Here is a 56,774-nt window from a genome sequence, read left to right on the forward strand (position 1 = left end):
TGCTGAGCGCTCAAGACCGTGCCATCGTCAAATCCACCGTGCCGCTGCTCGAAAGCGGTGGTGAGGCGCTGATCACGCACTTCTACCGCATGATGCTCTCCGAATACCCGGAAGTCCGCCCGCTGTTCAACCAGGCCCACCAGGCTAGTGGTGATCAGCCGCGTGCGTTGGCCAACGGCGTATTGATGTATGCGCGCCATATCGACCAGCTCGACCAGTTGGGCGACCTGGTGGCCAAAATCATCAACAAGCATGTGGCCCTGCAGATTCTGCCGGAGCACTACCCGATTGTCGGCACCTGCCTGCTGCGGGCCATCGCCGAAGTATTGGGCGAAGAGATCGCCACCCCGGAAGTGATCGCAGCCTGGGGCGCGGCCTACGGCCAGCTGGCGGACATCCTGATCGGTGCCGAAACCAGCATCTACGACCAGAAGGAACAGGCACCGGGCGGCTGGCGCGGGGCGCGGGAATTCATCGTGACCGGCAAGGTCGAGGAGAGCGCCGAGATCACTTCGTTCTACTTCGAGCCCGCGGACAAAGGCCCGATCCTGGTGGCAGAACCCGGCCAGTACATCGGCATGAAACTGATCCTCGACGGTGAAGAGATCCGTCGTAACTACTCGCTGTCGGCGCTGGCAAACAAAGGCCAGTACCGTATCAGCGTCAAACGTGAGGACGGTGGCCGCGCCTCCAACTTCCTGCACGACCAGTTGCAGGTCGGCGCCAGCATCCAGTTGTTCCCGCCATCGGGCGAGTTCGTCCTGACCGCCAGCGACAAGCCACTGGTGCTGATCAGCGGTGGCGTCGGCATCACCCCGACCCTGGCGATGCTCGAAGCGGCGCTGGAGACCCAGCGGCCGGTGCATTTCATCCACTGCGCGCGCAACGGCAGCGTCCATGCCTTCCGCGACTGGATTGATGGCCTGGCCGAGCGTCACCCGCAACTCAAGCGTTTCTATTGCTACTCCGAGGACGACGGCGTGAGCCCGGCGGCGCACAAGGTCGGTTTGTTGAGCCAGCAGCAGTTGCATGCATGGCTGCCGGAGCAGCGTGACCTGGATGTTTACTTCCTGGGGCCGAAAGGTTTCATGGCGTCCATCAAGCGGCACCTCAAGGCACTGGGTGTGCCGGAGAAGCAAAGCCGCTATGAGTTCTTCGGGCCGGCTGCGGCGCTGGAGTAAGGGGGGGCGCGGTGAGCCAGCCTCACCGCGTCGCCTTCATCGCGAGCAGGCTCGCTCCCACATTGGTCCGTGTCGTACGCAGATCAAATTGTGGGAGCGAGCCTGCTCGCGAATGCCACACCTCAGTCCTGAACTGAAAAAAGCCAGAAAGTTAATCCCTCCTTAACCGCCTTATCGTCTATTCCCCCCGAATCCCCCTCACATGCTCCAGACTCTCAAAGGTCCGGGCCAGCGTGTAGACTGGCGGGCAATCGAAATCTTGAAGGGAAACGCGATGAGCGATGAATCCATGCGGTTGGGGCGTGAACGGCGCTACCTGGTGTTGTTGGGCATCATTTGCCTGGCGCTGATCGGCGGTGCGCTGTACATGCAAATTGTTCTGGGCGAGGCCCCTTGCCCGCTGTGCATCCTGCAACGTTACGCGTTGCTGCTGATCGCGATCTTCGCCTTCATCGGCGCCGCCATGCGCACCCGCCGCAGCATCACAGTGTTTGAAACCCTGGTGGTGATCTGTGCAGTGGCAGGTGCAGGCGTTGCCGGGCATCACGTCTTTACGCAGTTCTATCCGGCGGTCAGCTGCGGCATCGATGTGCTGCAACCGATTGTCGATGACTTGCCGCTGGCGAAGATCTTCCCGCTGGGTTTCCAGGTCGATGGTTTCTGCTCCACGCCCTACCCGCCGATCCTCGGTCTGTCGCTGGCGCAGTGGGCGCTGGTCGCCTTCGTGCTGATCGTGGTGCTGGTGCCGTTGCTGACCTCGCGTAACCGCAAAGCGCTGCGCTGAGGTCATCTGCCGCTACGCATTGTCGGACAAAAAAGCCCCGTTCCTCGAAGAGAGGACCGGGGCTTTTTTTGGCTTGCAGAGCACATTTCAGAGGCTGGGTAAAAAGACTGTGACGGGCGGCAATCAAGGGTGCGACACATGTGCGACATGTTGTCACAGAGCGAGTGTCGCAGGGCGTTCGAGGAAGCCGGATTGGTGCATGGAAACGTAACGAAATTGGGCTGTTTTGCAGGCTTGCGGTTTTTTCCGTTGCGAGCACGAACAGGCAGTTTTAACAGGCTCTGGCGAATGGCCAGAGCCCCCGTCATATCGGGCCTTGGGCAAGGTCAAGGGCCGAGAGGAGGGACAGGATACTGTCTGAACCGTGGGTGGAAGACCTACTTATTTTGGTGTTTTTGTTGAGAATGAATTTCGATAAGATGCGCCACTTTTGCGAAAACGGTTAATGATTGTTGCCGGTTCGGATAAAAATTATTTCGGGATGAGACATGGTTTATAAAACATTACATATCTACAATCGCCCGCACTGAATTCCCGGCACTGCTCAAATCTTAACCAGGGGTGAGCAGAAACAGGGTGTCGAGAGGTCTGGTGGCTTCATGCGATTCCCAGGTGTCGGAGCCTCCAACTACCCGCACCAAATGGAATTGGTCTGTAACAAGGCCTTTGACCACGTATTCGAATAAGAACTCACCGCAGGCCCGGGATTTGTCGTACAGCGTCTGACGCGCGACGGGCATGCCCTTATTCAATCCAAGAAAAATGCCAACCCTTGGCAGGGTGAAGTGTTGGCGATCAAAACCCAACTGCATTGCGCAAGCTGCTTTAGAGGTCGTGAGATGAGTAAAAACAGGTACCCCAGACTACTAGGCTTATTGCCGCTGATCGGCACGTTGTTGCTGTCAGGCTGCAACATGACCTTGCTCAATCCCAAGGGCCAGGTTGGTCTGGACGAGCGAAACCTGATCATCACCGCAACGCTGCTGATGCTGTTGGTCGTGGTTCCGGTCATCGTGATGACCTTCCTGTTCGCCTGGAAATACCGCGCGTCCAACACCAACGCCACCTACACCCCGAAATGGAACCACTCCACCAAGATCGAGATCGCGGTGTGGGCTGTTCCGGTGCTGATCATCATTGCCCTGGGTTACGTCACCTACAAGTCGACCCACGCCCTTGACCCGTACAAGCCGCTGGAATCCGACGTCAAGCCTGTGACCATCGAAGTGGTCGCGCTGGACTGGAAGTGGCTGTTCATCTACCCGGAACAAGGCATCGCCACGGTCAACAAGATCGTGTTCCCGGCGCACACCCCGATCAACTTCAAGATCACTTCCGACGCCGTGATGAACTCGTTCTTCATCCCTGCGCTGGGTGGCCAGATCTACGCGATGGCGGGCATGCAGACCAAGCTGCACCTGATCGCCAACGAGAACGCTGAAATGGACGGTATCTCCGCCAACTACAGCGGCGCGGGTTTCACCGGTATGAAATTCAAAGCGATCGCAACTTCCCAGGAAGATTTCGACGCCTGGGTAAGTGAAGTCAAAAAGGCACCTAAACAGCTTGAACAAGCTGAATACGCAGCCCTTTCCAAGCAGAGCCAGAACAACCCAGTCGAGCTCTACTCCTCGGTGACGCCGAACCTGTTCCAGACCATCGTCGACAAGTACGAAGGCATGAAACCTGGTCCGAAAGTGAAGCACGAGAAAGAAGAGAAAGAAGTGGCCCAGATGGAAGGGATGGACTCGAGTTCGCATTCAGCTGCCGGGGCAGAGGAGTAAACGATGTTTGGTAAATTAAGTTGGGAAGCGATCCCGTTCCACGAACCGATCGTGATGATAACCATCTCCATGATCGCGCTCGGTGGTCTGTCGCTGTTCGCTGCAATCACCTACTTCAAGAAGTGGACCTACCTGTGGACCGAGTGGCTGACGTCGGTCGACCACAAGAAAATCGGCGTGATGTACATCATCGTCGCCATGGTCATGCTGCTGCGCGGTTTTGCCGACGCCATCATGATGCGTACCCAGCTGGCCATGGCCACCGAGGGTTCGCCTGGCTACCTGCCACCTGAACACTATGACCAGATCTTCACCGCCCACGGTGTGATCATGATCATCTTCATGGCGATGCCATTCTTCACCGGCCTGATGAACCTTGCAGTGCCGCTGCAGATCGGCGCGCGTGACGTTGCCTACCCGTTCCTGAACTCCCTGAGCTTCTGGCTGCTGGTTTCCGGCGTGGTGCTGATCAACCTGTCCCTGGGCGTCGGCGAATTCGCCAAGACCGGCTGGGTTGCCTATCCGCCGCTGTCGGGCCTGCAATACAGTCCTGGCGTGGGGATGGACTACTACATCTGGGCGCTACAGCTATCGGGTCTGGGGACAACGCTGACGGGGGTCAACTTCCTGGCCACCGTGCTGAAAATGCGTACCCCTGGCATGAAACTGATGGACATGCCGATCTTCACCTGGACTTGCACCTGGGCCAACGTCCTGATCGTGGCTTCGTTCCCGATCCTGACCGCTACCCTGGCACTGCTGACGCTTGACCGTTACATGGATTTCCACATTTTCACCAATGAACTTGGTGGTAATCCGATGATGTACGTGAACCTGTTCTGGGCATGGGGCCACCCTGAGGTGTACATCCTGATCCTGCCAGCGTTCGGTATCTTCTCCGAAGTCATCTCGACCTTCACCGGCAAGAAACTGTTCGGCCACCACTCGATGGTCTACGCATCGGGCGCGATCTCGATCCTGGGCTTCATGGTTTGGCTGCACCACTTCTTCACCATGGGTTCGGGTGCCAGCGTCAACGCCTTCTTCGGTCTGGCGACGATGCTGATTTCCATCCCGACGGGTGTGAAGCTGTTCAACTGGCTGTTCACCATCTACCAGGGCCGTCTGCGCTTCACCAGCCAGGTGATGTGGACCCTGGGCTTCATGGTGACCTTCGCCATCGGCGGCATGACCGGCGTACTGTTGGCCATTCCGGGTGCCGACTTCGTTCTGCACAACAGCCTGTTCGTGATCGCGCACTTCCATAACGTGATCATCGGCGGTGCGGTATTCGGTTACATCGCCGGTTTCGGTTTCTACTTCCCTAAAGCGTTCGGCTTCAAGCTGCACGAAGGCTGGGGCAAGGCAGCATTCTGGTTCTGGATCAGCGGCTTCTTCGTCGCGTTCATGCCGCTCTACGCTCTGGGCTTCATGGGCATGACCCGTCGCCTGAACGCCACCACCAACCCTGAGTGGGTGCCGTACCTGTACGTCGCCATGTTCGGTGCGGTGATGATCGCCGTGGGTATCGCTTGCCAGTTGATCCAGCTGTACGTCAGCGTGCGTGACCGCAACAAGCCGGAAAACATCTGCGAACACGGCGACCCGTGGAATGCACACACCCTGGAATGGTCGACCTCGTCGCCACCACCGTTCTACAACTTCGCCGTGCTGCCGAAAGCCGATGGCGTCGACCCGTTCAGCGAAGCCAAGGAAAACGGTACCGCATACAAGGCTCCGGCCAGGTACGAACCGATCCACATGCCAAACAACACCGCGACCGGTGTGGTCATGGGTGCTCTGTTGACCGTGTTCGGCTTCGCGATGATCTGGCACATCTGGTGGCTGGCAATCGCTGGTCTGGCCGGCACCGTGATCTACTTCGTGATCCACGCGGCCCGTGATGATCAAGGCTATATGGTGCCGGTCGACGTGATCGAGCGCATCGAAGCCGAGCAGCACAAGCGTCTGGTAGCGGCAGGGAAGATCCCGGCCACCGCCACCCGTGTTGAAACCTCGTTGGAACAGGCTTAAACCATGTCGAACTTAGTGACCAATGCTGGACACACCCATGTCGATGGACATGGGCATGATGACCATCACCACGACTCGGGCGAGATGACCGTATTCGGTTTCTGGCTCTACCTGATGACCGACTGCATTCTGTTTGCGTCGATCTTCGCGGCGTACGCGGTACTGGTTAACAACGTAGCGGGTGGCCCGTCGGGCCACGACATCTTCGAACTGCCATACGTACTGGGCGAAACCGCTCTGCTGCTGTTCAGTTCGATCACCTACGGCTTCGCCATGCTGGCGTTCTTCCGTGGCAACAAGAAGCAGGTCCTGGGCTGGTTGGCCATGACCTTCGTGTTCGGTGCCGGCTTCATCGGCATGGAGATCAACGAGTTCCACATGTTGATCTCCGAGGGCTACGGCCCTAGCCGTTCCGGCTTCCTGTCCGGGTTCTTCACCTTGGTCGGCACCCACGGTCTGCACGTGACCAGCGGTCTGATCTGGATGGCGATCATGATGTATCAGGTGCAGAAAAACGGCCTGACGGCGACCAACAAGACCCGTCTGAGCTGCCTGAGCCTGTTCTGGCACTTCCTGGACGTCGTGTGGATCTGCGTATTCACCGTTGTTTACCTGATGGGGACTATGTAAATGGCTAACACGCACTCCCATGACAGCCACGACGCCGGTCACGGCAGCGTCAAGTCCTACGGCATCGGTTTCATCCTGTCGGTGATCCTGACCCTGATCCCGTTCGGTCTGGTGATGTACCCGACGCTGCCGAAGTCGATCACCCTGATGATCGTCGTCGCGTTCGCCGTCATCCAGGTGCTGGTGCACCTGGTGTACTTCCTGCACCTGGACCGTTCGGCCGCGCAGCGTAACAACGTGATTGCGTTTGTCTTCGCCGCGATCGTGATCGTCCTGCTGGTTGGCCTGTCGCTGTGGATCATGTTCAGCATCCACACGTTCATGATGGCGAAGTGAGGTAAGTCCGCATGTCCCTCAAGCACTTTATCCAAATCACCAAACCGGGGATCATTTTCGGTAACGTGCTTTCTGTGGCAGGCGGATTTTTCCTGGCCTCCAAAGGGCATGTCGATCTGGCCATCTTCCTGGCCGCCATGATCGGCACGTCCCTGGTGGTTGCCTCCGGTTGCGTGTTCAACAACTGCATCGACCGCGACATCGACCTGAAGATGGAACGCACCAAGAACCGGGTGCTGGTCCAGGGCTTGATCTCCCTGAAACTGGCCCTGATCTATGCGACCGTCCTGGGTGTCGCCGGCGTTGCGCTGTTGTACAAGGTGGCCAACCCGTTGGCCGCGTTGTTCGCGGTGATCGGCTTCGTGATCTACGTCGGCTTCTACAGCCTGTACCTCAAGCGCAAGTCGGTTCACGGCACGCTGGTGGGCAGTCTGTCGGGCGCCATGCCGCCGGTGATTGGCTACGTCGCAGTCAGCAACACCTTCGACATGGCCGCGCTGACCCTGCTGGTGATGTTCAGCCTGTGGCAGATGCCGCATTCCTATGCCATCGCGATCTTCCGCTTCAACGATTACCTGGCCGCATCGATTCCGGTGCTGCCAGTGAAGCGCGGCATCCAGGTGGCCAAGAAGCACATCCTGATCTACATTCTGGCCTTCCTCGTGGCGACCTTGATGCTGACCTTCAGCGGCTACGCTGGCATGAGCTACCTCGCCGTCGCCTCGGCCATGGGCATGTACTGGCTGTACATGGCCTGGACCGGCTACAAGGCAGTGGATGACACGGTCTGGGCACGCAAGCTGTTCGTGTTCTCGATCTTCACCATTACCGCGTTGAGCGTGATGATGTCCCTGGACTTCAAAGTGCCGAGCGAGTTGCTGCTGACGTACGCGCCTTAAACGTCGGATGCTGAATCGAAAAGCCCCGCCTTCGAGAGAAGAGCGGGGCTTTTTGTTGGTGGAATTCTGACGAACCGTGGTGCCGCCATCGCGAGCAGGCTCACTCCTACATTGGATTGAGTGCACACCGATCCCTGTAGGAGTGAGCCTGCTCGCGATGGCCGCGACGCGGACTAACAGGCGAATTCGATATCTGTCCGCTTAAGAAAAAATTGAGAAAATCCCAAATTATTAAGATTTTCTTGGCCCACTTAAGAAAAAATGCGCAGTCAGACCCAATAAATGGGGTAAGGCGGATGGTTCCGAGGTCTTGGGGGGATTTGTCATTGGGTTTCCATCTCCTGTGTTTCGTCCGTTGCCGCCATCGCGACCAAGCTCGCTTACGATAGGGAGACCTGACCGGCAAAACTGCCTACGGATTTGCCTGAACTTTCCCACGAGTTTTTCAGGTTGAGGGTCGGAAGTTGCCTATCTAGCCTCGGGATGCCGTTATTACAAGCATCCCAGAGGATCTACGATGGAACTGCCAGAGGTAATCACCCCGCGTGTTAATACGAATACAGCGTTGGGGCAGGCTTTGATTTCGATGTTCAAATCTGTCGAAGCGGAACTGGAGCTTGAGAACGCAGTACCAGGGGCGGTCAAAATTATCCTGTTCGGTGGCTGCGCGGTTCACCTTTATACCCATCATCGCGTTTCCACCGACGTCGATGCAGAAATTTATGAGGCTAATGTTCCCAAAGGTCTTCACTTACAAACAATGCTCGCAGAGATACCCGAACAGTTTGTTGATGAGCGATCCGGTCGCTTGATGGAGCTGAACTACGACCTGCAATACAACACCAGTTTTGGCCCAATTCATGAGGACTATTGGGAACGGAGCCTTCCCTTTACAGAGTTCCCGGTTGAGTCCCCGCTGCACGTTCATATCGCGGCACCTGTCGACATTGCCATTTCCAAGCTGGGCAGAGCGACCGATCAGGACATTGGTGATATCAAGGCACTTCTCAGGGCTGGTTTCATCCTGACTACCGAGTTTCGTCGACTGGCATTGCAGGCGATTGATGTATATGTTGGCAACAAGGAGTCACCAATCTCCGTCCTCACGAATATTTTGCATGATTATCTGGAGAGCACAGATGACGAAGCCCCATAGCGGCCACGTCCTCTCATCCGCCTTGGACACGCTGGTAAAAAGACCTTTGAATCAAGCGGATGACGCTGCCTTGGTGAGCGCCGCCAAGGCTGTCTGGTACTCGGACTCAAATCTTGAAAGCGAGATAAGCGTTTTTTTGAATCGTCATTCTGACGAAGTGGAGGTTCGGCGTGCTGGCTATCTGCTCGAGCGATTCACTCGATTTACTTGCTTATCCGATCTCCGGGTGTCGGAAACTCTCAATGTCCTCGAGCTTTTTGCTCATTCGACTTGCGTGCAAGCCGTGACGCTACAAACCGTCACGCCATTGCGTCGACGCCGTGATGAACTCGCTGTCTCTTGGGGGTTAAGTGAGGGCCTCGGCCTGAAAGCCCAAGCCCTCATGCCTTTCCAGACCCGGCATTACGAAGCTGAGCAACGCGCCATGTTTTCCTGAACGCTGGTTGCCGCGAAGAGGTCGCATCGTATGGTCCAAACGCTGTAACGGCCTGCATCGTAAAAGCCCCGCATTCAAAAGAATCGCGGGGCTTTTTCATTTACGCGCGGTTGTTACACGGTGCGTCGAGCACTTTCACCACGTCATCGATGATTGCCTTGCTCATGTCCTGCAAAAAATGCGAGGCCCAGGCGTGTCGGTCGGAGTCGCGAACCATGGCGGCGTCTGAGGCGAGCAGTTTGGCTACGTGGAGCAGGTCGGAGGCGTGGTAGAGGGCTTCGGTTACCGGGACGCCGGCATTGATGCGAAACAGGGGTTCGTTGGCGTGGTAGGAGAAGGGGGTGAGGCCGATGGTTTTGAGGTCTTGGGGATTGGTCATTAGGCTTCACCTCTTACTGGGCTGGAGGTGGAGGGGCATGACTGGTGTAGCAGACGGATCGATAGCGTTCATGAGTAAAACTCCCGTATAAAATTGAGAGCTACCACGTTCGTTCTCAGGCGAATGGGTGGCAGCTATGCGCGGGCTGAGAAACCGGAGATACAGGAATCCGGCAGACCCGAAGGTCTCCCACGCACAGCCGCCATTGCACGAATGTACTGGCATAAAAAAAGCGCCGGCAATCGTGATTGGTGGCGCTTGTGCGCCCGTATCTTACCCGGGTTCTCAGGCCCGGTCGCTGAATTGGCAGCGACCGGGCGAAGTTAGCCGGCAAGGATGAGGTCGGCAATCGTAGCGATCTGGTGGCCGGGGATGGCCGGGACACCGCAGACCCTGTGGGAGCGGGCTTGCCCGCGATGGCAGTGTGTTAGGCGACATTGATGCTGGATGTGACGGTCCCATCGCGGGCAAGCCCGCTCCCACAGGATTTGAGGCGTGTCGGTTATTTTTGGGCAGTGTCGAGCAACCGGAAAAACCGCTCCCGCACCTGCAAGCTGTCGCTGTGAGCCACGTTGAATCGCAGGAACTGGCTGGCATCCGGCCCTTTGCTCAGCAAGGTGCCCGGCGCCAATACCATATTGTTCTCCAGCCCCTGGCGAGCCAGGTTCTCGGCATGCAAGCCGTCCGGCAGCCGTGCCCAGATAAACACGCCTTCGCCGGGCAACGAGGAAAGCGAACACCCAGCCTCCGCAAGCCAACTCGCCACACGACTATTGGACTCATACAACCGATCCACCGTGCGCCGCGCATGCTTGGCATAGCTGCCGTCGCTGAGCATGGTGCAGGTGATCTGCTCTGCCAGCTCCGACGTCACCCCGCCGCAGGCCATTTTCAGGGCGACCATGCGTGCCGCCAGTTGCGGTGACAGCACGGTGTAGCTGACGCGGCTGTTGGCGGTCAGGGTCTTGGAGAAGCCCGACACATAACTCACGTTGTCCAACCCGCTGGCCGCCAAACGAGGGGTGCGACGTTGCTGGATGTCGCAGTACAGATCGTCTTCGACGATGTGGAAGCCATAACGGTGGCTCAGTTCCAGCAAACGGTAGACTTGGGCCGGGGTGAACGAGTGTCCGGTAGGGTTATGCAGCGTGCTGTTGGTCATGTACAGCACGGGTTTGTGGGCGATCAACAGTTGCTCGAACGCGTCGAGGTCCATGCCGTCGCAATCCCGGGCGATGGTGATGACCTTGGCCCCGTGCAGCGCCAGGTTGGCGTGCATGTTGAAGTAGCAGGGGTCGTCGAGCAGCACGGTGTCGCCGGGTTTGACCAGCAGGCGCATCAGCAGGTCGATGGCCTGCATGGTGTTGGCGGTGGTGATGATCTGGTCCACCGGCGCTTCGATGCCGAAGGTCGCCAGTTTCACCCGCAGGGCCTGGCGCAACGGCAAGTAACCGCCGGCCACGCCGTACTCGCCCATGCGCAACGACGTAGCTCGCAAGGTGCTGCGCACGGCTTTCTGCAATTCTTCGGCGGGTAGCCACGAGGTTGGCAGAAAACCGCAGCCGGGGCGCAGCGTGCCGTTGTCCAGTAGCAAGGCGCGACGAATTACGCTCAGGGTGTCCTGGGGTTGCAGGTCCGGGCCGGTGCCGCTTTTCAGCGCCGCTTCTGAGCGATGCACGTAATGCCCGGAGCCCTGGCGAGACACCACCAGCCCCTTGGCCCGCATGCGGTCCAGGGCATCGACCACCGTGGACTTGCCCACGTTCATCAAGTCGGAGAGTTCGCGAATCGGCGGCAGCTTGACGCCGTGGGGCAGGCCACCGGTGCTGATCGCCTGGGTCAGCTGATCGACGATCTGTTGCACCAGCGGCACGCCGGGCTGGAATTCAATGGCGGCGATGACTGCGCGTTGAACCTGCATTTTACTGGTCTCTCCGGCAGTAAAGTTCGTTGGATTCTATACGAACTTGCCCTGATCAGGACAAGCCTCTCTCTCTACCATGCCCTTACAGACTTTTCTGGATGTCGGCCTTTGTCGGCGGGCATTCACCCGGTTCCTGAGGTGCTGCATGAGTGTCGAAACAACGGTCGCGGTAGCCAAACCGGTCATTAACCTGCGGTTATTCACGATCCGGATCATCACTGCTGTCTCGCTGTTCGCGGTGCTGGGCAAGGCCAACGTCTGGCTCGACACGGCCACCAACAGCATCCTGGCCCTTGGATATCGCGCCTTGTTGCTGTTGTTGCCCCTGACTTTACTGGTGCTTGGCCGCCGTTCCCTGAGCGTCACGCTGCTGTGTGCCGGCCTTGGCCTGGTGCTGCTGGCGCTGACCAGCCATCAAGGCATGGTGATGTTTGCAGCCGCGTTGTTTGCCTACGGCATTGCCATTGCCGGTTACCTGATCAAGAGCGAAGCGGCCCAGACCAAGGAAGGCGCGGCCTACAACCGCGTGGCCATGAACATGGGCAGCCTGGTGGCCGGTTTGATCCTGCTGTCGCCGCTGCTCACGCCGACGATGTTTTTCCTCGGCGCGGCAGCGTTCGTGTTGCTGTGCCTGCCGATCGCCCTCGGCGCGACCTTCACCACCGAGCCGGGTGTAGCCCGCCCGGCCACCCAGGCCGGCAGCAACTGGGGCAGCAAACTGCCGTGGGTGATCGCCGGCATCATTATGGGCATCAAGCTGTTCGGGGTGTTCTCGATCCTGCCACAGGCAATCCTGCTCAAGACCGGCGAGTTGCCGGCCTGGTACGGCCTGATGCTGATCCTCAACAGCGCCGTGGTGGTCTTCGCCCAGGTGCCGGTGATGAAGCTGATCGAGCGCACCGGGCGCTTCAAGGTCGTGGCGGTGATCGGGATCATCGTCGGCGGTTTTGCGGTGCTGTCTTCGCCTGCCGCGTTCCACGTCGAAACCCTCGCCGGGGCGCTGGTCTGGGTGGCGCTGCTGTCCATTGCCGAATGCGCCTTCAGTTACCTCGATTACTTCTCGGTCAAGCAAAACAACATGTTCGTCAAGGAAGTGTCCCTGGGAGTGGGGGCCGGGCTGACCGTGTTGATCATGCGGGTGGTGCCGGCGCCGTACAACGCGCTGGTGCTGGCCGCCATCGGTGCCGCAGGGATCCTGGCCTGGTATTGGCTCAACCGTAAATCCAATGCGTCGTTGCATGACTGAGTCATCGCCGTTGCGGTTTTCACTTTGCAGGTCGGGGGCAATATGAATACGACTTCATGCGTAATAGTGGTCGGTTACAACGGCAATCGGGTTCACGACATCCAGAAGCTGCGCGAGCTGTGCAAGTCGCTCTACAACGCCAGGCTTATCCTGCTGGTCGAGAAAGTTCAGCCCCATGACGACCAGGTGGCCGATCACGTCTGCAGCACTTCACTGGCCGAAGACGATGTGGCGACGTCCCTTGAACTGGTGGTGGGGTGCTTGAATGCCGACAGCTGGAAGCTGATCGGCGTACTGCCGTTCTCCGATCGCGGCGTACTGCTCGGTGCAGCGCTGGCCAGTCATTTCGGCCTGCCGGGCATTACCCCGGGCGAAGCGCGGGCGGGCCTGGACAAGCAGATCTTCCGCCAGCTCGAAGCTGCGGCCAGCACCGCTCCCGGAGAATACCGACCGGTGTTTTCCGCGCGGGTCGAAAGCCTGTCGGAACTGCGCCAGCGCGTCGTCGAACTGGGCGGAAAAGCCTTCATCAAGCCGGCCTGCGAAGGCGCGAGCCGGGGCTGTCGCGTCATCCATCACCCTTCGGAATGCGATGACGCCTGGCTCGCCCTGAAGCCTTACCGCGAAGGCGGTATCGTCCTTGAAGCGCTGGTGCAGAACGCCCGCGAATACAGCTGGGACTACGTGGCCGGAAGCACCTGGGTGACTGAAAAAACCACCACCGAAGGCGCCTACCGCGCAGAGATCCAACAAGTCGTCCCCGCGCCGCTTGCGGCTGAGGTACAGGCACGTTTGATGGCAGCCGGTCGGCATATGTCGAGCCTGGTGTCCCGGGACAACGGCGCCTGGCACAACGAAGTGTTTCTGCGCAGCGACAACCTGACCTCGGCCGTGGAAACCAACATGCGCCCCGGCGGTATGCACATCTGGGACCTGGCGAAACGCGCCTTCGTCAATTTCGATCCGTGGGAACGCTGGGTGCGCTGGGCGGTGGAGGGCAAGACCGAACAGCATGAGCCAGTGGCCCGCGGCTACTGCGGCATTCGCCTGCTCCGGGCGCCGGCCGGCGGCATCCTGCGCGCGACGCCTGACATCGAGGCCCTGGCCAGCGCCCTGCGTATCGACCTGGTGGAGGGCCAGTACGCCAAGCGTATCGGCGACTCGGTCAGCGCACTGGTCAAAGACAATTTTTCATTCATCGGCCACATCGTGTTGTTCAACGAACACTACGGACAACTGCGCAACGACCTGTTGCGTCTGGCCGAGGTGATTGAGTCACGCATCGAGGTGACTTGCCTGGCACCGGCCACCCGCGCCGTGTGCTGAGCCCGCAAGCACCCGTTTTTTGCATTACCGATCAAGAGGGTTCGATCAATGATCCAGCACATGACCTGCGATGAACGCTTCATCGCCCTGGCCAAAGAGTTTGGTTATGACATCTACGGCGAAAACACCGCAGGCGGGCATTACGCGCCGCTGATCCGTCATCACGATGAGCTGTACATCAGCGGCCTGGTGCCGCGCATGAACGGCAAGATCCATTACCCCGGCCGCGTCGGGCTGGACCTCAGCATGGCCGATGCGCAAGCGGCCGCCAGCATCAGCGCGATGCGCGGGCTGGCGTTGATCGTCGATGCCATTGGTTCGCTGGACAAGATCAAGTCATTGATCCGGGTAACGGTCTATGTGAAGTCCACGGCGGACTTTGTCGATTTGAGTGAAGTAGCCAACGGTGCCTCGGATGTGTTCAGCCATGTGCTGGGCGATGCCGGTAAGCATACGCGCACTACAGTGGGTGTTTATCAGCTACCCAAGAACGCCGCGATAGAAGTGGACATGATCGCCGCCTTGCGTCCATCGGTTTTGTAAGTTGTTTCCCGACTTTACAGCGCTGAACCCTTAACTTAAGGTTTAGCGCTAAAGTATGGGGAATAACAAGAGAGGACGTGCGAATGGATAACTTTCAAGGTGCGTTTTTTTCATATAAGGACTTTCGTCAGAGCCTGCATCATCGAACGCCAGGTCCCAAGGTATGGAAAGGCACTGAACTGGCGGGTATGCGTCAGACCCTTGAAGCCAGCGACGTTGATATTGTCGCGTTGGCTCACGACAAGAGCATTGAAGGTTGTGAGGTGACGCCTGGTATGGCGATCGCCATGCAATGGCTGAACCCCGGCGTGACGCTCAACGGTCATGCCCATTCCTGGTGGCATCTGTTTGTCATCCAGTGCGGCAGCGGCGTGTTGACCCTCGGCGATGCCGATGGGGTCAACGTCAGCAGCGGCGACGTGCTGCTGGTGCCGGCGTGGACCAGACACGGCTTCGTCAACGCCAGCAGACACGAGCCTTTAGCGATGCTGAATATGAGCAACATGCCGCAAATGGCACTGCTTTCGAACTTCGCCGACAGCCATGGCCTGATCACCACCCAGCCGTAATTTCCCACTGCAACAGCCCAGGGAGCCAACTTTCGTCGGCTCCCTTTTTTTTTCAGACCTGCTCCGTAGCTCTTTTTGCAGCAGTTTTGCCGAGATTCTGGCTGCGTGTCTGCCGGTGAAAAACAACTTTCTGTATCGATAGAAACGGACAAATTCTGTATCTATTCAGCCTTCATTCAACTAACTACGATCACTTCCAATGCATGTCAATTCCTGCAGTTGGTCAATGGAGTGTTCTATGGAAAACAGGAAGCTAAAACTGTATGTCGGCGCCGACCATGTCAGCGCTTTTGCGATGTCGGCTTTTGTGGCGCTCAAGGAAAAGCAACTTTCATTTGAACTTGTTACGGTTGATCTAAAAGCACGCGAAAATTATCTGGTGAGTTATCGCGAGCTTTCGCTGAGCTGCAAGATTCCAACGTTAGTTCACGACGATTTTGCCTTGTCGGAATCATCGGCGATTGCCGAATACCTCGATGAACTCGCCCCGGGGGATAAAAAACTCTACCCGCAGGACCTCCAGCTGCGCGCCCGTGCCCGTCAATTGCAGGCCTGGTTGCGCAGTGACTTGCTGGTGGTGCGCAAGGAGCGCCCGTTTGACCTGGTGTACTTCGGCAAGAAAAACACCGCGCTGTCCGACGATGCCCAAACCGCCGTCGAGCGCTTGTTCTTCGTCGCCGACCATTTGCTGGAGGAGGGCGCCGAGCATCTGTTCGGTGACTGGAGCATTGCCGACACTGACCTTGCAATCATGCTCAACCGATTGGTTGCCAACGACGATCCGGTGCCGGCGCGGCTCGCGGCGTATGTGCACCGCCAGTGGGGTCGCGACAGCGTCCGGGCGTGGATGGACATAGAGCGCAAAGCGCCGGCCATCGCGTAACAACACTCAGGGCAATCACCAGGAGCGCGGCCATGCAAGGACTGTCGGAGCACGAACGCTACAAACCCTATAACTCACGCACCATCCGCGACTCACCCTACTGGCACAAGCTGACGCCGGCGTTGCAGGAGGCCATGACCGTGGTGGCCCGGGTCATGCCGTTTCGCACCAACGAATACGTGCTGGGCACGCTGATCGACTGGAACAACATTCCGGACGACCCGATTTTCCGCATGACCTTCCCCCACAAGGACATGTTGTTTCCGGAGGAGTATGCCTCGCTCAAACAATTGGTCGAACTGGATGACAGCGCGGCGATCAAGCGTCGGATCGAGGCGATCTGGCGGCGCATGAACCCGCATCCGGCCGGGCAGTTGACCCACAACGGAGTCACCCTCAACGGCAAAGTCCTGCCAGGCATCCAGCACAAGTACCGCGAGACCGTGCTGTTTTTCCCCGGTGCCGGTCAGACCTGTCACGCGTACTGCACCTTCTGTTTCCGCTGGGCGCAGTTCATCGGCGAGGAAGAACTCAAGTTCAACGCCCGCGAGTCCCAGGAGCTGGTCAGTTACCTGAGGCTGCACAGCGAAGTGACTGACGTGCTGATTACCGGCGGCGACCCGATGATCATGAACACCCGCTCACTGGCCGGTTACATCGAGCCGCTGCTGGCGTTGCCACACCTGAAGAACATCCGCATCGGCACCAAATCCGTGGCGTACTGGCCCCAGCGTTTTGTCAGCGACAAGGATGCGCCTGAGCTGCTGGAACTGTTCCGACGCATCGTCGCGGCGGGGAAAAACCTGTCGATCATGGGCCACTACAACCACCCAGTGGAGATCCGCCAGGCCATCGCCCGCCAGGCCATCGAGCGCATTCGCTCGACGGGCGCGACGGTGCGCATGCAGGCGCCGCTGATCCGCCATATCAACGAAAACCCCGCCGATTGGGCCGCGCTGTGGACCGAAGGTGTACGGCTCGGGGCCGTGCCTTATTACATGTTCGTCGAGCGCGATACGGGCCCCAGTCACTACTTCGCGATGCCGCTGGCCCGGGCCTTCGAGATCTTCCAGGCGGCGTACCGCACGGTGTCGGGGCTGGCGCGCACGGTGCGCGGGCCGTCCATGAGCACCTTCTACGGCAAGGTGTTGATCAACGGCATCGAGACCGTCGCCGGGGAAAAGGTCTTCGTCTTGCAGTTCCTCCAGGCACGCAATCCGCAATGGGTGTTGCGCACGTTCTACGCGCGCTTCGACCCGCAAGTGACCTGGTTCGATGACCTGCAACCGGCCTTCGGCGAGCGAGCGTTCTTCTTTCAGACCGAGCTCACCGCCGTGCCGGAATTGATACCCGTGTTGCTGGAAACGGCGTAGGAAAATTCATGAACAATGGGGAGATATGGATATGAGCAGTATCCCGTTTGATCGGCGCGAGGGCGTTATCTGGCTCGACGGCGAGTTCGTCGAGTGGTCCCGGGCGCAGTTGCATGTGTTGACCCATGGCCTGCATTACGCGAGCACCGTGTATGAAGGCGAGCGGGTCTACAACGGCAGGATCTTCAAGCTGCGCGAACACAGCGAGCGCTTGTATCGCTCGGCGCAACTGATGGACTTTGCCATCCCCTTTGAGCTGGCTGACCTGGAGGCGGCCAGCCACGAACTGCTGCAACGCAACAAGGTCGTCGATGGCTACCTGCGCCCAGTGGCTTGGCGCGGCAGCGAGATGATTTCCACCTCGGCGCGTTTCAACCGTGTGCACGTGGCCATCGCGTGCTGGCAGTGGCCGAGCTATTTCGACCCGGCGGCGCGCATGGCCGGCATCCGCTTGAAAACCGCGACCTGGCGTCGCCCGCCACCGAGCAGTAGCCCGTTCGAAGCCAAGGCCTCCGGGCATTACCAGATCGCCACGCTGAGCAAGCATGATGCCGAGAACACGGGCTACCACGATGCGCTGATGCTCGACTGGCGCGGCCACGTGGCCGAAGCCACCAGTGCCAATGTGTTCTTCGTCAAAGGCCGAATGCTGCACACCCCGGCACCGGATTGCTTCCTCAACGGCATCACCCGCCAGACGGTGATCGAACTGGCCAAGGCACTGGACTACCAGGTGGTCGAACGCACGATTTTGCCTGCAGAGCTTGGCGACTTCGACGAGTGTTTTCTCACCGGTACCGCCGCCGAAATCACCCCGGTGCAGAGCATCGACGAGCAGCGTTACCGACCGGGCGACGCCTGCCGCGACTTCATTGCCGCGTACACCTCAACCGTCAACGCCGGATAACCCGCCAGGAATGTCGCCATGTCAGATCAAGGGATAGTTGCGTCTCAACCTTACATTTCTCTCGGCCATCGTCATGAAGAACTGTCGACGTTGGGCTGGACAGTGCTGACCCCGGACGAATTTTCCGATGATGTCGTAGGCACCTTGTGCGAATTCGGCCCGATCATTCCGCAGTTCAACGGCCAGTTGGCCTTTCCCATTACCCGCAAGCCGGGTTACGAAGACTTGCCGTATTCCCAGAGCATGAACGGCATCGGCCCGCACACTGAAGCGCCGGTGTACGGACCGCCGCCGCGCTACCTGGCGTTGCATTGCCATAAACAAGCCACGTGCGGTGGCGGGCATACCGGGCTGGTGGATGGGTACGAGTTTCTCAAGTCTCTGGAGCGTAGCGAACCGCAACTGCGTGAGTGGCTGGATGACACGCCGGTAGAGTTTGTCGCCACCGCCAAACCCGGCGAACCGGCGCAACGGCGGGTCAAGGAATACATCCTTACGCCTACAGAGGACGGGGATATTTTCCGCTTCAGCTACAACCAGTTTCACTACGGCGACGTGAACCCGTCCAAGGAAGCGTTGCAGCAATCGCTGGTGACCAACAGCACCTCACCGCTGGCCAGGTTTGCCGTGCTTGGCGAAGCGTACTTCGTCGAGCACAACGTTCCGGTGCTGATTCCCGACGGATGCCTGCTGATTTGGGACAACTGGCGAATGATCCACGCCCGCAGTCGTTACACTGACCCGGCGCGCAACCTGACCCGCTATTGGCTGGCCTGAATTTTCCGGCGCCCTTCATTCTTTTGGCGTACCCCTTGGCGGGTACGCGTCTTACAGGTATCGCGTCATGCAAACAGCAATCGAGATCGCCCAGGTCGATCATCAACTGATCGTGCGGCTCAACCAGGCCTGGACCAAGCGCGCCACGGTGTGTTCGCCGGACAGGGGCCAGGTCATCGAAGCATACGACCCGGCGCGCCCGGATTACCCGGAGTGCATGGTGCCGTTCTTCCATCATCCGAAATTCCAGGCTTTGAGCGACGAGCTCAAGAGCCGCGTGGTGACCTGGGGCTGGATCGGCTACAACCTGCGCACCGTCACAGCCGAAGAACATGTGGTCAATCCGGCGCTGAGCGTCATCGCCAATCAGTACCTGGGCAAGGACGACTGGCATTTTCGCGAGGCCATGCAACAGACCCTGATCGACGAGCACTACCACACGCTGATGCACCTGCGCGCCATCGAGCGGACCAAGCTGGACCGGGCGCTGGATCAGGACCTGGACTTGCCGCCCTCCGTCACTTACCTGCGGCTGAAAGCCCAGCGTGAAGCACTGCCCGAGCAATGGCAGCGGGATCTGGCGGCGATCACTTTTGCGGTGGTGGCCGAGATCAGCGTCAACGCCTATCTGGACCTGCTGGCAGACGACCAGACCATCCAGCCGCAGAACCGCCGGGTGGCCGAACTGCACAACCGCGACGAATATGCTCACAGCAAGGTGCTGGCCGAAGTGTCCAAGGTCATGTACGCGAACATGCAGCCCATCCAGCGGGAATTTTTCGCACGCAATCTGTCGGTGGCGCTGAGTGCTTTTATCGCCCAGGACTACTCGATGTGGGAGGCGATTCTGACGCAGCTCGGGGTCGAGGATGCGGCGCTGATCATTGCCGACACCCGCGAGAGCAACAAGAACGCGACCATCATGCGCGACTACAGCGGCCTGCATAAGCTGGCTCAGGACCTGGGCATCAGCGACCAGATCGATTTCGATTTCCGCCCGACCCTCAAAACCACGACGGTCGCCTGAACCCGGAGGTGTCCATGTCTGCTCCTGTGTACGAAGTGTTCGCTATTCGTGTCGGCGCAAATGCCCAGCGCACCGCCAGGGAGAACTTTCTCTACGACGCCTGCTGCGGTGATCCGAATGCGCCGATGCCGCTGGACTACTATTTCTGGGTTATCCGCAACGAGCAGCAGGTGATCGTGGTCGACACCTGTTTCCAACCGGCCACGGCGGACCGGCGCAATCGCCAGATGTATCGCCTGCCGGAAGAATCCCTGCGGCAACTGGACATCGATCCGGCGCAAGTCGAGCACCTGATCCTCACCCATTTGCACTGGGATCATGCCGGCAACCTCGGGCTGTTCCCGAAGGCGACCGTGCATTTGCAGGAAGCGGAACTGCGTTTCTGCACCGGGCCGAAAATGGCCCATCGCACGGTGAACAAAACCTACGAGGTCGAGGACGTGATGTCGGCGCTGCCGCCGCTGTTCGAGGGGCGGATGCGTTTGCACAACGGTGTTGTCGAGGTCGTTCCCGGCGTGACTCTGCACCCGGTGGGCGGGCATACGCCGGGCAGCCAGGTAGTGCGGGTGAATACCGGACGCGGCTGGATTGTGCTGGCCTCGGATGCCGCGCATTTGTGGATCAATATTCGCGAGCGCAGTCCGTTTCCGATTCTCGATGACCTGGCGCAAACCCTCGAAGCCTTCACCGAGATCGACCGCCTGGCCGACAGCGAAGACCACGTCATCCCCGGCCACGACCCGCTGATCGCCGAGCGCTTCCCGCACTGGAATGACGACCCGCATATCATTTGCCTGCACCAGAATCCGCTCTGATGATCACCCCAAAACCTGTGGGAGCGGTCAACCCTGATGTAGCAAGCGGCCCAAGGTCTGCAAGGCCTCATCAATCCGCGGCGAATATGGTGCGCCACAGCCAATGCGCACAAAATGATCGAAACGCCTGGCATTGGAAAAGATATCCCCAGGTGAAATCTGGATACCGACGTTCAACGCATCATGAAAAAACGCCATGGACGAATGCCGGCGAGGCAGTTCCACCCATAACAGCGTGCCGCCCTGGGGGTTGGTCACATGGGTGCCGAGGGGGAAGTAGCGGGTAATCGCTTCGCTCATCTGTTGACGTTGTTGGGTCAGGGTTTTCCTCAACCGCCGCAGGTAACGCTCGTAGGACGGTGTACGCATGAATTCGCTGGCCGCCAATTGCGATAACGCCTCGCACCCCCGTGACTGCGCATGCTTGAGCATCTCCACGCGGTCGTGCCATTTGCCGGCGCTGATCCAGCCCAGGCGCATGCCCGGTGCCAGGGTTTTGTTCAGCGAGGCGCAATAGATCACGTTGTCGGTGCTATCCCAATGTTTGAGGGTAGACAGCGGCTGCTCGGTGTCCACCAGGTCGCCATAGGTGTCGTCCTCGATCAGTACGGTTTCGTGCTCGGCACACAGTTTCACCAGCCGTGCCTTGTTGGCGTCGGGCATGATGCTGCCCAACGGGTTTTGCAGGTTGGGGATGACGATCAGCGCCTTGACCCGTTCGGGGCCTTGCAGCAGTAGTTGCAAGGCCGCCAGATTGAGCCCGGTGTGGGCCGAGGCCGGGACTTCCAGCACCCGCAGGTTCAGGCTTTCGAGAATTTGCAGCAGACCGTAGAAGGTCGGCGATTCCACCGCCACGGTGTCGCCGTGGCGGGTGACCGCACGCAAGGCCAGGTTGATCGCTTCGGTGGCGCCGTTGGTGATCACGATCCGCTCGGGGGGCAGGTGGGTCTTGCTGGCCAGTGCCCGCCGGGCCAGGATGTTGCGCAGTGCGCTGTTGCCACAGGCGCTGCCTGCGGTGCCGAACAGGCAGGCGTCGTAGCGCAGCGCCTTGATCATGTGGTCTTGCAAGGTCTTGAGTGGATAAAGCTCCGGCGCGCAGTAGGCGCTGGCGAAGTTGACCTTGATCGTCGCGCGCTGACTGGCCTTGAGCACCGCGCAGACCTGTTCATGAATGCCAATATACGCGCGGGTATCCAGCGCTGGCGCCAAGGCAATCGGGGCGGGCCTGGGCAGGGTGTCGGGCTGGCGAATGTAGTTGCCGGAGCGTGGCCGGGCTTCCAGCACACCGCAGTCTTCCAGTTCCCGGCACACCTGCACGGCGGTCGACAGGCTGACGGCGTGTTTTTCCATCATCAACCGGATCGAGGGCAGGCGCTCTCCGGTTTTCAGGGTGCCGCTGCGGATAGCGTCCAGGTAGTGGTTGGCCAACTGGCGATACAAGGGGGGCGTGTTCATGATGACCTCGGCAGTTGCACCACTGAGGTCTGGGCTGGAAAGTGAGTTGGCGCTCCCCGCAGGCGGACCCGTGGTGCTCATGGGTGAAGGGAAGTGGTGTTCTGCGTCGATACTGGAAGAGTAATCGCGGTTTTGCCCGAATCACGGACAATAAAAAGCCCCGCTCTGATGGCGGGGCTCTTGAGTGGGGCTGTGAAGTATCTGTGGCGAGGGAGCTTGCTCCCGCTTGAGTGCGGAGCACTCACAAAATGTCGGCAAGTGTTGTCAGATTTTTGGGGCCGCTACGCAGCCCAGCGCGAGCAAGCTCGCTCGCCACAGGCAGCCCACTCACCACGGATCAGGGTGGGTCGCCTTATTGCGCGGCGATGTTGTACCCGTCGAACGCAGTCTGCTGCTGCAAGGCGGTGATGATGTTCTTGCGGTTGACCGCTTGCTCGGCGCCGCTGTTGTCCAGGAATGTCTCGCTTTCCAGTTCCGCCTCTTCGCCTTCGCCAACGAAGGTGAAACCGAGGAATTCCAGGGCTTCACGGTCGACGTTCAGGCGCGAACGCGGGGTGCGCAACGGCAGGGTGACGCTCATGCCGTCCTTGCTGATGGTGAACACTTCGACTTCTTTCTTGGCCTTGGCGGCTTTGCTCTTGCCGCCGCTCGGGTTGCTGATGGCCAGGTGGGTCTGGTTCAGCACCTTCAGGGCCAGGCCGTAGACGATTTCCTGGAACGCCGGGTCGTCCTTGAAGCTGGACAGGATGCGGCTGATCGGGAATTTGCTGCTCAGGTCTTCGAGGGCGGCGATGTCCGCGGCCTCGGCGTCCTTGAGCTGCTTGAGCTGGCCCATCAGCTCGTAGGCTTTGTCATCGTCGAAGCTGTCGTGGGCCTGGCGGATCGCGGCACGCAGTTCGCGGATCTGGTCGCTTTCGCGGGTGGACTGGAAGGCGTCCAGCACCATCTCGCTGATGTTTTTTGCCTGAGGCACGTGTTGTGAAAGATTGATGGAGTTTTCGTATTCCGCTTTGGACGACAAGGTGACTAGGGTTTCAGCGGTATTGGAATCGGACATTGAAATTTCACTACTTCTATAACTTGAATAGGGGCGAGAAAGCCCGGGGGCTTTTTCAGGTCGCCTAATCTATTGGACCGGGGCGGCGTTGTCACGGATCAACGGGCGGCTGGTCATTTTTTTGCTCCCTGTAGGAGCGAGCCTGCTCGCGATGGACGTTAACGATAACGCATTCATTCTGTATGAACACGTTGCCCTTGAGACCATCGCGAGCAGGCTCGCTCCTACAGGGTGTGTCAGGAATGCTGCAGCTTTTGCGCCCGCTTATCCGCCAGATGCTGAACCACCAGCCTGCCGATCAGCACCAGCAAGGTCAGGCTGATCAGCAACACCGAAATCGCCGCGACGCTCGGGTCGACGTTATCGCGCAAGCCGCTCCAGATGCGTTTGGGCAAGGTGTCGACGTTGACGCTGGTGATGAACAGCGTCACCGCCACCTCTTCCCAGGACAGGGCGAAACCCAGCAGGGCGGTGGAGGCCAGGCCCAGTTTCAGGTTTGGCAAAATCACCATGAACGTAGTCTGCATCAGGCTGGCGCCGAGGTTGCGCGAGGCCAGTTCGATGCGCCGGTCGATCTGGCTGAGGGCCACCAGCATGGTCACCACGCCGTACGGCACCACCATGATCACGTGGGCAATCACCACGCCGGTCAGGGTGTCGTAGCCCATGCCCGGTGCGAAGCGGCCGAGCTTGGTCTCCATGAAGTACAGCACCAGTGCCGAAATCACCGGCGGAATTGCCATCGGCAACAGCACCAGGCCCATCAGCGCCGTGGCCCATTTGGAGCGCATGTACCAGATGCCGAGGCTGAAACTGGCCGCCAGCAAGGTGGCGATAATGCTGGTGGCGAAGGCGATGGTCAGGCTCTGGCTGATGGCGTGGAACCAGTCAGGGTTGCTCACCAGCGCCTCGTAGTGGCGCAGCGACCAGTTGCCTTCGGGCATCGACAGGAAGCGTTTGCTGGTGAACGACACCGGAATGACCGTCAGCAGCGGGAACAGCATGAAGGCCATGGCGACCACGGCCAGCAGCCGGGTACTCAGGCTTGTGCGATGGGTATTCATAGTGATCTCAGCCTACCAGTCGGTTCACGCGGGTCATTTTCAACAGCACCCAGATCAGCGCGCTGACCAGGGCCAGCAACACCACGCTGAGCGCAGCCCCCAGGCCCCAGTTGCTGGTCTGGAACATTTGCAGGAACACGTATTCGGCGATCATCACCGTTTGCCCGCCACCCAACAGCACCGGGGTGATGAAGAAGCCCAGGCAGAACACGAAGACCATGATGAACGCGCCAAGAATGCCCGGCAGGGTCTGCGGCAGCAGCACTTGCCAGAAGGTGCGCAAGGCACCGGCACCCAGGCCCCGTGACGCCATGAGCACACGCTGATCCAGTTGACGCATGGTCGACAGCAGCGGGAATACCGCGTACGGAATCATCACGTGGAGCATGCCGATGACCACGCCGATTTCATTGCGGCTCAATTGCAGCGGTTGATCGATCAACCCCATGCCCATCAGTCCGTTGTTGAGTACGCCGTTGCTGCGCAGGGCGATCAACCAGCCGAAGGCCCGCACCAGCACGGAGATCCAGAACGGGATGAAGATGCAGATCTCCACCACGCGCTGCCAGAGCGGCGGGCTGAACACCCAGCAGTAGGCCAGCAGATAACCGATCACCAACGCCAGGCAGCTGACGGTCAGGCACAGGCGCATGGTGCGCCAGAGCATTTCGTGGATCGCCGGGTCCGTGGCGATGCGCTGGTACTGCTCGATGCCCGGTGTCGGCAGCGAGAAGCTCCAGCCGACCACGCCGAGAAACGGCAGCACGTAGAAGACCAGCAGCAACACCGGCAGCGGAAACAGCAGCAGGCCGCGCTCCAGGCCCGGCGAGCTGAACCGGGGCTTGGGGTGGGTCAGGGTTGAGGCCAGGGTGGTAGTCATGGTCACAGGCTCACTTGGACAACCGCGTCAGGTACTCTTCCAGGGCTTTGGCGTAGTTGTCGGCGTACCACTGGGCGTTGAGGGCGATCTGCTTTTTCAGGTTTTCTTCGGAGGCGCAGTTGGCTTCCAGTTGCTTGGCCGACATCAGTTTTTGCGTGGCGCTGTTGGAAGGCCCGTTGCCCAGCAGTTCGAACAGCTTGAGCTGGCCTTCGGGTTGCAACGCTTGCTGGATGAACTGCATGGTCGGTTGCGTGCCGCCGGGGTTGCCGTTCAACACCGCCCAACTGCTGGAGTTGATGAAACCGTTGTCGAAGCTCCAGCGCACGCGGTTGTCGGTGTCTTCGCTGAGCAGCTTGGCGCGGGTGTGCCAGATCGCGCCGATCGACACTTCGCCTTCGACCATCAGTTGCTGGCTCTCGGCACCCGAGCTCCAGAACGACAGGACGTGAGGCTTGATCTCGTCGATCTTCTTCATCGCCCGTGGCACGTCCAGCGGGTACAGCTGATCAGGCGGAACACCGTCGGCCAGCAGTGCGGCTTCGAGCATGCCGTTCATCCACTTGTATAGCGTGCGTTTGCCGGGGAATTTCTTCACGTCCCAGAAATCGGCCCAGGTCTTGGGTCCGTTTTCGCCGAACTTTTCACTGTCCCAGGCCATGACGTAGCTGAACTGGTAGCTGGCGATACCGAAATCGGAGGACAGCGCCGGGGCCACCTGATCGCGTTTGATGGTGTTGTAGTCCAGCGGTTGCAGGATCTTTTCCCGGCCCAGCACGAGGGCGCTGTAGCTCTCGACATCGACCACGTCCCAGCTCGGTTGCCCGCTGGCCAGTTGCGAGCGGATCGCGCCTTCGGTCGGGCCGGCGCCGTCGATGCGCACCTGGATGCCGGTGTTTTTGGTGAAGGTGTCAGTCCACGCCGAACGGAACGCGTTCAGGGCATCGCCGCCCCAGTTGACCACCACCAGCGGTTTGTCCGCCGACCAGCTGATGCCGCTGCGCAGTGCCAATGGCACCGCCGCCAGCAGGCCCATGGCCTGGATAAAGGTGCGACGGTTGATCTGACCGTCACGGGTCTTTTCGATAAGCACTTCGATGCAGTCTTGTTGGTGATCCTGGCGCATGGGCAAGTCCTCAAGCGGCGGGTGTGGCAGCGCACACCGACCTTTTTTGTTGTCGTTGGAAGAGAGCTTTGTGACGCAGTTTTTTGGGGTCAGGCCTGCAGCAGGAAGCTTTGCTGCACCGGCCAGCTCAGCCACACTGGCGCGCCGCTGGACATCAGTGCGCCCGGGTGATTGCCGGGCACAGACAGGTTGATCGGCAGCGTATCGCCGCCGACCTTGAGTGCCAGATGGGTACTGGAGCCCTGGTAGACCTTGTCGGTAAGTTGCGCGGGCATCACGTTGTAGCCCTCCGTGGTCGGGCACTCGCTGTGCAGTTCCATGTGCTCCGGGCGCACGGCCAGCACGATCGGTGCCGCGCTCAGTGCGTTCGGCGCCTGGGCGTGCAATACGCTGGTGCCGCAGCGGCCGCTGGCGGTCTGGCCGTTGCGGGTCAGGTTGTCCAGCGGGAACAGGTTCATCTTGCCCAGGAACTCGGCGACGAAACGGCTCTCGGGGCGGTTGTAGATGTTCTCCGGAGTGTCTACCTGGGTCAGCTTGCCGTGGTTGAAGATCGCGATGCGCGAGGACAGGGCCAGGGCTTCGTTCTGGTCGTGGGTGACGAATACGAAGCTGGTGCCGACCTGACGGTGGATGCGTTGCAACTCGGTTTGCAGTTGTTCGCGCAGGTTCTTGTCCAGCGCCGACAGCGGCTCGTCGAGCAACAGCAGTTCCGGTTCGAACACCAGCGCCCGGGCAATCGCCACACGCTGCTGCTGGCCGCCGGACATCTCGGCGGGCTTCTTGTGCATGTGCGCACCGAGGCCGACCACTTCAAGAATGTGCTTGACCCGGCGATTGCGTTCTTCGGCCGGGACTTTGCGGATGCGCAGCGGATAGGCCACGTTGTCGGCCACGGTCATGTGCGGGAACAGCGCATAACCCTGGAACACCATGCCGTAGTTCCGCTTCTCGGCGGAGCGCCGGATGATGTCGACGCCTTGCTCCATCAGCTTGCCCGACGTCGGGCTGAGGAAGCCGGCCAGTATCATCAGCAAGGTGGTCTTGCCCGAGCCGGACGGACCCAGCAGGGTCAGAAACTCGCCTTGGCGAACATCGAGGTCGACGTTATCCAGCGCCGCGAAACGGCCGTAATACTGGCTGATACCTTGAGCGCTGAGCTGGATCGCTGAACGGCTGGACACAATGAGGTTCCTCTTTTTATTGCCCATAGACGTGCGAGGACGGATGTGAATCCGAAATGGGCTTTGGGTTCATTATTGTTAAAAGTATCGCTACATCAATGGAATTATTTTGCCCGTATTGGTTAGTTTTATTGAACAAATGGGCGGCATATTCAGCTCTGGCCAAATGTCCCGAAATAGAGCCCTGCCCTGTGGGATGTGGTGTGTTTTACAAGGTGTCCTGCCAGGTCTGGCGGGACGATTGCAGCTGTGTCTTGACCCAGTTGCTGAAGGCCTGGACCACCGCGCGGTCAGCTTTCTGCGGGTCGGTGGCCAGGTAATAACCACGGTGCAGATCGATGCCGATGTCGAACGGCCGCACCAGCAAACCCTTGGACAAGGCATCGCCGCTGATCAGGTTGTCGCCGATGGCGATGCCCTGGCCGGCAATGCAGGCGGACTGTGCGCAGTGGGCATCGGAGAACAGGATGCCGCTCAACGCATTGACCCCCGAAGCGCCGGCGGCGGTCAGCCAGATGCGCCAGTCCGAGTAGTCGGTCATGTGCAGCAAGGGGTAAGTGCTGAGCTCCTGAGGGTTTTTCAGTCCGCCCAGGGCGTTGATCAGGCGAGGGCTGCATACCGGGAAGAAGCGCAGAGCCACAATCTCTTCAACATTCATTTCCGGCCAGTCGCCAATCCCATAGGCGATGAACAGGTCGACGTTGGGGTTGTTGGTGTCGTCCGGTGTGCGTGGGGAAATCAGCTGCAACTGCACTTGCGGGTACTGCCGCAAAAATGCACCGATGTGGTGGCACAGCCAATAGGTGGCGAACCCCGGCGCACAACTGACGCACAGCCGGCCGGAGATTTCCTGATCGTCGATCAACTGCCCGGCATCGAGCAGGTTCAGCAGAATCCCGTGCACCTCCCGCGCATAGCGCTCGCCTTGGTACGTCAGGCCAATGCCACGGCCAATCCGTTCGGTCAGGGCGAAGCCGACGCATTCCTCCAGCTTGCTGATCTGGTGGCTGATGGCGCTGCGGGTCAGGTTCAGTTCACGGGCCGCGACCGACACGCTGCCTGTGCGGGCAACCGCATCCAGCGCACGAAGGGCTGTCATCGAAGGAAATCGCATAAATCATCCCGTTCAAAGGTTAAAGGAACACGAAAGCACGACGCTGCCCCTGTGGCGAGGGAGCTTGCTCCCGTTGGGTCGCGTAGCGGCCCCAATTACATCGGTTGTCGAGCTTTGCGCCTGCTGCGCAGTCGAGCGGGAGCAAGCTCCCTCGCCTCAAGGTCAGTGTTTGTTCTCATATATGGTGACTTAAATCGAACAGTCAGGCCAAAAAAAATCGATTGTTGTATCGGTTGATTCAACAATACTAGCGCTAATTGTCATCGAAATGCTCCGGCCCACAATCAAAAGGTGCTGCCTGCGACATTGCCGGTTGACTAGAACAACAACAGTTATTTCAGGTTCCCGACCCGCCTGGCGCCCGGTGGACCTTTCAATCTCCTGAACTCAAAGGTGGCTTACATGGCTGAGTCCGATAACTTTTCCTCTACCCATTCCGCGCAGGGGACCTACGCCGACCTGATCCTCGCCAACGGGCGTATCTACACCCAGGACCCGGCCAACCCGTGGGCCGAGGCCGTGGCCATCCGCGACGGCAAGTTGATCGGTGTCGCCAGCCTCGGCCAGATCGAGATGTTCAAGGGCCCGAACACCCGCGTGCATGACCTGCAAGGCGCGTTCTGCATGCCCGGCCTGCACGATATGCACACGCATCCCGACCTCGCGTTGGCGCCGCGCTACAGCGACGACCTCGACGTCGGCATCGAAGACCCGACCCCGGAACAACTGCGCGAAAGCATCCTCGCTTATGCCGACAGCCATCCGGGCGACGGCTGGATCTACGGTCAGTACTGGGTGCGCTACACCTTCCGCGAAGCCGGTTTGACCCCGGGCCGCGCCTGGCTCGACAGCGTGATGCCGGACCGCCCGGTAGCGCTGCTCGACCGCATGTGGGGCACCATGATGGTCAACTCCAAAGCACTGGAACTGGCCGGGATCGATGGCAACACCTCCGACCCGCGCAACGGCTATTTCGAGCGTGATGAACTGACCGGCGAACCCACCGGCCTGATGATCGACGGCGCCTACGCGATGATTCACGCCGCGATGCCGCCGACCCCGGTCAGCGTGCTGCGCCGCGCCTATCGCGATGGCGTGCACTTCCAGAGCTCGCGCGGCGTTACTGCGAGCAAGTATGTGCACGTCTGCGAACAGCGCTTGCAGGCCCTCAAGGAACTGGACGACAGCGGCGAACTGACGGTGCGCATCGAAGCGGCGATCAGTTGGCAGGACGACATTTTCCCGGTGCGTCGTCGCTGGGAACTGCTGGCCGGTGAGCGTCACTACTACCGCAGCGCACGCCTGAGCGCCAACGCGGTGAAGTTCCACTTCGACGGTACCGTTGAGCCGAAGTCTTCGTACCTCCTGACCCCATGGCCGCAGGAAAAAAGCTGGCGCGGCAAGCTCAACCTGACCCCGGAACACATCACCGACATGGTGGTGGACATGGACCGCAAGGGCATCCGCGTGATTGCCCACTGCACCGGCGACGGCGCGTCGGACGTGTTCCTCGATGCCGTGGCCGAGGCCCGTCGTCGCAACGGTTTCAGCGGCGTACGCCACCAGTGCGCCCACAGCACCTTGCTGCATCCGGGCAACTTGCCGCGTTTCAAGGAACTCAACGTTATCGCCGAGTTCTCCCCGGCCGCCTGGTACCCGACGCCATTCGCCAGTGGTGCGCGTTCCGGCTACGGCCAGGAACGTCTCAAGCGCATCTACGATTTCAAAGGCGTGCTCGCCGCCGGTGGCACCGCGGTGATGGGCACCGACTGGCCGGTGGCGTCCATCGACCCGTGGCTCGCGCTGGAAACCATGATCACTCGGCAGAATCCGTGGAACGACGACCCGGCCTGCTTCGGCGACCCGATCAGCCTCGAACAGGCACTGACCGTGATCACCAGCAACGGCGCCGTTGCCATGGGCCTGGAACACAGCACCGGCAGCCTGCAAGTGGGCAAGGCGGCGGACCTGATCGTCATCGACCGCGACCTGTTCGCCAAGCCTGCGCGTAACTACATCCACAAGACCCAGGTGCTGCTGACCTTCGTTGAAGGGCAACTGGTCTACGACCGCCATTCGACGCTCGAAGCCGTCGGCCTCAAGGCCGTGTGGCAGGGCGAGCCACCGGTGCTGGAGGGCAAGGCAGAATGACGTCCCCACGCATCGCCGTGACCGTCGTCTCGGGGTTTCTCGGCGCCGGCAAAACCACGCTACTCAACCGCATGGTGCGCCGTGCCGAAGGCAGTCGACTGGCGGTGATCGTCAACGATTTCGGCGAGCTGAACATCGATGCAGCCATCGTTTCCGAAGTCACCGACGCGGTGTACAGCCTGCAGAACGGCTGCATCTGCTGCACCGTACAGGAAGACCTGCTGGCGCAACTGGGCAGCCTGGCGCAATTGGAGCCACGGCTGGAGCGCATCGTCATCGAGTGCAGCGGCGTGTCCGACCCGCAGCGCATCGTGCAGACCCTGGCTTATCCACAGCTGCGCAGCCAGATGCAACTGGACATGGTCATCACCGTGGTCGACGCCACCCGTCATCTGCAACTCGACGGCGAATACGCGCGGCTGGCCAGGGCGCAGGTGGCGGCTGCCGATTTGCTGTTGTTGAACAAGACCGATCTAGTCGACGAGACGCAATTGCGGGCGTTGCGCGAAGCTCTGGGACTGCGGACACGAATCCACGAAAGCGTGCAGGCGCAGTTGCCGGATGCGCTGTGGCTCGACACCGATCTGGACCTTGAGCCGCGCACAGTGAAACCGCTGACACGGGTGTCCGATGGCGATCACGGCGAGATGTTCAGCAGTTGGCTGTGGCAGAGCGACGTGGCGCTTGATGCCGAGGGATTGCGTGGCTGGTTGCAGGCGCTGCCCGGCGATGTGTTCCGGGTCAAGGGGCTGGTGAAGCTGGCGCAGGGCAACAAGGCGCATTGGCTGCAACACGTCGGCACCCGCAGTCAGTTTCTGCCGGCCACGGATGAAGCCCAGGCAAAGACCACACGCCTGGTGTTTATCGCCCGCCGTGGTTTCGACGGCTGGGAAGCGTTGGGGCAGGGGCTTGAGGCCTGCACCGTGAAGGTGAGCGCATGACTGCGACCGAACAACGTTTGCGTGAAGAACTCGCTGCCTGCTATCGGCTGGTGGCGCACTTTCGCATGACCGATCTGATCTTCACTCACATTTCGGTGCGCATCCCGGGGCCGGAGCATCACTTTCTGATCAACCCTTACGGGCTGATGTTCGATGAGATCACTGCGTCCAACCTGGTGAAGATCAACCTCGATGGTCACGCCGTGGAGCCTTCGGCGTACCCGGTCAACCCGGCCGGTTTCGTGATCCACAGCGCCATCCACGGCGCCCGTGAAGATGCGCAATGCGTGCTGCACACCCACACCAAATCCGGTTGTGCGGTGGCGGCGTTGAAGTGCGGGTTGTTGCCAGTGAACCAGATTTCCATGGAGTTCTATGGTCGGGTCGCTTACCACGACTACGAAGGTGTCGCGCTGGACCTGAGCGAGCAAAAAAGGTTGGTGGCGGACCTGGGCGACAAGTCGGTACTGATGCTGCGCAACCATGGTTTGCTGACGGTGGGCGAGACCGTGAGCCAGGCATTCCTGCGCATGTACTACCTGGAAAAAGCCTGTGAAATCCAGTTGGCCGCCCAAGCCGCCGGTGAAGTTGTTCTGCCGTCGCACGAGGTCTGCGCGCATACCGAACGGCAGTTCAATGATCTGGGGCGGCCGTTGGAGGAGGGGGAGCTGAGTGATCCGGATGCCATGCAACTGGCCTGGGCGGCGTTGTTGAGGATGCTGGATCGGGTGGCGCCGGGTTACCGCGACTGATCTGAGTCCTGTGTTGTTTCGGCTGGCCCCTTCGCGGGCAAGTCGGATCGCCGCACCGCCGCTCCCACAGGGTCAGTGGGTGGATGAAAAATCCGCGAACAACCGAGAACCTGTGGGAGCGTGGCTTGCCCGCGATGCAGGCGCCTCGGACTGTCAGGCCTGTCGCGGTGTATTCAGGTTCATCGACCGCACCGCCAACGCAGACGCTGTCTCTTCATCAATCGGCAACGAAAAACGAAAGGTCGCACCCCGCCCCGGCACATCGATCAACTGAATCTCGCGCCCATGCAATTGCAGGATGCGATGCACGATCCGCAGCCCCAACCCGCCATCACGCCGTGCGCCGCCGATATTGAACGGACGCAGGAACAACCCTTCGCGCAGTTCCGGGGCGATGCCGGGGCCGGTATCGCTGACCGTGACTTCGATGAATGAACCTTGCGGGCGCAGGCCTAGCTCGACTTCGCCACCGACCGGGGTATGGCGCAGGGCGTTGTCGAACAGGTTGGTCAGCACCCGCTCGATCAAGCCGAGGTCCGCGCAGGCCGCCGAGGCATTCGGCGCAAAGGTGGCCTTGAGTTCGACTTTGCGCGCCTCGGCGGTGAGTTCGAATTTCTGGAAGATGTCCTGGGCCAGGTCAGTCAGGGAAAAGCGTTCCAGCACCGGCTGCACAAAACCATGTTCCAGCCGCACCAGTTCCAGCAGCGACTGCGCCAGACCGCCGACCTTGCGGCTCTGGTCCAGGGCGATGCCGAGGTAGCGACGGCGGTCGGCAGGGGACAGCGTGGCGTCCTTGAGCGACAGGGTTTCCAGATAACCGTGCAACGAGGCCAGCGGCGTGCGCAAGTCGTGGGAGATGTTCGCCACCAGTTCGCGGCGTTCCTGATCCTGGCGGGTCAATGAGCGCCATTGTTCGCCCAGGCGTGCCTGCATCTGCCGGAACGCCGCATCGAGCACAGCGATTTCATCGTGGCTGGCGGCTTTTTCCACCGCGACGGGCAGGGCTGGTGTGACCGGGACGCCATCGATGTCGAACTGGCTGACGGTTTCGGTCAGGCGACGCAACGGCCGGGTAATCAAGGCAAACGCCGTGAGACCGGCGATCAGGCACAGCAGCGCCACCAGGCCGATGGACAACAGCGCTGTGTTGAGCGCCGCGCTGGTCGCACCGCGTTCGGCCAGGCGGTCGTGATCCTCGCCGAGCAACACCACGTAGAGATATCCGGCCGGCTTGCCGTCGACCTTCAGCGGTGCCGCGCTGAACACCTTGCGTGTATCGACGCTGCGCGGGTCGTCGCCGAGAATCGGCAGGGCATCGCCCCGCAACAGGCGCTGGATCGGTGCCAGGTCGATCCGCTCACGACGGATCCGGCCCTCGGGCGCGGCGCTGCCGACAATCTTGCCTGCGGAATCGAGCAGGTACACCTCGACGCTCGGGTTGACCTGCATCAGTTTGCTGAACAGGTCACGCACGGCATTGGGCATCAGGCCCTGGGTGTCCATCAGCACCGTGTCACTGGCGATGTGCTGCGCCAGGTCCCGGGACAAGCCTTGCACCACTTCCTGCTCATGCATCTGGTTGGAGCGCACTTGCAACCACGCCGAGGTGCCGCAGCACACCAGCAGCAGCACGGCGAACACCAGGGACAGGCGTTGCGTCAGGGTCAGCCTCATGGCTGCGGCTCCTCGCCTGTGGCGAATTTGTAGCCTCGCCCCCAGACCGTGAGGATGCGCACCGGTTGCGCCGGGTCGGTCTCGATCTTGGCGCGCAGGCGGTTGATGTGGGTGTTGACCGTGTGCTCGTAGCCTTCGTGGCTGTAGCCCCACACGGCATTGAGCAGGTCCATGCGCGAAAACACCTTGCCGGGCTGGCGGGCGAAGAAGTACAGCAAGTCGAATTCCCGTGGCGTGAGGTCCAGGCGTCGTCCGTCGAGGGCCACTTCGCGGGTGATCGGGTCGATGGCCAGGCCGTCAAGGAGCAGGCTGCCGGCGTCCATCTTCAGGTTGCGCGCCATGGCATCGACCCGGCGCAGCAACGCTTTGACCCGGGCCACCAGCTCAAGCATGGAAAAGGGCTTGGCCAGATAGTCGTCGGCACCCAGTTCCAGGCCGAGAATCCGGTGCACTTCGCTGGAGCGCGCGCTGGTGATGATGATCGGCGTGTAGCGGGCCATGGCCCGGGCGCGGCGGCAGATTTCCAGGCCGTCGACACCGGGCAGCATCAGGTCGAGGACCAGTGCGTCCCAGTTGCCCTGTTGCAGCAGGCGCATGCCCTCATCGCCATCGGCGCTGTGCACCACCTCGAACTGCTCATCGCGAAGATGCAGGCAGATCAGGTCGGCGATGTGCTGGTCATCCTCGACCACGAGGACGCGTTTGGTCTGTTCCATACAGCTCAATCCTTCGGCGCAATGGGCGCATTGTGCGGGTTTTTCGGCGCCCGAGTTATCACGAATTGTTTAACTTCCCGTGAGGATTTGGCGATCACCCAAAGCCTAGGCTGTGTTCCATGAAACACCCCTGGATTTTTTGGAGACGAGCATGTTTTCACGACGGCAATTTCTTCTAGTGAGCGGCGGACTGGGGGTGGCAACCCTGGCGATCGGCCTGTTGCCGAAGTTTTCCACAGGCAGCGCATTAATCAGCGAGGCCAGCGCAGCGGAGGCATTCGAAGTGACCCACAGTGACAAAGAATGGCACGCCATCCTCAGCGATGAGCAGTACGACATCCTGCGCGAAGAGGGCACCGAACGGGCCTACAGCAGCCCGCTGAACAACGAGCACCGCGATGGCACCTTCGCCTGCGCCGGTTGCGACCTGCCGCTGTTTTCCTCGGCGACCAAATTCGACAGCCGCACCGGTTGGCCGAGTTTCTGGGCACCCCTGGACAAGGCCGTGGCCACCCGCCAGGACCGTGCGTTCGGCATGGTCCGCGAAGAGGTTCATTGCCGGCGCTGCGGCGGGCATCTGGGGCATGTCTTCGACGACGGCCCGAAACCCACCGGCCTGCGTTACTGCATGAACGGCCTGGCGATGAAATTCGTGCCCAAGACGGTGTGATTCCCCTCCACTCACTTTTTGCAGGTAATCGCCATGTGGCTGCTGGTCCTCGCTTATCTCGGTGGTGTGCTGACGATTGTCAGCCCGTGCATTCTGCCGGTGTTGCCGTTTGTCTTCGCCCGCACCGGGCAACCCTTCGTCAAAAGCGGATTGCCGCTGCTGGTGGGCATGGCGCTGACGTTCGCGTTGGTCGCCACATTGGCGGCGGTGGGCGGTGGCTGGGTGGTGCAACTCAATCAGTACGGGCGCTGGCTGGCGCTGGTGTTCGTGGCGTTGTTCGGACTGACGTTGTTGCTGCCGCAATTGGCCGAGCGCCTGACCCGGCCGCTGGTGGCGGCGGGCAGTCGTTTGTCGGAAGCGGCGGGTGCCGATGCGCGGCCACGTCCTGGTGCTTCGTTCCTCATTGGCGTGGCCACCGGCCTGTTGTGGGCGCCCTGCGCCGGGCCGATCCTCGGTTTGCTGCTGACCGGTGCGGCGCTGCAAGGCGCCAGCATTCAAACCACCTTTTTGCTGCTGGCGTATGCCGCCGGCGCTGCCACGTCCCTCGCGCTGGCCTTGTTGTTGGGCGGTAAAGTCTTTGCGGCGATGAAGCGTTCGATTGGTGCCGGCGAATGGGTACGTCGCGGTCTCGGTGCGGCGATGCTGGCCGGAGTGGCGGCGATTGCCTTGGGGCTGGATACCGGCGTTCTGGCTCGGTTTTCCACGGCGTCGACCGGCGGAATCGAGCAAACGTTGGTGGAGAAACTGAGCGGCAAGTCGCCGCGTAACAGTGCGGCGCCGAATTCGATCGCCGAGGGTGCGGTGCAAGTGGCTGACAAAACCCCGAGTACCTTGCCGGTCGAAGGCAACCTGCCGCCGCTGGACGGCGCCGTGCAGTGGCTCAACTCGCCACCCCTCGATGCCCAGGCCTTGAAAGGCAAGGTCGTGCTGGTGGATTTCTGGACCTACTCCTGCATCAACTGCCTGCGTTCGCTGCCCTATGTGAAGGCCTGGGCCGAGAAGTATCGCGATCAGGGCCTGGTGGTGATCGGCGTGCATGCGCCGGAGTTTGCCTTCGAGCGCGACGTCAGCAACGTCACCAAGGCCATGAAAGACTTGGGCATCACCTACCCGGTGGCCATCGATAACGAGTTCAAGATCTGGCGCGCCTTCAACAACGAGTACTGGCCGGCGCATTACTTTGCCGACGCCCAGGGACGTATTCGTTATCACCACTTCGGCGAAGGCGCATACGCCGAATCGGAGCGGGTCATCCAGCAGTTGCTGCGCGAGGCGGGGGCGGCCAAAGTCGCGGACGGGCTGATCAGTGCCCAGGCCGACGGCGTGCAAATGGCCCCGGACAACGACGCCGTGCAGTCGCCGGAAACCTATGTCGGTTACCAGCGCGCGGAACATTTCGTACCGGAAACCGCGCTGGTGCCGGACCAGGTCGCGGTCTACAACCCGCCAGCGCAACTGGCCCTCAATGACTGGAGCCTGGGCGGCCAGTGGCATGTCGGCCCGGAGCGGGCCACCGCCAGTGCACCGGCCAGTCGCATCGTCTATCGCTTCCACGCCCGTGATTTGCATTTGGTGCTCGGCCCTGGCGCCGATGGCAAACCGGTGCGCTTCAAGGTGCTGATCGACGGCAAGGCCCCCGGCGATGCCCACGGCATGGACGTGGCACCCGATGGCAGCGGCACCGTGACCGACCAGCGTTTGTATCAACTGGTGCGCCAGAGCGACGGCGTGACGGACCGGACTTTCAGTATCGAGTTTCTTGATCCGGGTGCGTCGGCTTACGCCTTCACCTTCGGCTGATTACTTTCCAATGCTTCAGGAGTTCGCCCCATGAAAACACTCTTTACCTGGCGCCGTACCCTGCTGGGGCTGGCAGCTGCCGGCATCATCAGCCAATGCTCGGCCTTCTCCTTCGGTGGCGCCGAAGAGGCGGTAGTCCTCCCACCGCCGGCCCTTGACGAAACCACCCAGGCCCACAGCGAAACCGCGGTGTTCGCCGGCGGCTGCTTCTGGGGCGTCCAAGGGGTGTTCCAGCATGTCAAAGGCGTGAAGAACGCCGTCTCCGGCTACGCGGGCGGGGCGGCCAATACCGCGCAATACGAGCGCGTCAGCAACGGCAATACCGGCCATGCGGAATCGGTCGAAGTCACTTTCGATCCAGCCCAGGTCAGCTACGGCACCTTGCTGCAGATCTACTTTTCGGTGGCACACAACCCGACCGAACTCAACCGTCAGGGGCCGGACAGCGGCACCCAGTATCGCTCGGCGGTCTTTATCAAAAGTGCCGAGCAGCAGCGGGTCGCACAGGCCTACATCACCCAGCTCGACGCCGCCCATGCCTTCGACAAGCCGATCGTGACCAAGCTGGAAACCTTCAACGGTTTCTACCCGGCGGAGGAGGAACATCAGGATTTCCTGACCGAGCATCCGACCTATCCGTACATCGTGATCAATGACTTGCCGAAAGTGGCGCAGTTGAAGCAGCTGTACCCCAATCGTTATCAGGAACAGCCGGTGTTGGTGAAGGCGGGGATGTAAATGCATGGCCTATTCGGCCGACGGGTGCTTGCCCCACCTCTGGACAGCGAATTCGACGAAGCGCCGCAGCTTCGGCAAACGGTGGCGATCCTGGGCATAGACCAGGTGCATCGGCCGGCTGGGCGGGCAGTAGTCGGGCATCAGGGCGAGCAGCTTTCCGTCTTTGAGATCTTGTTCGACCAAGGCGTCGGGCATCATCACGATGCCCATGCCGGTGCGCGCCGCTTGATGCAACCCCGCCGAACTGTTGATCAACATTGGTCCGCTGACTCCGACGCTGACTTCGCCGTCGGGACCGGCCAGGCGCCATTCCTTTTGCACCGATTGCCAGTCATCCCCGGCCGGATAGGCAAAGGACAGGCAGTCGTGGTGTCGCAGGTCTTCAGGAATCTGCGGTGTGCCGCGCCGGGCCAGGTACTCCGGTGACGCGCACATGGTCAGGGTGTAGTCGATCAGCGGGCGGGCGATCAGATTGGAGGGCTCAAGCGCGCCGAGGCGAAACGCTACGTCCAGACCGTTTTCCAGCAGATCCGGGCGTCGGTTGGTCAGGACCACGTCGAGTTTCACCCGCGGGTTTTGCAGGCTGAACTCACTCAGTGCCGGCGCCAGGCGTTCGGTACCGAAGGTCAGGGGCGCGGTGATGCGCAAGATGCCGCTCGGTTCGTCCAGCGCCTGCTCGGCCAGCCGCTCGGAATCGGCCACCAACCCCAGCACTTCCAAACAGCGTTGGTAATACGCGGTGCCGAACTCGGTCAGCCGTTGGCGCCGCGTCGTGCGGTTGAGCAGGCGCACACCCAGCCGTTGCTCCAGGGCCTTGAGGTGGTTGCCGACCATGGTCGTGGACATATCACACTGCAAGGCGGCGGCGGTCATGCTGCCGGTCTCCACCACTTTCACGTAGACGGTCATTGCCTGGAACAGATCCATTATCAAGCTCGGCTTTTAAATGATTGAAGTTTTACGGTGTTTATCCAGCGCGGGTGGCTAACCATACTGCAAAAACACCGACCCTTGCTGGAGCTTGATGTCATGACCGCCGCCTGCCTGATGAGCACTTACCAACCCTTGGCCTTGAGTTTCAACAAGGGCCTGGGCACTCGCCTGTGGGATCAGGCTGGTCGCGAATACCTGGATGCGGTCGCCGGAGTGGCTGTGACCAATGTCGGCCACTCCCACCCGAAAATCGTCGCCGCCATCACTGAACAGGCCGGGTTGCTGCTGCACACCTCGAACCTCTACAGCATCGACTGGCAACAGCGGCTGGCGCAGAAACTGACACGGCTGGCGGGCATGGACCGGGCGTTCTTCAACAACTCCGGGGCCGAAGCCAACGAAACCGCACTGAAAATCGCCCGGCTGCATGGCTGGCACAAGGGCATCGAGCAGCCGCTGGTGGTGGTCATGGAGAACGCGTTCCATGGCCGCACCCTCGGCACCTTGTCGGCCAGCGATGGCCCGGCGGTACGCCTGGGTTTCAACAAGCTGCCGGGGGACTTCGTCAAAGTGCCGTTCGGCGACCTCGACGCGCTGGACAAGGTGCAACAGGTTCACGGTTCGCGGATCGTGGCGATCCTGATGGAGCCGATCCAGGGCGAAAGCGGCGTGCAACTGGCGCCACCGGGCTATCTCAAGGCCGTGCGCGAACTGTGCAACCGGCGCTCATGGTTGTTGATGCTCGATGAAATCCAGACCGGCATCGGCCGCACCGGCCAGTGGTTCGCGTTCCAGCACGAAGGCATCGTCCCGGACGTCATGACCCTGGCCAAGGGCCTGGGCAACGGCGTGCCGATTGGCGCGTGCCTGGCCCGTGGCAAGGCGGCCGAACTCTTCACGCCGGGCAGCCACGGCAGCACCTTCGGCGGTAATCCGTTGGCCTGCCGGGTCGGATGCACCGTGCTGGATATCGTTGAAGAACAAGGCCTGCTGGAAAACGCCCGGCTTCAGGGGGAACGCCTGCTCGAAAGATTGCGCACAGAACTGGCGGGCAACCCGAACATCTCGCAAATCCGTGGCCAGGGCCTGATGATCGGCATCGAACTCAAGCAACCGATCCGCGACCTGAGCCTGATCGCGGCCCGGGATCACGGCTTGTTGATCAACGTCACGCGAGGCAAGACCATTCGCCTGCTACCGCCGCTGACCATTGATGAGCGGGAGGTGGAGATGATTGTCAGAGGGGTGAGTCTGGCGATTTCGCAGGTTCTCGATCGACCGGAGTAATCGTTCGGTGTTGGCTTTGGATCGTAGTAGGTAAGCGGTTGCATCAGACACGTCGAGGCCAACTGGCGTGTTCTTTTTTGTTCTGCAACGACTCAGCAGGCATCGGATAAATCGCATTGTCTTCTCCGCATCTGGACAGGTGCTGAGTATCCATTGGCAGTTCAAAAGACGTTTCCGTAAGTGATGTAGTCCAGATCCGATTTGAAAGGGTTAGTTTCAGTGGTTAACCGGTGCTTGTATTGCACCGAAAAACACCGTGATTTCAGTTCGATTCATCAACCGAATGTTCGATCCGTTAAAGCCTTCGAACAACCGCTGATGCGCAGCAAATCCACTTGAGTCATCACGCGTGCGATAGCTGCCCGCCCACTCCAGCAATGCCTCCAACCGTTCACCATCCTGTGTTTCCCGTTGGTGAATGTTGGCGACGCAATCCTCGTCATCGATATACAGCCAGATCAACGCTGTGGCGCGGTGGAGGATTTCGCTGGCGATCCAGCCGTAAACCCCTTCGATCACCCAGCGCTCCTCTTCGGCCGCGATCCGCGCCAGGCACAGTGCCTGTGAGCGGGGGCGGGCGAGGCTATGTTCGTCCGACAGCCAGTGAATCGAATCCAGATCGATCCATGGCGCCTGCAACTGTCTGGCCATTCGCTCGGCCAGCCAGCTCTTGCCAGAACCGGAGTTGCCGATGATCAAAGTCCGAGTCAGATCCACTTCATGTGCATTGAGAAATTTCATCTTCATTCGCTGGTGTCCCACCGGAAGAACCCACAGAATCGACCCTCACTCAAGGGGAAGGAGCTCTATCAGGTGTGGGTTCGAATTGCGTTATTCATGACGTTGGGCATGGTTTCAGGCGTAAATGCTGCAACGCAGACACCGGGCATTGCCGGGCATTACACGCTGCAGGCCAGGGAAATCGTTTCCAGGCTATTGCTCAAGCCTGACAACACCTTTGAAGCCATGATCGAGTATGCCGGTGCCGAAGGCTCCGCCAAAGGGCAGTGGAAGCTGGTCGACAACACCCTGACCTTGAGCAGTGACGCGGTCGAGCCGCCCGCTGAAAACCTGCTGTTCAATTTAAGTCGTACCCACAGTCTGGCAGACCTGCAGGACGCGCATCAGCCCGACGGCGGCGACAGGTTCAAGCAGGCGCAAAACAATTATGTGCTGAACCTGCGTTATGCCCGCTCCAGCCCCGTGCCGAGCATCGCACCGGTGATGGTGTCGTTCGAGTTCAACCAGGGGCCAGCCGCCCAATTGTTGTGGAATAACGCGGTGGGCCGGCAGCTTTACCTGCCGTATTCCGACCAGCGAACCCTGACCCGGGTTGGCCTGCAAAGCAGTGCCGAGCAACCGCCGCAATGGTTTGCCGTCGCCCCCCAGACACGCACTCTTTCCTTGAGCTGGAAGGTTGATCGCACGACCGGGCAAATGACGTATGACAAGCCGGATGAGCTTGGCCTGAAGCAGTCGCAACAGTTCTTTCGCAACGCCCCCAAAGCGCTGGCGCAGATTGATCACAACTACATCTTGACCCTGCTCTACGGAGTAACTGCCGAACCGCCGGCGATCAAGCCTGTGGATATCTATTGGTCGTTCGATGACGGTTCACAAACGTCGCAACGCTGGACGGATTCTCGGCAACAGCAACTGCTCATGCCGGCACCCGCGGGCAAGACCCTGAAAAAACTCGGTGTGAAGTTGAGCAACGAACAGAGCCCGCAATGGTTCGAGGTCGCGGCAGACAGCCGGGCAATCGACCTGATGTGGGATGAACGCGTCAACCCCGCACAGATGCGCGACTTGTCCGGGGTCTTCAAAACCCTGGAGCTGGACGTCAAGGGCGACTGCCTGGCGGTGGACCTGGGCAATGGCATGGCGTGTTATCGCCAGTAGGTTCAGTCGCTGTGCTCGGGGGCAATCATCCGGGTCTTCGGTGCGCCGTTCGAGTTGTGCTGATAGATGGTCTGCGGCTGCCCCAGGTCATTGAAATACACCTGGCCGATCCCCGCCGAGTTCCATAGCCGCTCACCGGCTTCGGCATGTTCGGGCACGTGGGGCACGATGCGCATGAGTCGACGCTTGGTCAGCCAGTTCAACGGTGAGCGTGGCGAGTACAGCCAGCGGTTGAGGCGGTCGAACCACTCGAGCAGGGTGGCGGGGAATTCATTTTTGATGCCGCTGCTGGTGATCTGCCAGATGCGCGGCCCGGCCTTGCGGTGGCGGATCAGCACTTCGTAGACGAAGGAATAGTGCACATCGCCCGACAGCACCACGTAGTTACCCGGCGTGCGCGAGTGCCGGAAAATGTTCAGGATCACCTGTGCCGCGCCGCGATGGGCCATCCAGTTTTCCGCGTCCACCAGCAGTGGATAACCGCACCAGCTGAATACCCGCTGCACGGTTTCAATCAGCTTGACGCCGAAGATCGGCGCTGGCGAAACGATGATCGCACTCGGGTGGTCCAGCAGTTCCTGTTGCAGCTCGCTCAGGGCTTCCCAGTCGAGCAAACCGGAAGGCTGCTTGAGGTTCATCTCGCTGCGCCAGCGTCGGGTGCGGGCGTCGATCACCACCACGGCCGGGGTGGTCGGCAGCACATAATGCCAGTGCTGAAACTTCAGCAGATCACTGATCAAGTCATCCTGAACCGTGCTGTCGAGGTGACGGTCACGTGCGCTGTCGCTCAACGCGCCGGCCTTATCCAGCACAGCGGCGAAAGCATCCGGATTGTTGCCCCAGCCCTGGCACAACATGTACGCCAGCAGCGCGTTGCCGATGATGCGCCGGGAGAACGGATGGCCGTAGGCCGTTTCCTCCCACTGCGCGCTAAGGTTCCAGTCATCGGTGATGTCGTGGTCGTCGAAAATCATCAGCGTCGGCAGATGCGCCAGTGCCCGCGCGACGTTGCCAAGGCCTGCCTTGAAAGCATCGATGCGCGTCTGTTCAAGGGCGTAGCGCTTGAGCCTTTCCGGCGTCAGCGTCGGTGCCTGGGGCGCGATCAGGGTCCAGGGCACTGGCGACCAGACCAACAAGTACATGGCCATGACTTCGGCGAAGGTCACCAGGTGATTGTCGGCACTGCTGCTGGTGAAAATCGGCTTGCGCGCGCCACCGAAAAATCGCTCGCGCAGGGTTTCATTGCTTTGCAGTGCCGGCAGCAGATCCGCGCGGTGGTAGTAACTGGCCGGATGCTCGTAGAGCCTGGCGCTGTCACTGACCACGGCGCCTTCGAGGTGCTCCCCGAACAGGCCCAGGCGCTCGATCAAGGCGTGAATCGCCCGCAACATCGGCCCCGCGACATCGTCGGCGTAGACTTGATCGCCCGTCATCATCAGCAGTGCCGGGCGGTCCCTGGCGGGGTGTTCCTGCGCCAGCAACTGGTCGACGCACAGCAAGCCGTCTGTCGCCGGGTGATGAGGCTTGCGGCAAGAGCCATGGAGCAACTGATCGACCCGTGCGCGCAGGACGAAGTTCGGGCAACGGGCAGCGCCATACAGCAGGTGCGGCGCCCAGTCGGCGATGCCTTGTTCTGTGCCATCGATCAGCAGGTCATAGTCGATCGACTCGTCCCAGGGCAGGGCGCCATCGAGTTGCACATCGATCAAGTGCACAAAGGCATGAGCCCCCACTGCAATCACCGTGCATTGCCCGGCATCGAGACGGATATCGCCGACGCCCTGCACGCGCAAGGTCAGCGCCAGCGCCCGGGATCCCACCAGCCACAGCACCAGCCGCGTGGGCTCCAGACGCCGCAACAGCGGGCCGGCCAGGACCGGCGGCAGGGCTGGGTGATCGTCGGGCAGTGGCAGCGTGTCGGGCATCCGGGTTCAAGACTCTTGGGGCGTGGAAGCGGGCGATGATAGCGCAGGTGACGGCGGGACCGGCTAGACGATCCCGTTTCTGCCTGTCACCAAATGAAAAGCCATTGTCGTCTGATGAGAAGCGTCTCAACAGGCCTCGTCCTACAGTCCAATCAGCGCAATTCGATGCAACACGCCCATATTGCAGATTGGAGAATAAGAAAAATGGCCAAAGCCGTACGCTTCTACGAAACCGGTGGTCCCGAAGTTCTACGTTATGAGGACGTCGAAGTCGGCGAACCCGGTCCGGGTCAGGTTCGCCTTCGTCATGTGGCGGTTGGCCTGAACTATGCCGACACCTATTTCCGTAACGGTACCTACCCGATTCCGATGCCCAACGGCATGGGCGTCGAGGCCTCTGGCGTAGTCCAGGCCGTTGGTGAAGGGGTCACCAACGTCGAAGTCGGTGATCGCGTCACCTACACCGGTTTCCTCAACACCCTCGGCGCCTACAGCACCGAGCGCCTGATCCCGGCCGCGCCGCTGATCAAGCTGCCGGAAACCATCAGTTTCGAAACGGCCGCCGCGATGACCATGCGTGGCCTGACGTCTTCGTACCTGATGCGCCGCATCTACGACTTCAAGCCGGGCGACAGCATCCTGTTGCATGCCGCCGCTGGCGGTGTCGGCCTGATCGTTTCGCAGTGGGCCAAACTGCTGGGCCTGAACGTGATCGGCACGGTGTCGACCGAGCAAAAGGCGGAAATCGCCCGGGCTCACGGTTGCGACCATACGATCAATTACAGCCATGAAGACGTCGCCGCTCGCGTTCGCGAATTGACCGACGGTGTGGGCGTCAACGTGGTGTTCGACAGCGTTGGCAAGAACACCTTCATGGGTTCGCTGGATTCGTTGAAACCCCGTGGCCTGATGGTCTGCGTGGGTACTGCATCCGGGCCGATCCCGGCGTTCGACCCGGTGATGCTGGCGATGAAAGGTTCGCTGTTCCTGACCCGTCCGGCCCTGGCCAACTACATCAGCGACCCGGCCGAAAAAGCCGCCCTGGCCGGTGAGTTGTTCGACCATGTCGGCAGCGGCCGGATCAAGATCGAGATCAACCAGCACTACGCCTTGCAGGATGCCGTTCAGGCCCATCGCGACCTTGAATCTCGCAAGACTACCGGCTCGTCGATTTTCGTCGTTTAAGGAGCGGCCAGCCATGAAAGTCGAACAATTGACCTGCAGCATTGGTGCCGAACTGATCGGCGTCAACCTGGCCGACGCGGTGCATGACGACGGTCTGTTTGCCGAGATTCGTGCCCAGTTGCTCAAGCACCGCGTGGTGTTCCTGCGTGACCAGGACATCACCCGCGCCGAGCACGTGGCCTTCGCCCGGCGCTTCGGCGAGCTGGAAGATCATCCGGTGGCCGGCAGTGATCCGGATCATCCCGGTTTGGTGCGGATCTACAAGAATCCGGACCAGCCGATGGACCGCTACGAAAACGCCTGGCACACCGACGCCACCTGGCGCGAAGCACCGCCGATGGGCTGCGTGCTGCGTTGCGTGGAATGCCCGCCAGTGGGCGGCGACACCATGTGGACCAACATGGTCCAGGCCTATGCGAACTTGCCGGAAGACGTAAAGGTCAAGATCGCCGACCTGCGCGCCCGCCACAGCATCGAAGCGAGCTTCGGTGCCGCCATGCCGATTGAAAAACGCCTGGCGCTCAAGGCGATGTACCCGGACGCCGAACACCCGGTGGTGCGCACCCATCCGGAAACCGGCGAGAAGGTGCTGTTCGTCAACGCCTTCACCACCCACTTCAGCAACTACCACACCCCTGAGCGGGTGCGTTTCGGCCAGGACGCCAACCCCGGCGCCGGCGAGTTGCTGCGTTACCTGATCAGCCAGGCGTACATCCCTGAGTATCAGGTGCGCTGGCGCTGGAAGCCCAACAGCATCGCCATCTGGGACAACCGCAGTACCCAGCATTACGCCGTCATGGATTACCCGCCGTGCCATCGCAAGATGGAGCGTGCCGGGATTATCGGCGACAAGACGTTCTGATCGAACGCCACCTGCATTCGCACTCGTAAACACGTCTGCCCGGCACGACCCCGGGTGGGCGAGACAATCATAAGAACTGGCATAAGAACTGGAGTAACCATGCAATTCTTCGACGATTCCCTGCACCCGGAAAACATGGAAAAGGTAGTCATTACCGTGGCCCCGTACGGCCCGGAGTGGATGCCTGAAGACTTCCCGGAAGACATCCCGTTGACCATGGATGAGCAAGTCCAGAAAGCGGTCGAATGCTACGAAGCCGGCGCCACCGTGCTGCACCTGCATGTGCGTGAACTGGACGGCAAGGGCTCCAAGCGCCTGTCGAAGTTCAACGAGCTGATCGCCGGTGTGCGTGAAGCCGTGCCAGACATGATCATCCAGGTCGGCGGCTCGATTTCCTTCGCCCCCGAAAGCGATGGTGAAGCGGCCAAGTGGCTGTCCGACGACACTCGCCACATGCTGGCCGAGCTGACGCCGAAACCGGATCAGGTCACGGTCGCGATCAACACCACCCAGATGAACATCATGGAGCTGTTGTATCCGGAGTACCTGAAAGGCACCTCTCTGGACAACCCGTTGATCCACGCCGCCTACAGCGAAATGACCGTACCGGCAGGTCCGGGCTGGGTTGCCGAGCACCTCAAGCGCCTGATGGACAACGGCATCCAGCCACACTTCCAGTTGACCGGCATGCACGCCATGGAAACCCTCGAGCGCCTGGTGCGCCGTGGCGTTTACAAAGGCCCGCTGAACCTGACCTGGATCGGCATCGGCGGCGGTTTCGACGGCCCGAACCCGTTCAACTTCTTCAACTTCATCCACCGCGCGCCGGACGGTTGCACCCTGACCTCCGAGTCGCTGCTCAAGAACGTCATGCCGTTCAACACCATGTCGATGGCCATGGGCATGCACCCGCGTGTGGGCAATGAAGACACTATCATTGACCACAAGGGCGACCGTTTCGGCTCGGTTGCACAGATCCAGCAAACCGTGCGCATTGCCCATGAACTGGGCCGTGAAATCGCCACCGGCAAAGAAGCCCGCGAGATCTACCGCATCGGCGTGCAGTACGAAACCATCGAAGAAACCCTGTTGGCCAATGGCATGGCCCCCAACCGCAAGGCTGGGCAGAAAGGTACTCCGCAACGCGGTTGACCGAGGGTCGGGACGAGAGGCCGTGACCTCTCGTCCGCCTGACCGTTACACGCTTGATAACAAAAATAAAACAAAGCTCTTGAGGAGGCTGCATGGCCTTTCACCCAATAGCCGCTGACGATGACGACTCCAGCGGAGTCGGCGTTGCGCGCCAATATGCCTGGATCGTCTTTGCCTTGACGTTCGGCCTGTTGATTTCCGATTACATGTCGCGTCAGGTACTGAACGCGGTATTCCCCCTGCTCAAGACTGAGTGGTCGTTGAGCGACGGACAGCTCGGTTTGCTCAGCGGCATCGTTGCCCTGATGGTCGGCCTGCTGACGTTTCCCCTGTCGTTGATGGCCGACCGTTTCGGCCGGGTCAAGAGCCTGGCACTGATGGCGTTCCTGTGGAGCGTGGCGACCCTGGGTTGCGCGCTGGCCCAGGACTACCAGCAGATGTTCATCGCGCGATTCATGGTCGGCGTCGGCGAAGCCGCCTACGGCAGCGTGGGCATCGCGGTGGTGATTTCGGTGTTCCCCAAACACATGCGCGCCACCCTGGCCAGTGCCTTCATGGCTGGCGGGATGTTCGGTTCGGTGTTGGGCATGGCTTTGGGCGGTGCGATTGCCGCCAAGCTGGGCTGGCGCTGGTCGTTCGCCGGCATGTCGCTGTTTGGCCTGTTTCTGGCGGTGCTCTATCCGCTCATCGTCAAGGAAGCGCGCATTGCGCCACAACGTGCCGCGCAGATTGCGAACAAGACGGCCGCGGCGGTCAAGCGCCCACTGCGCACGCTGTGGTCCAGCCGTTCGGTGGTGGCGACCTACATCGGCAGCGGCTTGCAGTTGTTCGTCGGCGGTACGGTGATGGTGTGGATTCCCAGCTACCTCAATCGCTACTACGACATGCCTACCGACAAGGCCGGTGGCATGGCGGCGATCATCGTGTTGTGCAGCGGCGCGGGGATGATCCTGTGCGGCATGCTCAGCGATCGGCTGTGCCGCAACTCGCCGGAGCGCAAGGTCAGCCTGGCCATCGGCTTTTGCCTGGGCAGTTGCCTGTTGCTGTCGGCGGCCTTTGCCTTGCAGGCAGGGCCAGTGCAACTGCTGCTGATCTGCCTGGGCATGCTGATTGCCACCGGTACCACTGGCCCCGCCGGTGCGATGGTCGCCAACCTGACCCATTACTCGGTGCACGGTACGGCGTTCGCCACGCTGACCCTGGCCAACAACATGCTGGGGCTGGCGCCGGGGCCGTTCATCACCGGCCGGGTGTCGGACCTCATCGGTCTGCATGCCGCGTTTCAACTGGTGCCACTGGTTAGCCTCGCGGCGGCGGCGGTGTTCTTTTATGCCAAGTGTCATTACCACAAAGATATTGCCCGCCTTCAGGGTCAGAGCGTGCCTGACCCTGTCAGTGAAGCCGGGATAGAGGTGAAGTTGTGAGTCGTCGTTTACGTATTGATGTGTTTTTCGATTTTATCTGCCCCTGGTGCCTGATCGGCAAACGCCAACTGGAGCATGCGCAGGTGCAGTTTCGCAGTCGCCACCCGGATGTGCAGATCACCACGGTGTGGCATGGCGTGCAGTTGCTGCCCCAGATACCGGTAGAAGGTGAACCTTTCGCCGATTTCTACCGCAAGCGTCTGGGCAATGCTGACGCCGTGGCCATACGTCAGGCCCAGGTCCAGCAGGCGGCTTCGGCAGTCGGGCTGGCCATCGACTTGACCCGCATCGCGACGATGCCCAACACCGCCGACGCCCATCGTTTGCTCGAGCGTGCCAGCACGCTAGGCAATGTTGTCCAGCGTGACGTCTTGCTCGAGCGCCTGTTCGCCGCTTACTTCCAGAAGGGCGAAGACCTCGGCTGCCGTGAGACCTTGCTCGCCATCGCTCGCTCCTGCGGCTTTGATGCAGAGACCATGGCCGATTGCCTGATGGGCGACACCACGCCGTTTGAAGGCTTGCCTGGGGCGAGCAGTGGCGTGCCTAGTTTTCAGTTCGACCGCCGCATGACGGTCGTGGGCGCGCAACCTGCCGAGGCATTGCTCGGGGCCATGAGCCAGGCACTGAAAGAAAGTGATCGCGAGCGGCAGCCAGCATGACCCGGCGCATTCCCGTGCCAGCCGGCAAGCACCCGCAGGCCGGTGGCCGGGCGCTGTTCGAGTTCGAAGACAAAAGCCTGGCGCTGTTCAACGTCGACGGGCAGTTGTTTGCCATTGACGACAGCTGCCCGCACCAAGGCTCCTCGCTTTGCGGAGGGCGTCTTGAAGGCCGGGTGATTCAATGCCTCGCCCATGGTTTGCGCTTCGATTTGCACAGCGGTTACCTGCTCAATTCCAGGCAGGTCAAAGTCACCAACTACCCGGTCGAGATCATCGACGGCCAGGCGTTTATCATCATCGCATCCGAGGAGTCCGCGCCATGAGCGCCATTGCTCTCACCCGTATCCACAGTCGCACGCGCGAACTGGCACCGGGGTTTATCGTCAGTCTGATTGTCGCGGCCGCCGCGTCGTTTCTGTCCGAGCACTACGGTGCGCCGGTCATGCTGTTTGCCTTGCTGCTGGGCATGGCCCTGAATTTTCTCGCCGATGACGGCCCCTGCAAGGCCGGTATCGAGTTCACCGCCCGCACGGTGCTGCGCATCGGCGTGGCGCTGCTGGGCATGCGCATTACCCTGGAGCAAATGGCGGCGCTGGGCTGGAAGCCGATAGCGCTGGTGGTGATCCTGGTGGTAGTGACCATCAGCGTGTCTGTGATCGCCGCCAAGGCCCTGGGCTTTCAGCGGCTGTTCGGCATGCTCACCGGTGGCGCGACGGCCATCTGTGGCGCCTCAGCGGCCCTGGCATTGGCAGCGGCGCTGCCGAACCATCCGCAGAAAGAGCGCGCCACACTGTTCACGGTCATTGGCGTGTCGGCGTTGTCGACGATGGCGATGATCGTCTATCCGATGATCGCCAACTGGCTGCAGTTGTCACCGCAGGTGGCGGGCGTGTTTCTCGGCGCCACGATCCACGACGTGGCCCAGGTGGTCGGCGCCGGCTACAGCATGTCGACCGAGACCGGCGACACGGCCACGGTGGTCAAGCTGATGCGCGTTGCGATGCTGCTGCCGGTGATCGTCACCGCGGCAATGATCACCCGCATGCAAGGCGCCGACCCGACCGGCAAGCGCCCGCCGCTGTTGCCGTGGTTCGCCGTCGGCTTTCTGATTCTGGCCTGCATCAACAGCACCGGCTGGATAGCGCCTGCGGTGCAAGGATCGGTCAACGAACTGTCGCGCTGGTGCCTGGTGATTTCCATCAGTGCCCTGGGCATGAAGACCCGGCTCAGGGAGCTGGCGGCGGTCGGGATCAAGCCGATTCTGCTGATGGTCGGGGAGACGGTGTTCCTGGTCGTGCTGGTGCTGTTGTTACTGCACTGGGGCCTCTGAGCGCGTCACCACTCGTTCGCTTTATGGCAGGGCTGCACGGCGTTGACTCCTCATGCCGTGGGGCTCCAGACCGGTGCTACAAGCACCGGTCTTTCGCGGCGACTGTACCAGCAGTCGCCGTTTTTTTTGCCCGGTCGATTCAGGGTTCTTTCGGGCCGGCGAGGGGTTTGCCAGTGGTTTGTTTCTGCGCGCGCCACGTCGCCGGCGGCATGCCGAACTGGCTGATGAACCAGCGGGTAAACGAACTCGCCATCGAGTAGCCGAGCATGTCGGCAATGCGGCTGAGGGGGTAGTTCGGGTTGTCCAGGTAACGCAGCACCAGGTCGCGGCGTACGTCGTTGATCACGTCGTTGAAGGCGCAACTGTCGTCCTTGAGGCGGCGTTGCAGGGTGCGCACGTTCATGCCCTGGCTCTGGGCGACCTGCTCGATGGTGGCGCGGCCCATGGGCAACAGCAGGTAGATGGCCTTGCGCACCTCGAACAGCATCGAGGCGCCCTCGTGGTTCTGCAGCGAGTCGAGGTAGCCCTGGGCATAGCGGGCCATGGCCGGGTCGGCGTTGGGGTTGGTCATGTCGAGGCTGATGTCAGGGCAGACGATGCCGTTGAACTCGCTGCCGAACTCCAGGTTGCAGCCGAACAGGCGGCGGTGCAGGTGCAGGTTGTCCGGTGGCTGGTGCATGAAGTTGACGCTGTAGGGATGCCAATGCGAGCCCAGCAGGGCCGAGCACAGCCGGAACATCACGCCGATGGCCAGCTCCGTGGCCTGACGGCTGGGCATCGGCGTTTCGGTGACCACCTCTTCGCGAATGATCACCATCTTGCCGGCCTCCTCGATGAAGATGGCCAGCGAGTCATTCATCAAGTGTCGGTAATCCACCACGACCTGCAAGGCATCGCGCAGGGTGCGCTGGTGACTGAGCAGCAGGCTGACCACGCCGAAGTCCGAGAGCTGACGCGACTCGGCCATGCTCAGGCCGAAGGTCTGGCAGCCGCTGGCGGTGGCCGAGTCTTCCAGCAAGCGCACGGCGGCATCGATCTGGATACGGTGTTCAGGGGCTTGCAGTTGGGCCCTGCTCAAGCCGACAGCGGCCAGCACGTCGCGCGGGTTGAAACCCAGGTATTGGGTGACCTCCAGGTAGTTGGTCAAGACGGCGGCGCGAACAAGCTTGGTCATGCAAAGTCTTCCCTGGGCCGATGGCGATTGGCGTGAGCGTGGCGACTATATCCAGCGTATCAACAGTTGAACAGTTGTCATGTCGTTGATGGATTTCATGCTGTCCGGTCACCAATCTTCTACGCTGCATGGAACCATCGGCGCTCATCCGTTGATTACAGTGACCTTGCGCCAACCTGCGGGGTTTTTCGACCAGTGGTCGCGCTGTCCTAGTGTCCGACAATTTGTCATCAAAAGAAAAGTGCATGACGTCCAATGTAAAGCGCTTCGGGTGGGCGCTCTTTAATGTCGACCCTACAAAAAGCCCCTGGCGAAAACTGCCAGTCGAGTTATCGAGAAAGCGAAGGTGTTGACCGTGGACAAACTGCAAACAGCCGCCACCATTCTGATCGTTCCGGGTCTGCGCGAGCACGTGGCCGAACATTGGCAAACATTGCTTGCCGCCAGGCTGAGCAACGTGCGCAGTGTTGCGCCGCTGGAGACCGACAAACTCGATTGCATGGCCCGTGTGCGGGCGATTCAACACGAACTCGAACAAATCGACGGCCCTGTGATTCTGGTGGCCCACAGCGCCGGCGTGCTGATGGTCGCGCACTGGGCCGCGCACTACAGCCGTCCGATCAAGGGCGCCTTGCTGGCCGCGCCACCGGACCTCGATGCGGTCTGGCCGTCAAACTATCCATCTTCTGAAACCCTGCGTAGCCAGGGCTGGAATCCTCTGCCACAAGGCCCGCTGCCATTTCGCAGCATCGTGGCCGGCAGCACCAATGATCACCTTGCCAGTCTTGCTGCGGTCACCCGCATGGCAGAAGGCTGGGGCGCCGAATTGCTCAATCTGGGCGATGTCGGCCATCTCAATCCGGCCGCAGGATTTGGCCACTGGCAGCAAGCTGAAGCACTCATCCTGGAGCTGGATCGCTAGTACAAGGAGCTGGACTGGCAGTACGCCAACCGGCATTTGCCCTCATTCCTTAAACGCAAACCCGAAGAGGTTTGTGCGAGGGCGGCTGCGCTTAAAACAAAGACAAAAAGGCGGAGACAACGCAATGCACAACAATAAGAGTCACGGCTTCACCGCTCCACGCTGCACCTTGCTGGCCTCAGCCATTCTTGTGGCAACCGTACCGGTGGCCCATGCGGCCGAGATCGAGATGGGGAATCCGGACTGGAACGTACGCGTGGATAACACCATCAAGTACAACTACGGCGTGCGCACTGAAAGCGCCGACAAGCGCATGTTGGGAACGCCGAACAACAACGACGGCGACTACAACTTCCGCAAGGCCGGTACCAACATCACCAACCGTATCGACCTGTTGACCGAAATGGACGTGGTCTACAAGAACGCCATGGGCTTTCGCGTCAGCGCCGCCAGCTGGTACGACAAGGCCTATGACAACACCGGCTCCAACTCCAACCCGTTCGTCAACGGCAATGGATCGACCTCGGGCCTGATCGCCAACGACCCGCGCCTGGCAGGGGTCACCCATGACAACGTCGGCAACGGCAGCCCGCACCTGAGCAATTATGCCCAGCGCTACTACAGCGGCCCTTCGGGCGAAATCCTCGATGCCTTCGTGTTCTACAGCACCGAAGTGGGCGAGGAGTCGATGTTCAGCGTCAAGGCCGGTCAGCACAACGTGTTCTGGGGCGAGACCATTCTCAACCCGGTGCACTCGGTCAGCTATGGCCAGTCCGGCCTCGACCTGGCCAAGCTTGCCGCGTCGCCGGGCACCGAAGCCAAGGAACTGTTCGTTCCGCGTAACCAATTGTCGATGTCGTTCACCGTCAATCCCGAGCTGACCGTGGGTGCCCAGTACTTCCTCGATTGGGACGCCGCGCGTCTGCCGGAAGCCGGTACCTACTACGGTGGTTCCGATCTGATCGGCTTTGGTGCGCAATCGTTCCTGCTCGGCAACACCAACGCCGTGGTGCCTGGCAGTCCGCTGGGTTGTGGCCTGGCGCCGTGCAACGCGTTGACCAACGTGCGTCGCGGACATGACCTGACACCGGGCAGCAGCGGCGACTGGGGCATCATGGCCAAATGGTCGCCGGCCTGGCTGGATGGCACCCTCGGCGTTTACTACCGCGAAACCTCGGAAATCCTGCCGCAAGCCTTTCTGGACGCCAGGGGCATTACCTCGGCCAACCCGAACGGCACCCGTCCGGCGGGGCAAGTGCCTGCGGTGATCAACACCCTCAATTCGCTGGACACCGCCACCTATCAACTGGCCTATGCCGATAACATCAAGATCCTTGGCCTGAGCTTGTCCAAGGACGTGGGTGGAATCAGCGTGGGTTCGGACCTGAACGTTCGTCACAACATGCCGCTGGCCAGTATTCCGGCGATCGTCAGTACCCGCAGCCCGCTAGGCCTGGGTCAAGGGCTTGGTCTGCTGCCTGCACGTACGGACGCTACCGGTGTGGTCTATGACACCCCGAGCCGTGGCGACAGCATGAGCGCCACCGGTGACACCCTGCACTGGACTCTCAACGGTCTGATGACCCTGCCGAAAACGCCGGTGTTCGATCAGGCCACCGTGCTTGCCGAGCTGTACTACAGCAACCTGCTCAAGCTCGATAGCAAGAACGAAGCGCTCTACAAGGGCAAGGACAGCTATCGCGGTATCGACGCGCCGACCCGTGACAACTGGGGTCTGGCAGTCAACTTCACACCGACCTGGTACCAGGTATTCCCGGGTGTCGACCTCAACGCACCAATGTCCGTCAACGTCGGTCTCGACGGTGTGTCGCCGGTCTCCGGTGGCGGTGCCAAGGACACCGGCAACTATGCCGTCGGCGTGGGCGCCATTGTTTACAACAAATACTTTGTCGACCTGAAGTACGTGGACTCCTTTGGCCAAACCGACAAGTGCAACACCAGCGGTGTGAGTACCGGCCCAAACGGCGGCGACGGCTCCACCCCGAACGCCTTTAGCGGCAACGAAAACTACGCCTGTTTCGCCGGCGGCTACTCGTCCTTCTCCGGAGGTGGTGCCACGACTGAGGACCGTGGCGCCGTGTACCTGACGATGAAAACTACATTCTGATTCACCACTGATTTGCTCAATGCAAGCAGGAGAATAACAACATGAAATTTGTAAAAACCGTGTTGGCCGCTTCGCTGGCCATGGTCTTCGCCGCTCAGGCACAGGCTGCTGTTTCACCTCAGGAAGCTGCCAAGCTCGGCACCAGCCTGACCATGGTAGGGGCTGAAAAAGCCGGGAACGCTGATGGTTCCATTCCTGCCTACAACGGTGGCTTGACCACTGCGCCGGCCAGCTTCAAAGCCGGCGACAGCATGCGCCCGGACCCGTTTGCCAGTGAAAAGCCGGTACTGGTGATCGACGGCAAGAACGTCGATCAATACAAGGGCCTGCTCACGGCGACCACGGTAGAACTGGCCAAGCGTTTCCCGACGTTCCGTGTCGACGTGTTCCCAACGCACCGCACCGTGTCGTTGCCTCAAGCGATTCTGGACAACGGCGTGAAAAACGCCAGCGGCGCCAAGTCCCTGGAAGGTGGCCTGGCCATCGACAACGTCCTGCCAGGCATTCCGTTCCCGATTCCGCAGTCGGGCAACGAAGCGATGTGGAACTTCCTGTTGCGCTACCAAGGCGTCAGCATCAGCTCCAAGTACGACTCCTGGAACGTTGACTCCGCGGGCGTTCCTAGCCTGGCGACCACCGGGCAAGCGAACATCTCCTACCCGATCTACGAAAACCTCTCGCAGCCGATCAGCAGTTCCGATGTGTACTACCAGATGAAGCTGGCATACACCGGCCCAGCGCGCCGCGCCGGTGAGGCGATCATGCTCAAGGATGCCGCCAACCCGTTGCAGCAACCGCGTCGCGCCTGGCAGTACTTGCCGGGGCAGCGTCGGGTAAAGCTGGCTCCGAGCCTGGCCTACGACACGCCTAACCCGGGTACCGCTGGCGCGGGCACCTACGATGACGTGTTCGTGTTCAACGGTGCACTGGATCGCTACGACTGGAAGCTGGTGGGCAAGCAGGAAATGATCGTGCCTTACAACACCTACAAGCTGACCTACGTGCAGGATCCGAAGTCGCTGACCACTGCCAATCACCTGTCACCGGACTTCGTACGCTGGGAAAAACACCGTGTATGGGTCGTCGAAGGCAACCTCAAGGCCGGTGCCCGTCACATCTACCAGAAGCGCCGCTTCTACCTCGATGAAGACAGCTGGACCGCTTTGGCCTCGGATCAATATGACGCCCGTGGTCAGCTCTATCGCGGTTCCTTCGCCTTCCTGAGCCAGAGCTACGACAAGCAGGTTCCGGACTCCACGCCGTTCATGATCTACGACCTGGTCGGCGGTTCCTACAACATCAACGGTGTAGTCGGCCCTTACGGCGGCATCAAGTACATCGAGCCGCTCTCCAAGGCCCAGTGGTCTTCGGAATCCCTGGCCGGCGCCGGTATTCGCTAAGCCAACCGCAGAAAAGCGCCCGCACGGTCCGCTGCTCACAAGGTAGCGGGACCGAGCGGGCGCCCGGTTTGAACGTCAGGCACACGGATGTGTGCCCCGACGCGGTTTTCCGAAGAGGACGCAGTATGTGTTCGTATAAAAATAATATGTTGCAGCTCGCGTTTGGCGT

The 56,774-nt window shown here is 60.7% G+C and carries 54 protein-coding genes (2 of these 54 cut by a window edge); 38 read left to right on the forward strand and 16 right to left on the reverse strand.

Features of this window, described 5'->3' with window-relative positions; all coding sequences use genetic code 11:
• Together hmpA and KGA96_RS16510 are read left to right on the forward strand one after the other, a co-directional pair.
• A protein-coding gene (hmpA, locus tag KGA96_RS16505; protein WP_046040165.1) for an NO-inducible flavohemoprotein crosses the window boundary here: on the forward strand, positions 1–1,181 show its 3' portion. Its footprint begins 1 nt before the window's first position; the window shows 1,181 of its 1,182 coding nt (coding positions 2–1,182); its start codon straddles the left edge of the window (only 2 of its three bases are visible, at positions 1–2); it ends in the stop codon at positions 1,179–1,181.
• Positions 1,182–1,455: 274 nt separating this feature from the next.
• Complete coding sequence (locus KGA96_RS16510; RefSeq protein WP_046040167.1) at positions 1,456–1,965, forward strand: disulfide bond formation protein B; 510 nt, start codon at positions 1,456–1,458, stop codon at positions 1,963–1,965.
• A gap of 551 nt (positions 1,966–2,516) precedes the next feature.
• Here KGA96_RS16510 and KGA96_RS16515 read toward each other — a convergent pair.
• A complete protein-coding gene (locus KGA96_RS16515) occupies positions 2,517–2,777 on the reverse strand; it encodes a hypothetical protein (RefSeq protein WP_046040168.1) in 261 nt (86 codons plus the stop codon).
• Between the two features lie 27 nt (positions 2,778–2,804).
• On the opposite strand from KGA96_RS16515, the gene cyoA reads away from it, so the two are divergent.
• The 7 genes from cyoA (at position 2,805) to KGA96_RS16550 (ending at position 9,240) form a co-directional block, all read left to right on the forward strand.
• A complete protein-coding gene (gene cyoA / locus KGA96_RS16520) occupies positions 2,805–3,749 on the forward strand; it encodes a ubiquinol oxidase subunit II (protein WP_046040169.1) in 945 nt (314 codons plus the stop codon).
• A 3-nt stretch (positions 3,750–3,752) separates the two neighbouring features.
• On the forward strand, positions 3,753–5,783 hold the full coding sequence (gene cyoB, locus KGA96_RS16525; RefSeq protein WP_046040170.1) for a cytochrome o ubiquinol oxidase subunit I: 2,031 nt from the start codon (positions 3,753–3,755) through the stop codon (positions 5,781–5,783).
• Positions 5,784–5,786: 3 nt separating this feature from the next.
• The gene (locus KGA96_RS16530) at positions 5,787–6,413 is read left to right on the forward strand and encodes a cytochrome o ubiquinol oxidase subunit III (RefSeq protein WP_046040171.1); all 627 of its coding nucleotides are present in this window, start codon (positions 5,787–5,789) and stop codon (positions 6,411–6,413) included.
• Complete coding sequence (gene cyoD / locus KGA96_RS16535) at positions 6,414–6,749, forward strand: cytochrome o ubiquinol oxidase subunit IV (protein WP_008046747.1); 336 nt, start codon at positions 6,414–6,416, stop codon at positions 6,747–6,749. It abuts the gene before it with no gap.
• Between the two features lie 11 nt (positions 6,750–6,760).
• Positions 6,761–7,648 (forward strand): heme o synthase, encoded by an 888-nt coding sequence (gene cyoE, locus KGA96_RS16540; protein ID WP_046040173.1) that lies wholly within the window; start codon positions 6,761–6,763, stop codon positions 7,646–7,648.
• Between the two features lie 517 nt (positions 7,649–8,165).
• Positions 8,166–8,804 carry a DUF6036 family nucleotidyltransferase gene (locus KGA96_RS16545; protein WP_046040176.1) on the forward strand — a complete coding sequence of 213 codons (639 nt, stop codon included), beginning with the start codon at positions 8,166–8,168 and terminating at the stop codon, positions 8,802–8,804.
• Positions 8,788–9,240 (forward strand): hypothetical protein, encoded by a 453-nt coding sequence (locus tag KGA96_RS16550; RefSeq protein WP_046040178.1) that lies wholly within the window; start codon positions 8,788–8,790, stop codon positions 9,238–9,240. Before KGA96_RS16545 ends, KGA96_RS16550 begins: the two co-directional genes overlap by 17 nt.
• Positions 9,241–9,340: 100 nt before the next feature.
• On the opposite strand, the gene KGA96_RS16555 is transcribed toward KGA96_RS16550, so the two are convergent.
• Together KGA96_RS16555 and KGA96_RS16560 are read right to left on the reverse strand one after the other, a co-directional pair.
• Positions 9,341–9,619: a DUF3077 domain-containing protein gene (locus KGA96_RS16555; protein ID WP_223513656.1), complete on the reverse strand. Its 279-nt coding sequence runs from the start codon at positions 9,617–9,619 to the stop codon at positions 9,341–9,343.
• 502 nt (positions 9,620–10,121) lie between these two features.
• The gene (locus KGA96_RS16560; protein ID WP_223513659.1) at positions 10,122–11,540 is read right to left on the reverse strand and encodes a PLP-dependent aminotransferase family protein; all 1,419 of its coding nucleotides are present in this window, start codon (positions 11,538–11,540) and stop codon (positions 10,122–10,124) included.
• A gap of 148 nt (positions 11,541–11,688) precedes the next feature.
• Here KGA96_RS16560 and KGA96_RS16565 point away from each other — a divergent pair, with 148 nt between their 5' ends.
• The 10 genes from KGA96_RS16565 (at position 11,689) to KGA96_RS16610 (ending at position 21,006) form a co-directional block, all read left to right on the forward strand.
• Entirely contained in the window at positions 11,689–12,789 is a 1,101-nt protein-coding gene (locus tag KGA96_RS16565) for a hypothetical protein (protein ID WP_046040185.1), read from the forward strand.
• A gap of 42 nt (positions 12,790–12,831) precedes the next feature.
• Positions 12,832–14,112: an acetyl-CoA carboxylase biotin carboxylase subunit family protein gene (locus KGA96_RS16570; RefSeq protein ID WP_223513662.1), complete on the forward strand. Its 1,281-nt coding sequence runs from the start codon at positions 12,832–12,834 to the stop codon at positions 14,110–14,112.
• A 48-nt stretch (positions 14,113–14,160) separates the two neighbouring features.
• The gene (locus KGA96_RS16575) at positions 14,161–14,655 is read left to right on the forward strand and encodes a RidA family protein (protein ID WP_046040191.1); all 495 of its coding nucleotides are present in this window, start codon (positions 14,161–14,163) and stop codon (positions 14,653–14,655) included.
• A gap of 83 nt (positions 14,656–14,738) precedes the next feature.
• Positions 14,739–15,224 (forward strand): cupin domain-containing protein, encoded by a 486-nt coding sequence (locus KGA96_RS16580; protein WP_046040194.1) that lies wholly within the window; start codon positions 14,739–14,741, stop codon positions 15,222–15,224.
• Between the two features lie 238 nt (positions 15,225–15,462).
• The gene (gene yfcF / locus KGA96_RS16585) at positions 15,463–16,107 is read left to right on the forward strand and encodes a glutathione transferase (RefSeq protein WP_046040196.1); all 645 of its coding nucleotides are present in this window, start codon (positions 15,463–15,465) and stop codon (positions 16,105–16,107) included.
• Positions 16,108–16,139: 32 nt separating this feature from the next.
• A complete protein-coding gene (locus KGA96_RS16590) occupies positions 16,140–17,480 on the forward strand; it encodes a KamA family radical SAM protein (protein WP_223513666.1) in 1,341 nt (446 codons plus the stop codon).
• A 31-nt stretch (positions 17,481–17,511) separates the two neighbouring features.
• Positions 17,512–18,387, forward strand: a complete 876-nt coding sequence (locus KGA96_RS16595; protein WP_223513669.1) for a branched-chain amino acid aminotransferase — start codon at positions 17,512–17,514, stop codon at positions 18,385–18,387.
• Positions 18,388–18,405: 18 nt separating this feature from the next.
• Entirely contained in the window at positions 18,406–19,164 is a 759-nt protein-coding gene (locus KGA96_RS16600) for a TauD/TfdA family dioxygenase (protein WP_223467437.1), read from the forward strand.
• 67 nt (positions 19,165–19,231) lie between these two features.
• Positions 19,232–20,191, forward strand: a complete 960-nt coding sequence (locus tag KGA96_RS16605) for a diiron oxygenase (RefSeq protein WP_223513672.1) — start codon at positions 19,232–19,234, stop codon at positions 20,189–20,191.
• A 14-nt stretch (positions 20,192–20,205) separates the two neighbouring features.
• The gene (locus KGA96_RS16610; RefSeq protein WP_046040205.1) at positions 20,206–21,006 is read left to right on the forward strand and encodes an N-acyl homoserine lactonase family protein; all 801 of its coding nucleotides are present in this window, start codon (positions 20,206–20,208) and stop codon (positions 21,004–21,006) included.
• 27 nt (positions 21,007–21,033) lie between these two features.
• Here KGA96_RS16610 and KGA96_RS16615 read toward each other — a convergent pair whose 3' ends face one another.
• From KGA96_RS16615 to KGA96_RS16645, 7 genes are all read right to left on the reverse strand, one after another.
• Positions 21,034–22,461, reverse strand: a complete 1,428-nt coding sequence (locus KGA96_RS16615; protein WP_046040206.1) for a PLP-dependent aminotransferase family protein — start codon at positions 22,459–22,461, stop codon at positions 21,034–21,036.
• Between the two features lie 352 nt (positions 22,462–22,813).
• Positions 22,814–23,518 carry a hypothetical protein gene (locus KGA96_RS16620; RefSeq protein WP_223513674.1) on the reverse strand — a complete coding sequence of 235 codons (705 nt, stop codon included), beginning with the start codon at positions 23,516–23,518 and terminating at the stop codon, positions 22,814–22,816.
• Positions 23,519–23,754: 236 nt separating this feature from the next.
• The gene (locus KGA96_RS16625) at positions 23,755–24,582 is read right to left on the reverse strand and encodes an ABC transporter permease (protein WP_046040210.1); all 828 of its coding nucleotides are present in this window, start codon (positions 24,580–24,582) and stop codon (positions 23,755–23,757) included.
• A gap of 7 nt (positions 24,583–24,589) precedes the next feature.
• Positions 24,590–25,462, reverse strand: coding sequence for an ABC transporter permease (locus KGA96_RS16630; RefSeq protein ID WP_223513676.1), 873 nt, complete (start codon positions 25,460–25,462; stop codon positions 24,590–24,592).
• Between the two features lie 10 nt (positions 25,463–25,472).
• Positions 25,473–26,585 carry an ABC transporter substrate-binding protein gene (locus KGA96_RS16635; RefSeq protein ID WP_223513678.1) on the reverse strand — a complete coding sequence of 371 codons (1,113 nt, stop codon included), beginning with the start codon at positions 26,583–26,585 and terminating at the stop codon, positions 25,473–25,475.
• 89 nt (positions 26,586–26,674) lie between these two features.
• Positions 26,675–27,766 (reverse strand): ABC transporter ATP-binding protein, encoded by a 1,092-nt coding sequence (locus tag KGA96_RS16640; RefSeq protein WP_223513680.1) that lies wholly within the window; start codon positions 27,764–27,766, stop codon positions 26,675–26,677.
• Positions 27,767–27,974: 208 nt separating this feature from the next.
• Positions 27,975–28,880 (reverse strand): LysR substrate-binding domain-containing protein, encoded by a 906-nt coding sequence (locus KGA96_RS16645; protein ID WP_046040217.1) that lies wholly within the window; start codon positions 28,878–28,880, stop codon positions 27,975–27,977.
• A gap of 402 nt (positions 28,881–29,282) precedes the next feature.
• On the opposite strand from KGA96_RS16645, the gene KGA96_RS16650 reads away from it, so the two are divergent.
• The 3 genes from KGA96_RS16650 to KGA96_RS16660 are packed head-to-tail and all read left to right on the forward strand — an operon-like array spanning position 29,283 to position 32,724.
• On the forward strand, positions 29,283–31,031 hold the full coding sequence (locus tag KGA96_RS16650) for an amidohydrolase (protein ID WP_223513682.1): 1,749 nt from the start codon (positions 29,283–29,285) through the stop codon (positions 31,029–31,031).
• On the forward strand, positions 31,028–31,972 hold the full coding sequence (locus tag KGA96_RS16655; protein WP_046040221.1) for a CobW family GTP-binding protein: 945 nt from the start codon (positions 31,028–31,030) through the stop codon (positions 31,970–31,972). The genes KGA96_RS16650 and KGA96_RS16655 overlap by 4 nt, the downstream gene beginning before the upstream one ends.
• Entirely contained in the window at positions 31,969–32,724 is a 756-nt protein-coding gene (locus KGA96_RS16660; protein WP_046040222.1) for a class II aldolase/adducin family protein, read from the forward strand. The genes KGA96_RS16655 and KGA96_RS16660 overlap by 4 nt, the downstream gene beginning before the upstream one ends.
• Positions 32,725–32,877: 153 nt before the next feature.
• Here the strand turns inward: KGA96_RS16660 and KGA96_RS16665 are convergent, their stop codons facing one another.
• Together KGA96_RS16665 and KGA96_RS16670 are read right to left on the reverse strand one after the other, a co-directional pair.
• Positions 32,878–34,398, reverse strand: a complete 1,521-nt coding sequence (locus tag KGA96_RS16665; protein ID WP_046040224.1) for a sensor histidine kinase — start codon at positions 34,396–34,398, stop codon at positions 32,878–32,880.
• Positions 34,395–35,114: a response regulator transcription factor gene (locus KGA96_RS16670; RefSeq protein ID WP_223513685.1), complete on the reverse strand. Its 720-nt coding sequence runs from the start codon at positions 35,112–35,114 to the stop codon at positions 34,395–34,397. The genes KGA96_RS16665 and KGA96_RS16670 overlap by 4 nt, the downstream gene beginning before the upstream one ends.
• 151 nt (positions 35,115–35,265) lie before the next feature.
• On the opposite strand from KGA96_RS16670, the gene msrB reads away from it, so the two are divergent.
• Genes msrB through msrA form a run of 3 tightly spaced genes read left to right on the forward strand, consistent with a single transcriptional unit; the run spans position 35,266 to position 38,322 of the window.
• Positions 35,266–35,784 carry a peptide-methionine (R)-S-oxide reductase MsrB gene (gene msrB / locus KGA96_RS16675; protein WP_046040228.1) on the forward strand — a complete coding sequence of 173 codons (519 nt, stop codon included), beginning with the start codon at positions 35,266–35,268 and terminating at the stop codon, positions 35,782–35,784.
• Positions 35,785–35,817: 33 nt separating this feature from the next.
• Positions 35,818–37,584, forward strand: a complete 1,767-nt coding sequence (locus KGA96_RS16680; RefSeq protein WP_223513688.1) for a cytochrome c biogenesis protein DipZ — start codon at positions 35,818–35,820, stop codon at positions 37,582–37,584.
• Between the two features lie 30 nt (positions 37,585–37,614).
• Positions 37,615–38,322, forward strand: coding sequence for a peptide-methionine (S)-S-oxide reductase MsrA (gene msrA / locus KGA96_RS16685; protein ID WP_046040230.1), 708 nt, complete (start codon positions 37,615–37,617; stop codon positions 38,320–38,322).
• Between the two features lie 9 nt (positions 38,323–38,331).
• Here the strand turns inward: msrA and KGA96_RS16690 are convergent, their stop codons facing one another.
• Positions 38,332–39,249, reverse strand: a complete 918-nt coding sequence (locus tag KGA96_RS16690) for a LysR family transcriptional regulator (protein WP_223513690.1) — start codon at positions 39,247–39,249, stop codon at positions 38,332–38,334.
• 102 nt (positions 39,250–39,351) lie between these two features.
• Between KGA96_RS16690 and KGA96_RS16695 the strand changes: the two genes are divergently transcribed.
• A complete protein-coding gene (locus tag KGA96_RS16695; RefSeq protein ID WP_223513693.1) occupies positions 39,352–40,542 on the forward strand; it encodes an aspartate aminotransferase family protein in 1,191 nt (396 codons plus the stop codon).
• A gap of 216 nt (positions 40,543–40,758) precedes the next feature.
• Here KGA96_RS16695 and KGA96_RS16700 read toward each other — a convergent pair whose 3' ends face one another.
• Positions 40,759–41,259, reverse strand: coding sequence for an adenylate kinase (locus KGA96_RS16700; RefSeq protein WP_223513734.1), 501 nt, complete (start codon positions 41,257–41,259; stop codon positions 40,759–40,761).
• Between the two features lie 132 nt (positions 41,260–41,391).
• Between KGA96_RS16700 and KGA96_RS16705 the strand changes: the two genes are divergently transcribed.
• Positions 41,392–42,444 carry a copper resistance protein NlpE gene (locus tag KGA96_RS16705; RefSeq protein WP_223513696.1) on the forward strand — a complete coding sequence of 351 codons (1,053 nt, stop codon included), beginning with the start codon at positions 41,392–41,394 and terminating at the stop codon, positions 42,442–42,444.
• A 2-nt stretch (positions 42,445–42,446) separates the two neighbouring features.
• Here KGA96_RS16705 and KGA96_RS16710 read toward each other — a convergent pair whose 3' ends face one another.
• Positions 42,447–44,369 carry an alkaline phosphatase D family protein gene (locus tag KGA96_RS16710; protein ID WP_223513699.1) on the reverse strand — a complete coding sequence of 641 codons (1,923 nt, stop codon included), beginning with the start codon at positions 44,367–44,369 and terminating at the stop codon, positions 42,447–42,449.
• 204 nt (positions 44,370–44,573) lie between these two features.
• On the opposite strand from KGA96_RS16710, the gene KGA96_RS16715 reads away from it, so the two are divergent.
• The 7 genes from KGA96_RS16715 (at position 44,574) to KGA96_RS16745 (ending at position 50,981) form a co-directional block, all read left to right on the forward strand.
• Positions 44,574–45,554: a quinone oxidoreductase family protein gene (locus KGA96_RS16715; RefSeq protein ID WP_046040234.1), complete on the forward strand. Its 981-nt coding sequence runs from the start codon at positions 44,574–44,576 to the stop codon at positions 45,552–45,554.
• 13 nt (positions 45,555–45,567) lie between these two features.
• Complete coding sequence (locus KGA96_RS16720; RefSeq protein WP_007979208.1) at positions 45,568–46,416, forward strand: TauD/TfdA dioxygenase family protein; 849 nt, start codon at positions 45,568–45,570, stop codon at positions 46,414–46,416.
• A 99-nt stretch (positions 46,417–46,515) separates the two neighbouring features.
• Positions 46,516–47,568, forward strand: coding sequence for a 3-keto-5-aminohexanoate cleavage protein (locus tag KGA96_RS16725; RefSeq protein WP_046040235.1), 1,053 nt, complete (start codon positions 46,516–46,518; stop codon positions 47,566–47,568).
• Between the two features lie 92 nt (positions 47,569–47,660).
• Positions 47,661–48,992, forward strand: a complete 1,332-nt coding sequence (locus tag KGA96_RS16730) for an MFS transporter (protein WP_046040237.1) — start codon at positions 47,661–47,663, stop codon at positions 48,990–48,992.
• The gene (locus KGA96_RS16735; RefSeq protein WP_046040238.1) at positions 48,989–49,651 is read left to right on the forward strand and encodes a DsbA family oxidoreductase; all 663 of its coding nucleotides are present in this window, start codon (positions 48,989–48,991) and stop codon (positions 49,649–49,651) included. The genes KGA96_RS16730 and KGA96_RS16735 overlap by 4 nt, the downstream gene beginning before the upstream one ends.
• Positions 49,648–49,974: a Rieske (2Fe-2S) protein gene (locus KGA96_RS16740; RefSeq protein WP_046040240.1), complete on the forward strand. Its 327-nt coding sequence runs from the start codon at positions 49,648–49,650 to the stop codon at positions 49,972–49,974. Before KGA96_RS16735 ends, KGA96_RS16740 begins: the two co-directional genes overlap by 4 nt.
• A complete protein-coding gene (locus tag KGA96_RS16745) occupies positions 49,971–50,981 on the forward strand; it encodes a YeiH family protein (RefSeq protein WP_223513702.1) in 1,011 nt (336 codons plus the stop codon). The genes KGA96_RS16740 and KGA96_RS16745 overlap by 4 nt, the downstream gene beginning before the upstream one ends.
• Before the next feature lie 139 nt (positions 50,982–51,120).
• Here KGA96_RS16745 and KGA96_RS16750 read toward each other — a convergent pair whose 3' ends face one another.
• Positions 51,121–52,155, reverse strand: a complete 1,035-nt coding sequence (locus tag KGA96_RS16750; protein ID WP_046040243.1) for an AraC family transcriptional regulator — start codon at positions 52,153–52,155, stop codon at positions 51,121–51,123.
• 355 nt (positions 52,156–52,510) lie between these two features.
• Here KGA96_RS16750 and KGA96_RS16755 point away from each other — a divergent pair, with 355 nt between their 5' ends.
• The 4 genes from KGA96_RS16755 to KGA96_RS16770 all read left to right on the forward strand — a co-directional run.
• The gene (locus tag KGA96_RS16755) at positions 52,511–53,077 is read left to right on the forward strand and encodes an RBBP9/YdeN family alpha/beta hydrolase (protein ID WP_046040290.1); all 567 of its coding nucleotides are present in this window, start codon (positions 52,511–52,513) and stop codon (positions 53,075–53,077) included.
• A gap of 124 nt (positions 53,078–53,201) precedes the next feature.
• Entirely contained in the window at positions 53,202–55,205 is a 2,004-nt protein-coding gene (locus KGA96_RS16760) for a DUF1302 domain-containing protein (RefSeq protein WP_223513712.1), read from the forward strand.
• Between the two features lie 41 nt (positions 55,206–55,246).
• Positions 55,247–56,605: a DUF1329 domain-containing protein gene (locus KGA96_RS16765; RefSeq protein WP_223513715.1), complete on the forward strand. Its 1,359-nt coding sequence runs from the start codon at positions 55,247–55,249 to the stop codon at positions 56,603–56,605.
• A 125-nt stretch (positions 56,606–56,730) separates the two neighbouring features.
• Positions 56,731–56,774: the 5' end (the start) of a WD40/YVTN/BNR-like repeat-containing protein gene (locus KGA96_RS16770; protein WP_046040249.1), read on the forward strand. 1,048 nt of this gene lie beyond the right edge of the window; 44 of the gene's 1,092 nt are visible here — the first part of the coding sequence; the start codon lies at positions 56,731–56,733; its stop codon lies off the right edge, out of view.

The organism is Pseudomonas sp. GL-R-26 (assembly GCF_019947365.1).
In the GTDB taxonomy this organism is placed as follows: Bacteria; Pseudomonadota; Gammaproteobacteria; order Pseudomonadales; family Pseudomonadaceae; genus Aquipseudomonas.

Excerpts from the sequence above, each read along its gene's own strand:
- KGA96_RS16510 (WP_046040167.1), top strand. The coding sequence starts at position 1,456 with ATGAGCGATGAATCCATGCGGTTGGGGCGTGAACGGCGCTACCTGGTG.
- KGA96_RS16515 (WP_046040168.1), bottom strand. The coding sequence starts at position 2,777 with ATGCAGTTGGGTTTTGATCGCCAACACTTCACCCTGCCAAGGGTTGGC.
- cyoA (WP_046040169.1), top strand. The coding sequence starts at position 2,805 with ATGAGTAAAAACAGGTACCCCAGACTACTAGGCTTATTGCCGCTGATC.
- cyoB (WP_046040170.1), top strand. The coding sequence starts at position 3,753 with ATGTTTGGTAAATTAAGTTGGGAAGCGATCCCGTTCCACGAACCGATC.
- KGA96_RS16530 (WP_046040171.1), top strand. The coding sequence starts at position 5,787 with ATGTCGAACTTAGTGACCAATGCTGGACACACCCATGTCGATGGACAT.
- cyoD (WP_008046747.1), top strand. The coding sequence starts at position 6,414 with ATGGCTAACACGCACTCCCATGACAGCCACGACGCCGGTCACGGCAGC.
- cyoE (WP_046040173.1), top strand. The coding sequence starts at position 6,761 with ATGTCCCTCAAGCACTTTATCCAAATCACCAAACCGGGGATCATTTTC.
- KGA96_RS16545 (WP_046040176.1), top strand. The coding sequence starts at position 8,166 with ATGGAACTGCCAGAGGTAATCACCCCGCGTGTTAATACGAATACAGCG.
- KGA96_RS16550 (WP_046040178.1), top strand. The coding sequence starts at position 8,788 with ATGACGAAGCCCCATAGCGGCCACGTCCTCTCATCCGCCTTGGACACG.
- KGA96_RS16555 (WP_223513656.1), bottom strand. The coding sequence starts at position 9,619 with ATGACCAATCCCCAAGACCTCAAAACCATCGGCCTCACCCCCTTCTCC.
- KGA96_RS16560 (WP_223513659.1), bottom strand. The coding sequence starts at position 11,540 with ATGCAGGTTCAACGCGCAGTCATCGCCGCCATTGAATTCCAGCCCGGC.
- KGA96_RS16565 (WP_046040185.1), top strand. The coding sequence starts at position 11,689 with ATGAGTGTCGAAACAACGGTCGCGGTAGCCAAACCGGTCATTAACCTG.
- KGA96_RS16570 (WP_223513662.1), top strand. The coding sequence starts at position 12,832 with ATGAATACGACTTCATGCGTAATAGTGGTCGGTTACAACGGCAATCGG.
- KGA96_RS16575 (WP_046040191.1), top strand. The coding sequence starts at position 14,161 with ATGATCCAGCACATGACCTGCGATGAACGCTTCATCGCCCTGGCCAAA.
- KGA96_RS16580 (WP_046040194.1), top strand. The coding sequence starts at position 14,739 with ATGGATAACTTTCAAGGTGCGTTTTTTTCATATAAGGACTTTCGTCAG.
- yfcF (WP_046040196.1), top strand. The coding sequence starts at position 15,463 with ATGGAAAACAGGAAGCTAAAACTGTATGTCGGCGCCGACCATGTCAGC.
- KGA96_RS16590 (WP_223513666.1), top strand. The coding sequence starts at position 16,140 with ATGCAAGGACTGTCGGAGCACGAACGCTACAAACCCTATAACTCACGC.
- KGA96_RS16595 (WP_223513669.1), top strand. The coding sequence starts at position 17,512 with ATGAGCAGTATCCCGTTTGATCGGCGCGAGGGCGTTATCTGGCTCGAC.
- KGA96_RS16600 (WP_223467437.1), top strand. The coding sequence starts at position 18,406 with ATGTCAGATCAAGGGATAGTTGCGTCTCAACCTTACATTTCTCTCGGC.
- KGA96_RS16605 (WP_223513672.1), top strand. The coding sequence starts at position 19,232 with ATGCAAACAGCAATCGAGATCGCCCAGGTCGATCATCAACTGATCGTG.
- KGA96_RS16610 (WP_046040205.1), top strand. The coding sequence starts at position 20,206 with ATGTCTGCTCCTGTGTACGAAGTGTTCGCTATTCGTGTCGGCGCAAAT.
- KGA96_RS16615 (WP_046040206.1), bottom strand. The coding sequence starts at position 22,461 with ATGAACACGCCCCCCTTGTATCGCCAGTTGGCCAACCACTACCTGGAC.
- KGA96_RS16620 (WP_223513674.1), bottom strand. The coding sequence starts at position 23,518 with ATGTCCGATTCCAATACCGCTGAAACCCTAGTCACCTTGTCGTCCAAA.
- KGA96_RS16625 (WP_046040210.1), bottom strand. The coding sequence starts at position 24,582 with ATGAATACCCATCGCACAAGCCTGAGTACCCGGCTGCTGGCCGTGGTC.
- KGA96_RS16630 (WP_223513676.1), bottom strand. The coding sequence starts at position 25,462 with ATGACTACCACCCTGGCCTCAACCCTGACCCACCCCAAGCCCCGGTTC.
- KGA96_RS16635 (WP_223513678.1), bottom strand. The coding sequence starts at position 26,585 with ATGCGCCAGGATCACCAACAAGACTGCATCGAAGTGCTTATCGAAAAG.
- KGA96_RS16645 (WP_046040217.1), bottom strand. The coding sequence starts at position 28,880 with ATGCGATTTCCTTCGATGACAGCCCTTCGTGCGCTGGATGCGGTTGCC.
- KGA96_RS16650 (WP_223513682.1), top strand. The coding sequence starts at position 29,283 with ATGGCTGAGTCCGATAACTTTTCCTCTACCCATTCCGCGCAGGGGACC.
- KGA96_RS16655 (WP_046040221.1), top strand. The coding sequence starts at position 31,028 with ATGACGTCCCCACGCATCGCCGTGACCGTCGTCTCGGGGTTTCTCGGC.
- KGA96_RS16660 (WP_046040222.1), top strand. The coding sequence starts at position 31,969 with ATGACTGCGACCGAACAACGTTTGCGTGAAGAACTCGCTGCCTGCTAT.
- KGA96_RS16665 (WP_046040224.1), bottom strand. The coding sequence starts at position 34,398 with ATGAGGCTGACCCTGACGCAACGCCTGTCCCTGGTGTTCGCCGTGCTG.
- KGA96_RS16670 (WP_223513685.1), bottom strand. The coding sequence starts at position 35,114 with ATGGAACAGACCAAACGCGTCCTCGTGGTCGAGGATGACCAGCACATC.
- msrB (WP_046040228.1), top strand. The coding sequence starts at position 35,266 with ATGTTTTCACGACGGCAATTTCTTCTAGTGAGCGGCGGACTGGGGGTG.
- KGA96_RS16680 (WP_223513688.1), top strand. The coding sequence starts at position 35,818 with ATGTGGCTGCTGGTCCTCGCTTATCTCGGTGGTGTGCTGACGATTGTC.
- msrA (WP_046040230.1), top strand. The coding sequence starts at position 37,615 with ATGAAAACACTCTTTACCTGGCGCCGTACCCTGCTGGGGCTGGCAGCT.
- KGA96_RS16690 (WP_223513690.1), bottom strand. The coding sequence starts at position 39,249 with ATGGATCTGTTCCAGGCAATGACCGTCTACGTGAAAGTGGTGGAGACC.
- KGA96_RS16695 (WP_223513693.1), top strand. The coding sequence starts at position 39,352 with ATGACCGCCGCCTGCCTGATGAGCACTTACCAACCCTTGGCCTTGAGT.
- KGA96_RS16705 (WP_223513696.1), top strand. The coding sequence starts at position 41,392 with ATGGTTTCAGGCGTAAATGCTGCAACGCAGACACCGGGCATTGCCGGG.
- KGA96_RS16710 (WP_223513699.1), bottom strand. The coding sequence starts at position 44,369 with ATGCCCGACACGCTGCCACTGCCCGACGATCACCCAGCCCTGCCGCCG.
- KGA96_RS16715 (WP_046040234.1), top strand. The coding sequence starts at position 44,574 with ATGGCCAAAGCCGTACGCTTCTACGAAACCGGTGGTCCCGAAGTTCTA.
- KGA96_RS16720 (WP_007979208.1), top strand. The coding sequence starts at position 45,568 with ATGAAAGTCGAACAATTGACCTGCAGCATTGGTGCCGAACTGATCGGC.
- KGA96_RS16725 (WP_046040235.1), top strand. The coding sequence starts at position 46,516 with ATGCAATTCTTCGACGATTCCCTGCACCCGGAAAACATGGAAAAGGTA.
- KGA96_RS16730 (WP_046040237.1), top strand. The coding sequence starts at position 47,661 with ATGGCCTTTCACCCAATAGCCGCTGACGATGACGACTCCAGCGGAGTC.
- KGA96_RS16740 (WP_046040240.1), top strand. The coding sequence starts at position 49,648 with ATGACCCGGCGCATTCCCGTGCCAGCCGGCAAGCACCCGCAGGCCGGT.
- KGA96_RS16745 (WP_223513702.1), top strand. The coding sequence starts at position 49,971 with ATGAGCGCCATTGCTCTCACCCGTATCCACAGTCGCACGCGCGAACTG.
- KGA96_RS16750 (WP_046040243.1), bottom strand. The coding sequence starts at position 52,155 with ATGACCAAGCTTGTTCGCGCCGCCGTCTTGACCAACTACCTGGAGGTC.
- KGA96_RS16760 (WP_223513712.1), top strand. The coding sequence starts at position 53,202 with ATGCACAACAATAAGAGTCACGGCTTCACCGCTCCACGCTGCACCTTG.
- KGA96_RS16765 (WP_223513715.1), top strand. The coding sequence starts at position 55,247 with ATGAAATTTGTAAAAACCGTGTTGGCCGCTTCGCTGGCCATGGTCTTC.